At 71.4% G+C, this 56,844-nt stretch carries 49 protein-coding genes and 1 tRNA gene (2 of these 50 running past the window's edge); 25 read left to right on the top strand and 25 right to left on the bottom strand.

The genetic code is table 11. The features are described 5' to 3' along the window. From mqnE to OHS33_RS15845, 6 genes are all read left to right on the top strand, one after another. Nucleotides 1-566: the final stretch of an aminofutalosine synthase MqnE gene (gene mqnE, locus OHS33_RS15870; protein WP_330331056.1), read on the top strand. 598 nt of this gene lie to the left of the window's left edge; only the last 566 of its 1,164 coding nucleotides appear in the window; its start codon lies off the left edge, out of view; its stop codon occupies nucleotides 564-566. Nucleotides 567-664: 98 nt separating this feature from the next. Then, complete coding sequence (locus OHS33_RS15865; protein ID WP_330331055.1) at nucleotides 665-1,207, top strand: GNAT family N-acetyltransferase; 543 nt, start codon at nucleotides 665-667, stop codon at nucleotides 1,205-1,207. A gap of 105 nt (nucleotides 1,208-1,312) precedes the next feature. Next, entirely contained in the window at nucleotides 1,313-1,621 is a 309-nt protein-coding gene (locus OHS33_RS15860; protein ID WP_330331054.1) for a DUF4229 domain-containing protein, read from the top strand. A 166-nt stretch (nucleotides 1,622-1,787) separates the two neighbouring features. Next, nucleotides 1,788-1,865, top strand: coding sequence for a putative leader peptide (locus OHS33_RS15855; protein ID WP_330335068.1), 78 nt, complete (start codon nucleotides 1,788-1,790; stop codon nucleotides 1,863-1,865). A gap of 93 nt (nucleotides 1,866-1,958) precedes the next feature. Then, nucleotides 1,959-3,323, top strand: a complete 1,365-nt coding sequence (locus OHS33_RS15850; RefSeq protein WP_330331053.1) for a dicarboxylate/amino acid:cation symporter — start codon at nucleotides 1,959-1,961, stop codon at nucleotides 3,321-3,323. 161 nt (nucleotides 3,324-3,484) lie between these two features. After that, complete coding sequence (locus tag OHS33_RS15845) at nucleotides 3,485-4,564, top strand: S1C family serine protease (protein WP_330331052.1); 1,080 nt, start codon at nucleotides 3,485-3,487, stop codon at nucleotides 4,562-4,564. A 9-nt stretch (nucleotides 4,565-4,573) separates the two neighbouring features. Here OHS33_RS15845 and OHS33_RS15840 read toward each other — a convergent pair whose 3' ends face one another. After that, nucleotides 4,574-4,897: a hypothetical protein gene (locus OHS33_RS15840; RefSeq protein WP_330331051.1), complete on the bottom strand. Its 324-nt coding sequence runs from the start codon at nucleotides 4,895-4,897 to the stop codon at nucleotides 4,574-4,576. Continuing rightward, nucleotides 4,894-5,268, bottom strand: coding sequence for a hypothetical protein (locus OHS33_RS15835; RefSeq protein WP_330331050.1), 375 nt, complete (start codon nucleotides 5,266-5,268; stop codon nucleotides 4,894-4,896). The genes OHS33_RS15840 and OHS33_RS15835 overlap by 4 nt, the downstream gene beginning before the upstream one ends. 117 nt (nucleotides 5,269-5,385) lie before the next feature. Here OHS33_RS15835 and OHS33_RS15830 point away from each other — a divergent pair, with 117 nt between their 5' ends. Both OHS33_RS15830 and OHS33_RS15825 read left to right on the top strand, forming a co-directional pair. Next, nucleotides 5,386-6,606, top strand: coding sequence for a helix-turn-helix domain-containing protein (locus OHS33_RS15830; RefSeq protein WP_330331049.1), 1,221 nt, complete (start codon nucleotides 5,386-5,388; stop codon nucleotides 6,604-6,606). Between the two features lie 473 nt (nucleotides 6,607-7,079). After that, nucleotides 7,080-7,919 (top strand): helix-turn-helix domain-containing protein, encoded by an 840-nt coding sequence (locus OHS33_RS15825; protein ID WP_330331048.1) that lies wholly within the window; start codon nucleotides 7,080-7,082, stop codon nucleotides 7,917-7,919. 223 nt (nucleotides 7,920-8,142) lie between these two features. Here OHS33_RS15825 and OHS33_RS15820 read toward each other — a convergent pair whose 3' ends face one another. After that, on the bottom strand, nucleotides 8,143-8,613 hold the full coding sequence (locus tag OHS33_RS15820; protein ID WP_327364939.1) for a hypothetical protein: 471 nt from the start codon (nucleotides 8,611-8,613) through the stop codon (nucleotides 8,143-8,145). 282 nt (nucleotides 8,614-8,895) lie between these two features. Here OHS33_RS15820 and OHS33_RS15815 point away from each other — a divergent pair, with 282 nt between their 5' ends. The 3 genes from OHS33_RS15815 to OHS33_RS15805 all read left to right on the top strand — a co-directional run bounded on the left by OHS33_RS15815 (nucleotide 8,896) and on the right by OHS33_RS15805 (nucleotide 13,092). Beyond that, a complete protein-coding gene (locus OHS33_RS15815) occupies nucleotides 8,896-9,444 on the top strand; it encodes a GNAT family N-acetyltransferase (RefSeq protein ID WP_330331047.1) in 549 nt (182 codons plus the stop codon). 87 nt (nucleotides 9,445-9,531) lie between these two features. Then, a complete protein-coding gene (locus OHS33_RS15810) occupies nucleotides 9,532-11,406 on the top strand; it encodes an AMP-dependent synthetase/ligase (protein ID WP_330331046.1) in 1,875 nt (624 codons plus the stop codon). Nucleotides 11,407-11,511: 105 nt separating this feature from the next. Next, nucleotides 11,512-13,092: an alpha/beta hydrolase gene (locus OHS33_RS15805; RefSeq protein ID WP_330331045.1), complete on the top strand. Its 1,581-nt coding sequence runs from the start codon at nucleotides 11,512-11,514 to the stop codon at nucleotides 13,090-13,092. A 40-nt stretch (nucleotides 13,093-13,132) separates the two neighbouring features. Here the strand turns inward: OHS33_RS15805 and OHS33_RS15800 are convergent, their stop codons facing one another. After that, on the bottom strand, nucleotides 13,133-14,317 hold the full coding sequence (locus OHS33_RS15800) for a lipase family protein (RefSeq protein WP_330331044.1): 1,185 nt from the start codon (nucleotides 14,315-14,317) through the stop codon (nucleotides 13,133-13,135). 162 nt (nucleotides 14,318-14,479) lie between these two features. Then, nucleotides 14,480-15,502, bottom strand: coding sequence for an AraC family transcriptional regulator (locus OHS33_RS15795; RefSeq protein WP_330331043.1), 1,023 nt, complete (start codon nucleotides 15,500-15,502; stop codon nucleotides 14,480-14,482). 192 nt (nucleotides 15,503-15,694) lie between these two features. On the opposite strand from OHS33_RS15795, the gene OHS33_RS15790 reads away from it, so the two are divergent. From OHS33_RS15790 to OHS33_RS15780, 3 genes are all read left to right on the top strand, one after another. Continuing rightward, complete coding sequence (locus tag OHS33_RS15790) at nucleotides 15,695-17,491, top strand: AMP-dependent synthetase/ligase (RefSeq protein WP_330331042.1); 1,797 nt, start codon at nucleotides 15,695-15,697, stop codon at nucleotides 17,489-17,491. Nucleotides 17,492-17,559: 68 nt separating this feature from the next. Continuing rightward, the gene (locus tag OHS33_RS15785; protein WP_330331041.1) at nucleotides 17,560-18,195 is read left to right on the top strand and encodes a DUF1707 SHOCT-like domain-containing protein; all 636 of its coding nucleotides are present in this window, start codon (nucleotides 17,560-17,562) and stop codon (nucleotides 18,193-18,195) included. Between the two features lie 30 nt (nucleotides 18,196-18,225). Next, the gene (locus OHS33_RS15780) at nucleotides 18,226-18,684 is read left to right on the top strand and encodes a GNAT family N-acetyltransferase (protein ID WP_330331040.1); all 459 of its coding nucleotides are present in this window, start codon (nucleotides 18,226-18,228) and stop codon (nucleotides 18,682-18,684) included. A 912-nt stretch (nucleotides 18,685-19,596) separates the two neighbouring features. Here OHS33_RS15780 and OHS33_RS15775 read toward each other — a convergent pair. The 8 genes from OHS33_RS15775 to OHS33_RS15740 all read right to left on the bottom strand — a co-directional run bounded on the left by OHS33_RS15775 (nucleotide 19,597) and on the right by OHS33_RS15740 (nucleotide 26,070). Beyond that, the gene (locus OHS33_RS15775) at nucleotides 19,597-20,250 is read right to left on the bottom strand and encodes a contact-dependent growth inhibition system immunity protein (protein WP_330331039.1); all 654 of its coding nucleotides are present in this window, start codon (nucleotides 20,248-20,250) and stop codon (nucleotides 19,597-19,599) included. Between the two features lie 11 nt (nucleotides 20,251-20,261). Next, nucleotides 20,262-20,561, bottom strand: a complete 300-nt coding sequence (locus OHS33_RS15770; RefSeq protein WP_330331038.1) for an RNase A-like domain-containing protein — start codon at nucleotides 20,559-20,561, stop codon at nucleotides 20,262-20,264. A 48-nt stretch (nucleotides 20,562-20,609) separates the two neighbouring features. Then, nucleotides 20,610-21,245, bottom strand: coding sequence for a hypothetical protein (locus OHS33_RS15765; RefSeq protein ID WP_330331037.1), 636 nt, complete (start codon nucleotides 21,243-21,245; stop codon nucleotides 20,610-20,612). A 37-nt stretch (nucleotides 21,246-21,282) separates the two neighbouring features. Further along, a complete protein-coding gene (locus OHS33_RS15760) occupies nucleotides 21,283-23,040 on the bottom strand; it encodes an RNase A-like domain-containing protein (RefSeq protein ID WP_330331036.1) in 1,758 nt (585 codons plus the stop codon). Then, nucleotides 23,040-23,345 carry a WXG100 family type VII secretion target gene (locus OHS33_RS15755; protein ID WP_330331035.1) on the bottom strand — a complete coding sequence of 102 codons (306 nt, stop codon included), beginning with the start codon at nucleotides 23,343-23,345 and terminating at the stop codon, nucleotides 23,040-23,042. The genes OHS33_RS15760 and OHS33_RS15755 overlap by 1 nt, the downstream gene beginning before the upstream one ends. A 25-nt stretch (nucleotides 23,346-23,370) precedes the next feature. Then, a complete protein-coding gene (locus OHS33_RS15750; protein WP_330331034.1) occupies nucleotides 23,371-23,772 on the bottom strand; it encodes a WXG100 family type VII secretion target in 402 nt (133 codons plus the stop codon). A gap of 138 nt (nucleotides 23,773-23,910) precedes the next feature. Next, nucleotides 23,911-24,789: a TIGR03619 family F420-dependent LLM class oxidoreductase gene (locus OHS33_RS15745; RefSeq protein ID WP_330331033.1), complete on the bottom strand. Its 879-nt coding sequence runs from the start codon at nucleotides 24,787-24,789 to the stop codon at nucleotides 23,911-23,913. Between the two features lie 144 nt (nucleotides 24,790-24,933). Continuing rightward, on the bottom strand, nucleotides 24,934-26,070 hold the full coding sequence (locus tag OHS33_RS15740; RefSeq protein ID WP_330331032.1) for an ADP-ribosylglycohydrolase family protein: 1,137 nt from the start codon (nucleotides 26,068-26,070) through the stop codon (nucleotides 24,934-24,936). Between the two features lie 251 nt (nucleotides 26,071-26,321). Between OHS33_RS15740 and OHS33_RS15735 the strand changes: the two genes are divergently transcribed. Further along, nucleotides 26,322-27,410, top strand: a complete 1,089-nt coding sequence (locus OHS33_RS15735) for a tyrosine-protein phosphatase (protein ID WP_330331031.1) — start codon at nucleotides 26,322-26,324, stop codon at nucleotides 27,408-27,410. A 33-nt stretch (nucleotides 27,411-27,443) separates the two neighbouring features. Here the strand turns inward: OHS33_RS15735 and OHS33_RS15730 are convergent, their stop codons facing one another. The 3 genes from OHS33_RS15730 to OHS33_RS15720 form a co-directional block, all read right to left on the bottom strand. Next, nucleotides 27,444-30,059, bottom strand: coding sequence for a bifunctional FO biosynthesis protein CofGH (locus OHS33_RS15730; protein WP_330331030.1), 2,616 nt, complete (start codon nucleotides 30,057-30,059; stop codon nucleotides 27,444-27,446). A 64-nt stretch (nucleotides 30,060-30,123) separates the two neighbouring features. After that, nucleotides 30,124-30,912, bottom strand: a complete 789-nt coding sequence (locus OHS33_RS15725; protein WP_330331029.1) for an SDR family oxidoreductase — start codon at nucleotides 30,910-30,912, stop codon at nucleotides 30,124-30,126. Between the two features lie 610 nt (nucleotides 30,913-31,522). Then, entirely contained in the window at nucleotides 31,523-32,755 is a 1,233-nt protein-coding gene (locus OHS33_RS15720; RefSeq protein WP_330331028.1) for an aminotransferase-like domain-containing protein, read from the bottom strand. 76 nt (nucleotides 32,756-32,831) lie between these two features. Here OHS33_RS15720 and OHS33_RS15715 point away from each other — a divergent pair, with 76 nt between their 5' ends. Further along, a complete protein-coding gene (locus OHS33_RS15715) occupies nucleotides 32,832-33,680 on the top strand; it encodes a hypothetical protein (RefSeq protein ID WP_330331027.1) in 849 nt (282 codons plus the stop codon). A 184-nt stretch (nucleotides 33,681-33,864) separates the two neighbouring features. Here OHS33_RS15715 and OHS33_RS15710 read toward each other — a convergent pair whose 3' ends face one another. From OHS33_RS15710 to OHS33_RS15700, 3 genes are all read right to left on the bottom strand, one after another. Then, entirely contained in the window at nucleotides 33,865-34,077 is a 213-nt protein-coding gene (locus tag OHS33_RS15710; protein WP_330331026.1) for a DUF397 domain-containing protein, read from the bottom strand. A 202-nt stretch (nucleotides 34,078-34,279) separates the two neighbouring features. Beyond that, on the bottom strand, nucleotides 34,280-35,164 hold the full coding sequence (locus tag OHS33_RS15705) for a helix-turn-helix domain-containing protein (RefSeq protein WP_330331025.1): 885 nt from the start codon (nucleotides 35,162-35,164) through the stop codon (nucleotides 34,280-34,282). Nucleotides 35,165-35,541: 377 nt separating this feature from the next. Continuing rightward, entirely contained in the window at nucleotides 35,542-36,288 is a 747-nt protein-coding gene (locus OHS33_RS15700) for a GOLPH3/VPS74 family protein (protein WP_330331024.1), read from the bottom strand. Between the two features lie 198 nt (nucleotides 36,289-36,486). Between OHS33_RS15700 and OHS33_RS15695 the strand changes: the two genes are divergently transcribed. From OHS33_RS15695 to OHS33_RS15670, 6 genes are all read left to right on the top strand, one after another. Continuing rightward, the gene (locus OHS33_RS15695; protein ID WP_330331023.1) at nucleotides 36,487-39,726 is read left to right on the top strand and encodes a D-alanyl-D-alanine carboxypeptidase; all 3,240 of its coding nucleotides are present in this window, start codon (nucleotides 36,487-36,489) and stop codon (nucleotides 39,724-39,726) included. A gap of 105 nt (nucleotides 39,727-39,831) precedes the next feature. Beyond that, nucleotides 39,832-41,793, top strand: coding sequence for an MFS transporter (locus OHS33_RS15690; protein ID WP_443065306.1), 1,962 nt, complete (start codon nucleotides 39,832-39,834; stop codon nucleotides 41,791-41,793). Between the two features lie 102 nt (nucleotides 41,794-41,895). Beyond that, complete coding sequence (locus tag OHS33_RS15685; protein ID WP_330331022.1) at nucleotides 41,896-42,099, top strand: hypothetical protein; 204 nt, start codon at nucleotides 41,896-41,898, stop codon at nucleotides 42,097-42,099. A 207-nt stretch (nucleotides 42,100-42,306) separates the two neighbouring features. Further along, entirely contained in the window at nucleotides 42,307-42,936 is a 630-nt protein-coding gene (locus tag OHS33_RS15680) for a sortase domain-containing protein (RefSeq protein ID WP_330331021.1), read from the top strand. After that, nucleotides 42,933-43,670: a hypothetical protein gene (locus OHS33_RS15675; protein WP_330331020.1), complete on the top strand. Its 738-nt coding sequence runs from the start codon at nucleotides 42,933-42,935 to the stop codon at nucleotides 43,668-43,670. The genes OHS33_RS15680 and OHS33_RS15675 overlap by 4 nt, the downstream gene beginning before the upstream one ends. 41 nt (nucleotides 43,671-43,711) lie before the next feature. Next, nucleotides 43,712-44,947, top strand: a complete 1,236-nt coding sequence (locus OHS33_RS15670) for a HAMP domain-containing sensor histidine kinase (RefSeq protein ID WP_330331019.1) — start codon at nucleotides 43,712-43,714, stop codon at nucleotides 44,945-44,947. A 13-nt stretch (nucleotides 44,948-44,960) separates the two neighbouring features. Here OHS33_RS15670 and OHS33_RS15665 read toward each other — a convergent pair whose 3' ends face one another. Continuing rightward, nucleotides 44,961-45,659: a DUF4232 domain-containing protein gene (locus tag OHS33_RS15665; RefSeq protein ID WP_330331018.1), complete on the bottom strand. Its 699-nt coding sequence runs from the start codon at nucleotides 45,657-45,659 to the stop codon at nucleotides 44,961-44,963. A 212-nt stretch (nucleotides 45,660-45,871) separates the two neighbouring features. On the opposite strand from OHS33_RS15665, the gene OHS33_RS15660 reads away from it, so the two are divergent. After that, a complete protein-coding gene (locus OHS33_RS15660) occupies nucleotides 45,872-47,263 on the top strand; it encodes a helix-turn-helix domain-containing protein (RefSeq protein ID WP_330331017.1) in 1,392 nt (463 codons plus the stop codon). Nucleotides 47,264-47,382: 119 nt separating this feature from the next. On the opposite strand, the gene OHS33_RS15655 is transcribed toward OHS33_RS15660, so the two are convergent. The 5 genes from OHS33_RS15655 to OHS33_RS15635 all read right to left on the bottom strand — a co-directional run bounded on the left by OHS33_RS15655 (nucleotide 47,383) and on the right by OHS33_RS15635 (nucleotide 51,899). Then, nucleotides 47,383-47,455: transfer RNA gene (locus OHS33_RS15655), tRNA-Arg, on the bottom strand. 122 nt (nucleotides 47,456-47,577) lie between these two features. Further along, nucleotides 47,578-49,149 carry a hypothetical protein gene (locus OHS33_RS15650; RefSeq protein ID WP_330331016.1) on the bottom strand — a complete coding sequence of 524 codons (1,572 nt, stop codon included), beginning with the start codon at nucleotides 49,147-49,149 and terminating at the stop codon, nucleotides 47,578-47,580. After that, nucleotides 49,139-49,996 carry a hypothetical protein gene (locus tag OHS33_RS15645; RefSeq protein ID WP_330331015.1) on the bottom strand — a complete coding sequence of 286 codons (858 nt, stop codon included), beginning with the start codon at nucleotides 49,994-49,996 and terminating at the stop codon, nucleotides 49,139-49,141. The genes OHS33_RS15650 and OHS33_RS15645 overlap by 11 nt, the downstream gene beginning before the upstream one ends. Before the next feature lie 441 nt (nucleotides 49,997-50,437). Further along, nucleotides 50,438-51,076, bottom strand: coding sequence for a hypothetical protein (locus OHS33_RS15640; RefSeq protein WP_330331014.1), 639 nt, complete (start codon nucleotides 51,074-51,076; stop codon nucleotides 50,438-50,440). 307 nt (nucleotides 51,077-51,383) lie between these two features. Then, entirely contained in the window at nucleotides 51,384-51,899 is a 516-nt protein-coding gene (locus OHS33_RS15635) for a type IV toxin-antitoxin system AbiEi family antitoxin domain-containing protein (protein WP_330331013.1), read from the bottom strand. 403 nt (nucleotides 51,900-52,302) lie between these two features. Here OHS33_RS15635 and OHS33_RS15630 point away from each other — a divergent pair, with 403 nt between their 5' ends. Next, entirely contained in the window at nucleotides 52,303-52,650 is a 348-nt protein-coding gene (locus tag OHS33_RS15630) for a helix-turn-helix domain-containing protein (protein ID WP_330331012.1), read from the top strand. A 1,345-nt stretch (nucleotides 52,651-53,995) separates the two neighbouring features. Next, nucleotides 53,996-56,844: the 5' portion of a golvesin C-terminal-like domain-containing protein gene (locus OHS33_RS15625; protein WP_330331011.1), read on the top strand. The gene runs 940 nt beyond the window's last position; only the first 2,849 of its 3,789 coding nucleotides appear in the window; the start codon lies at nucleotides 53,996-53,998; its stop codon lies off the right edge, out of view.

Here is a 56,844-nt window from a genome sequence, read left to right as displayed (position 1 = left end):
GCATCCACCGCCTCGCGCACGAGAAGGGTCTCAAGACCCCGTGCACGATGCTGTACGGGCACATCGAGGAGCCGCGCCACCGCGTGGACCACGTGCTCCGGCTGCGCGAGCTGCAGGACGAGACCGGCGGCTTCCAGGTCTTCATCCCGCTGCGCTACCAGCACGACTTCGTGGACATGAAGGACGGCAAGGTCCGCAACAAGCTCCAGGCGCGGACGACGATGGCGACCGGCGCCGAGGCGCTGAAGACCTTCGCGGTCTCGCGGCTGCTCTTCGACAACGTCCCGCACGTCAAGGTCTTCTGGGTGATGCACGGCGTGCAGACCGCCCAGCTGGCGCTCCAGCACGGCGCGGACGACATGGACGGTTCGGTCGTCGAGTACAAGATCACGCACGACGCGGACAACTACGGCACGCCGAACAAGCTGGGCCGTGACGACCTGCTGGAGCTGATCCGGGACGCGGGCTTCCGCCCGGTCGAGCGCAACACCCGCTACGAGATCATCCGGGAGTACCCGGGGCCGGACGCGGGGCTGCGCGACGAGCCGCAGGCGATGCGGCTCTGATTCCGGCTCCTTTGTGCTGACGGGAGGCCCTGGTCCACTTGTGGACCGGGGCCTTCCGGTCGTTGCCGAAGGGTGCGGGTAATGGCTAGCCTTCGCATATGACCATTACGGCCCCCGCCTTGCTCACCTTCACCGCCGACCCGGTCGTCGACCCCGCCCTGCACGCGGAGATCCTCGACCTGTGGGTCGAGGTGTCCAACGCCGGCGGCGCCGTGGGCTTCGTACCGCCCGTCACCCACGAGGTCGTGCGCCCCGAGCTGCTCAGGCACCTCGTCGCGATGACGGAGGGCCGCACCCGGCTGGTCGTCGGGCGGGACCGGGACGGCCGGGTCGCGGCGACGGCGTTCCTCGCGCTCAACTCGCACGCGCTGATGCGGCACTGGCTCTGGGTGTACACGGTGATGGTCGCGCCCGGCCTCCAGGGCCGGGGCGCCGGACGCGCGCTGATGGCGGCCGTCGCCGACGCGGCCCGCGGCATCGAGGGGATCGACGCGATCCGGCTCGGCTGCCGCGGCGGGCTCGGCCTGGAGCGCTTCTACGTCTCCTGCGGATACCGCGAGGTGGGCCGCGTACCCGGCGCGATCCGCGTCGCCCCGGGCGACGACCGCGATGACGTGACCATGCTGCTGAATCTGCGCTGAGGGCCCCGGCGGGCGAGGCGGGGGGCCCGGCATGCTTCACTGGACGGGCACGTATCAGGGCGTACCGACGCCCGCAGCCGACGCAGACAGAGAGAAGGGGTCACCGTGTCCCTCAAGCCGAGCGCAACGATCCGCTACACGACGATGCGGCTGGCCATCTTCGTGGGCTGCTTCGTCCTCGTCCTGGCCCTGGTCAAGGTCGGTGTCGTGCCGTCCTCGCTCGGCAAGGCCAACCTCGCCTGGGTCGCCCTGCTCGCGCTGGTGCTCTCCGCGCCGCTCTCCTTCGTGCTGCTGCGCAAGCAGCGCGACGTGATGTCGGAGCAGATCGCGGGACGCGTCGCGGGTGCGAAGGAGCGGCTCGCCGAGAACCGTGCCCAGGAGGACGCGGCGGACGACGCCGCCCGCGCGCACTGACCTTCTCTCTCCTCTTTCTCTTCCTTCGTTCGAAGCGCCCCGGCGCCGGGATGACCCCGGCGCCGGGGCGCTTTCGTGTTGAGTGCTCAAAGCACTCCTTTGAGATTCTCAAAGGATAAGTGTTAGCGTGTTCAACATGTTGACGTCAGCTGCGCCCTTCGAAGCCATGAGCACCCTGCTCGTGGCGCGCCTGCACGTCGACCTCTGCCGCCGCGCGTCCGCGGCCTGTTGCTGCTGTCGCTGATCCAGCTGATCCAGCGCACGTAGGCAGCAGCGGTCCCGGCCGGCCATCTTCCGGCTGCTGTACCGCATCACCACCACCACCCGGAGAGTGTCCGTGTCCGCGACCCCCGAGGCCCCCGCAAAGGCCTCCTCCAAGTCCTCCTTCAAGTTCCCCTTCTGGGCCCAGATCGTCACCGGTCTCGTGCTCGGCGTGCTGTTCGGCTGGCTCTCGCGCAGCCAGGACATCAGCTGGCTGGCCACCACCCTGGAGAAGATCGGCGACATCTTCGTCCAGCTCCTCAAGCTGGCCGTCGCCCCGCTCGTCTTCTTCGCCATCCTGGTGTCGGTCACCAACCTGCGGAAGGTGAACAACGCCGCCCGCCTCGCCTCGCGCACGCTGCTCTGGTTCATGATCACCTCGCTGATCGCGGTCGGCATCGGCCTCGCGATCGGCCTGCTGACCAACCCGGGCTCGGGCACCGGCCTCACCGCCGCCGACGGCAAGGAGCCCAAGCGGCACGGCTCCTGGATCGACTTCCTGACCGGCATCGTGCCGAAGGACATCATCACGCCGTTCACCGAGCTGAACGTGCTCCAGATCGTCTTCCTGGCCGCCGTCGCCGGTATCGCCGCCCTCCAGCTGGGGTCGAAGGCGCAGCCGGTGCTCACGCTCGCCGAGTCGGTCCTGGAACTCCTCCAGAAGGCCCTGTGGTGGGTCATCCGGCTCGCCCCGATCGGTACGGTCGGCCTCATCGGCACCGCCATCGCCAGCTACGGCTGGGACCTGATCGGCAAGTACGCCGTTTTCACCGCCGACGTGTACATCGGCTGCGCACTCGTGATGTTCGGCGTCTACCCGCTGCTGCTCGCCACCGTCGCCAAGGTCAACCCGGTCCAGTTCTTCAAGGGCGCCTGGCCCGCGATCCAGCTGGCCTTCGTCTCGCGCTCCTCGGTCGGCACGATGCCGGTCACCCAGAAGGTCACCGAGCGCCTCGGCGTCCCGAAGAACTACGCGTCTTTCGCCGTCCCGTTCGGGGCGACCACGAAGATGGACGGCTGCGCCGCGATCTACCCGGCGCTCGCCGCGATCTTCATCGCGCAGATCTTCGACGTGCCGCTGGGTGTCGGTGACTACCTGCTGATCGCGTTCGTCTCCGTGGTCGGCTCCGCCGCCACCGCCGGTCTGACCGGCGCGACCGTGATGCTGACCCTGACCCTGTCCACGCTGGGCCTGCCGCTGGCCGGTGTCGGCCTGCTGATGGCGATCGACCCGATCCTCGACATGATGCGCACCGCCACCAACGTGGCCGGCCAGGCCCTGGTCCCGGTCATCGTCGCCGCCCGCGAAGGCATCCTGGACCGCACGGCCTACGCCGCCGCCTCGTCCTCCCCGCTGGACGAACTCCCGTCCGCCGAGGCGTCCGCTGACGCGCCGGATGCGCCCGCCGTGGCCGAGGAAAAGGTCCCGGTCGCCGTCTGACCGTACGCCCTCACCTCACGCCACCACCCCACTCATCGCAGCCCCCGCCCCCGTCCGGGCGGGGGCCGCGGTGCGTTCGGCGCCCGCGGGCTTGCCAGGACACCCCGGGGCGGCGGGATTAGCCTGAGGGAGGGGATCCGTCCTCGGAAGGTGGCGTGCGCATGAAGGTGCGGCGCAGCAGCGTGGTGATTGCCGCGACAGTGGTGCTCGGGGCCCTGGTCGGCCCGTCCGCGTCGGCGGACCAGGTCGACCCCAAGAAGATCTACGAACGGGCGGCGCCTGCCACCGTGCTCGTCACGGGGAAGTACGGCGCGGGCACCGGTTTCGTCTACGACGCGGGCAAGGGGCTCATCGCCACCGCTGCCCACGTGGTGCAGGGCGAGCCCTCCTTGAAGGTCTCGGTCGGGGACCGACCCCCGGCACCGGCCCGCGTCGTCGGGATCGACCCCTGCGAGGACCTGGCGGTCCTGACGTTCGCCTCGGTGCCACCCGATCTGAAGGCCCTGGAATTCGGCACGAGCAAGGACGTCCAGACGGCCGACACCGTCATCTCGCTCGGCTACCCGGCGGGGCTCGGCGATGCCAACCAGAAGGTCGTCTACACGGCCGGCTCGGTGCAGAACCCGAGCATCGTGAACGCCGAACCGTCGACCTCGCTCCCGCGCTATCCCGCCACGATCGAGCACTCCGCGACCATAAACCCGGGCAACTCCGGCGGCCCGCTGCTCAACAGCAAGGGGAAGGTCGTCGGGATCAACGTGCTGGCCTCCACCGGCGAGACACAGGGGCAGTTCTACGCCATCACCAGCGACCACGCCCGGCCCCTGCTCGACACCCTGGCCGACGGGGCCGTGAAGAACGACCCGGGCTGGACCCTCGTGGGGCTGGACGACCCGGACCTCAGCGCGTACTACGTCGAGGCCAAGGACCAGACGGACGCGGAGAACGCCCAGAAGAAGCTGATCGCCGACGGGGTGACCGGGGTGTTCGTCATCGACTCCCGGACGAACTCGCCAGCGGCCAAAGCCCAGCTGGGTGCCGGGGACGTACTGACCACCATGAAGGACACGCCGGTGGCATCGGTCGCCGACGTCTGCGACATCCTCGAATCCTCACCGGCGGGTGAAAAGGTTCCGCTGGAGGGCGTGTACTCCACCAATGCCGACGGCACCAAGACCAAGTTCGGCGAAGCCTGGTCGGCCGACCTCGTCCTCGACAAGGGCACGGGCCCCGGCCATTGAGGCCGGACATTACTGTTGCTGGCGTGCGCGGCGCCGGGCCTGGTGCTGGTCTTCTTCGGCGAGGAGGGCGTGGATCGCTTCGGCGAGGGCGATGGCCTTCGGCCAGCCGTCGGGGAGGCGGGTCGCGATGTGCCATGCGGCCAGGGCGGCCGCGGCCTCCATGGTCCGGCGGCCTTCGGCTTGGAAGTGGAAGCACCGCACGCCGTGGGCGACGAGGCTGCCGCCGTCGCTCAAGTACGCCAGCCACTGCGCGGTGACCGCGCTGTCCGGCGGCTGCTCGGCGTGGGCGAGTACGTACGCCGCCTCCTGCGCGAGGCGCGACTCCCGGCTCACGGCGCGCCCGCCCGTACCGGCTTGCACGACGGGTCGTGGAGGTCGTGCACCCAGTCCGAGGGGCGGGCGCCGGATGCAGAGTGCCGGATGAACTCCCGCCCGCCAGTGTGGATGGGGCGGTCGCAGGCGGCGCAGATCCGGCTGACTGCGACCAGGGTGTCGGGCGCCGCGGTGAACTCCAGGCCGTTCGCCGCGCGGACGTACGCGGTCCGGGTGTGCTTCGGGGTCCCGGCGACCGTGCCGACGTACTCCTCGACTACGGCCATCAGCACGCCCTCCCGGTCGGACTTCGGGTCGCGGACCTGCTGATGCAGTAGCCGGTGGCCGACGTGTCCGAATGCCTCGGCCGGACCGCCCTCGCGTACTTCCATGCCCATGCTCCCTACCGTCGTCAGTGGGGGGTGCACCCCCCGGCGTCGACCACCATGTCGGGTGTTCCTGGGGGCAATCCACTGCCGCGTCCTATAGGGCCGTCCTATATTTCGAGCATGGAGTCTGAGCTGGACTTGTGGGTGCACCCAGGGCTTCGGGCGGCCGCGGCGGCGGAGGACTGGCCGTCGTTGTTGAAGGCGTGGCGCAAGCTGACGCGCAGCAGCCAGAGCAAGCTCGGCGCTCTCATCGGCCTGGCGCAGTCGGACATCTCCGCGATCGAGAACCGGCGGCGCGAGGTGACGTCCATCGAGGTCCGGCAGCGCATCATCGACGGCCTGGACATTCCGACCGAACTTCTCGGCGGAGTCCCGTCGGAGATGCCCTTGCCTTCGCTCGTCCTGCCTCACCTGGTGGCTGATCCGGAGACGGAGCGGCTACGGCGGATCACCGCTTCGGGAATGCGGCTGGACGCGCCCTCGCTCGCGGCGATGGAGCGTTTGCTGGCCGAACATCGGCGGGCCGAGGACACGTTGGGTTCGCGCGTCATGAATTCCGTGGTGGCCATGCAGTTCGAGGCGGTCGCCGGACTCTACGGTCAGGCGCGTGGGCCGCTCGCGGACAGGCTCGTGAAGATCATGGCCGAGTACGCGCAGTTCCTCGCGTGGATGGCGCAGGACCAGGACAACGCGTCTGTGGCGCTGGGCTGGTTCGACCGGTCCTATGACTGGGCGCTGGAATCCGGATACGGCGATATGGCGGCCACCACCATGAGCATGAAGGCTCACATGGCCTGGTCGCAGGGCAATGGCCGGCGCTGTGTTCGGCTCGGCGAGGCAGCCGCGTCGACTGCCGGAGCGAGCGAGGTGACGCGCGCCATGGCCGTACAGATGGCGGGCCGAGGCCATGCGCTTGAGGGTGATGGGGGCGCGGCGTACCGCAGGCTGGACGAGGCGCAGTCGATCATTGCCAATGCCGCGGACGCCCCACCGTGGCTGTATTTCTACGGCGAGTCCTGGTTCGCGGCTCAGCGCGGCATGGCCGACCTGCACCTGAAGGAGTGGAGCAGCGCGGTCACCCATCTGACGCTCGGGTTGACCGGCTTCACCTCGACGTTCCGGCGCGACCGGGCCTGGTACGGGGCCTGCCTGGCCCACGCCTATGCGGGTGCCGGAGAGGCCGACGCTTCGCTGACGACGGCGCTCGGGGTGATCGGCGACGCCTCCGAGATCGGCCGTCCGCACGCTTGGGGCGAGCTGCACAAGGTGGGCGGGCTCCTTCTACGGCGAGGGGCTCACGAGGGCCGGGTACTGGTCGACAGGCTCGCGGAACTCGACTGAGGCGAAGGCGGACACCCGGGGCGACCGGGTTCCGTGGATCCGCGATGCGGGGTGGGGGCTTGGAGTGGGGAGGCCTGGATCGTGGGGAATCGCGATGCGGTCGGGGCCGATGTAACCCCTTTAAGGACTGGGTGAAACCAACCAACCCAACCCAACCCCAACCCGTCCGGCCCCCGGTAACTCGGATGGGTGAACTCTGCCAACTGGGGTGGATTTCCGGTGGGTTGGCGGGCATATGCTCGCCGCACAACATCAGACCATGAGACGGCCCCCGCCGGGACTGGCATCCCGAACGAGGGCCTGACCAACTAGGAAGTAGCCGCTTCCCTATGGCTCCAAAGAACCCTAGCGCGCCCTCGCGCGTGTCGTCCCGTGTTCGTGCCGGGACCGCCCGATCCGGTGTCGTCCACGTCAACGTGCGGCATGCCTCTCACTTCGTCGTGGTCGGCAATCATCTCGCCCAGCATGCGGAGATGTCGCTGGTGGCGATCGGGCTCGCCACCCATATCCAGTCGCTGCCGGAGGGTTCGCGCATCGGCATCCAGCGGCTCACGCAGCGGTTCCCCGAGGGGGAGGTGCGGATCGCGGCGGCGCTGCGGGAGTTGGAGGCGTACGGCTACTTGGAGCGCACCCGGGTCCGGCTGGATACGGGCCAGGTCGTTACCCGTACGGTGTCCTACAACCAGCCGCGCGGCGGCACGTCCCCGGGGCCGGGGCCGGGGCCGGGGCCGGGGCCGGGGCCCGAGCCGGAGCCGCCGACTGACCCGGGCCCGGAGCCCTCGCCGGAGCCTCCGGCCGACCCGGAGCCGGATCCCGCCCCCGAGCCGTCGCCGACCCCCGCGCCCGCCCCGGAGGCGCCCGCCCCGGAGGCTCCGGCCCCCGAGCCCACGCCCGCGCCGGAGCCCGCCCCCACCGGGCAGATCGGGCAGGAGGCCTTCGAGCTGCTCGCGCGGCTGCGGGTCGAGGATCCCCGGCTGCTGCTGCCTGACCGGGCCATCCGGCAGCTCGCGCCCGGGGTCGTGGAGTGGCTGGGCCGTGGCGCCGAGCCCGAGGCCGTGGGCCGCCTGCTGGCCGGGGACCTGCCTGCAGATCTGCGTCACCCGGCGGCCCTGATCGGGTACCGGCTGCGGACGCTGATCCCGCCGCAGCTCCCGCCAGCCCGGGCCGCCAGGACCACCGGGCCCGCGGGGGCCGCCGTACGCCCGGATCCGTTCCAGACCTGCGACGGCTGCGAACGGGCCTTCCGCGCCCCGCACCCGGGCCGCTGCCGGGACTGTCCTCCCGGGGCATCGGCCGCGTCGGCGGCCGCCTAGGCGAGTCATTCCGAAGTGATCGCGCTCAGCTTGCCGATGGGCCAAGGGGCCATTCGATGGCGTGCTGCTGGCCCGTGGACATGCATGCTGACTGCGCCAAGGCGGGCTTTGCGTCCCTCGAGAAGCCGGCGAAGTAGATGACGCTCGCCGCACAATGGAGGCCGGAGCTGGTGCTGCTTGTCCCGGGCCGCTCACGGCAGCTGCCGAATCCCTCCCCGGGGCTTCAACCTAGCTGGTCGCGCACGAGATCAAGGAATGCCTGTCGGCTCGGATGGATGTGCGCCCAGACCTTCTCATCCTGTGGCTCTCCCGGGTCTTCGGGGCCCTTCCTGATCACCTCCTGTACTGCCCACGCGAGGCTGCGTGCCGCTTCGCTGACCTCGGACGCGCACAGTACGTGGATCGTCTTCTGCGTCACCCACACCCTGTCAAGGACCTGCCTTGCCCGGGCCTGCCACTGCTCGTCAGCCAGGTTGTGGTGATACCGATCCACCGCGACTCGTTCTGCTTCCTGCACCGCAGACAGAAATGCGATGAGGTGCGTGAGACGCTCGTTGCGGCGCGCCTCGGCAAGTTCACGGACACTGCGGCGCGCCTCGCCGCGTTCCAAGGCGCGTCCTGCCGAGCGTTGGGCCAGCATCGACATGAGCCCGCCGAGCAGGACGCCGATAAGCGGCGCAAGCGTTGTCCACACAACGTCCGATTATGACATCGATGGCATGAACACGGCACGGGGTTCGGGCAATATCGGGCCGGGACCGGGACGCGCAGACGGCCAGGTTGTCGCAGCCAACCACAAGACCGGACAGCCATTCACACGGTCCCTGATCGACTACGACCACTGATCACTTCGGAATGACTCATCTAGGCGAATGGCCTTGCCGATTTCCTCGGCCTCCTGCAACGCTCGGGCAACCGTTTTCATCAGGCCGAGGGGGAGCACGTGACGCGGCAAGGGGTCATCGAGACAGGGTGGTTGGACGGATCGGCCGCGGTGCGGGCCGAGGACGCGTTCAAGGTGATCTACGCCGAAGTGTTCGCGGAGCCTCCGTACAACGAGACCGCTGACGATGTCGACGCGGCCTTCCGGCGCTTCCATGTGCAGGCTCGGATTCCCGGCTTCCGGGCCGCCTTGGCCCGTAGCGCGGAGGGCGAGCCGATCGGCATGGCATACGGCCATCCGCTTCAGCCCGACGCCGTGTGGTGGGACGAGCTGACCGAGCCCGTGTCCGACGAGATGCGGCGCGAGGACGGGCGCCGCACCTTCGGGCTCTTCGAGCTCGCCGTGCGCGGACCGTGGCGGGGGCAGGGGGTCGCGCGGCGGCTGCACGAGACGCTGCTCGACGGCATCGGGGCCGAGCGGGTGCTGTTGAACGTCCAGCCGGCGAACAAGGCCGCGACGGCCGCCTACCGGGCGTGGGGCTACCGCAAGATCGCCGAGGCGTGGCCATGGGGCGAGGGAACGGACCTGCGTGACGTGATGATGCTCGGTCTGCCGGGTGGGGGCCGCGTGGAGCCTGCGTGAAAAAGGGGTCCGGGGGCTGGTCGGGCGTGGTTACCGGTGCGTAGATTACCGGCGGTAACATCCGTGCCGGGCTGAGGAGCGTGCACCGTGGAAACCGAGCAGCACGAGCAGCAAGAGCCCCCGCGGCTGGTGGAACCCGTCAAGACCGTGATCGACGGGGTGGTCCGGGAGGTTTCGGTGCCCGCGCTCGTCGGCGCCTCCGCCCACGGGACCCTCGGGGACATCCCCTTCGACAACGCCCTCCAGGCCCCCGGCGAGCCCGTGCTCGCCCGCAAGGACCGTGACGGCGTCTGGCACGACGTGAGCGCCGCCGCCTTCGCCGCCGAGGTGCTCGCCGTCGCGAAGGGCCTGATCGCCGAGGGCCTGCGGGCCGGCGACCGGCTCGCCATCATGGCCCGCACCACCTACGAGTGGACCCTGCTCGACTTCGCGGGCTGGGCGGCCGGGCTGGTCACCGTCCCCATCTACCCCACCTCCTCCGCCCACCAGGCCCGCTGGATCATCGAGGACTCCGGCGCCGTCGCCTGCGCCGTCGAGGACACCGTGCAGGCCCGCGTGATCAGCGGCGAACGGGTCGCCCTGCCCGGCCTCGCGCACCTGTGGGAATTCGACACCGGCGCCCTCGCCCGGCTGGTCAAGGCCGGTGAGCGGATCCCGGACGCGCTCGTGCACGAGCGCCGCGCACGCTGCGCGCCCGACTCGGCCGCCACCCTCATCTACACCTCCGGCACCACCGGCCGCCCCAAGGGCTGCGTCCTGACCCACGGCAACTTCCTTGCCGAAGCCGACAATTCGGTCGCCCTGCTGCACCCCGTCTTCCGGTCCGTCAGCAAGGACCCCGCCTCGACGCTCCTCTTCCTCCCGCTCTCCCACGTCTTCGGCCGCACCGTCGCCATCGGCTGCCTGCGCGCCCGCGTCAAGCTCGGCCACGCCCCGAGCATCCAGACCGACGACCTGCTCGCCGACCTCGCCGGATTCCGCCCGACCTTCCTCCTCGCCATCCCCTACGTGCTGGAGAAGGTCTACAACACCGCCCGCGCCACCGCCGAGAAACTCGGCCGCGCCGCCTCCTTCGACCGGGCCGCGCGCATCGCCCGCAGCTACGGCGAACTGGCCGAGGGCGCGTCCCCGGGGCTCGGGCTGCGCGCCGCCCGGGCGCTCTACGACCCGCTGGTCTACCGGCGGATCCGGGCCGCGCTCGGCGGCCGGGTGCGCTACGTCCTGAGCGGCGGCTCCCCGCTCGGCCGCCGCCTCGCCGCCTTCTACACGGGCGCGGGCATCGAGGTGTTCGAGGGGTACGGGCTCACGGAGACGACCGGGGCCAGTACGGTCACGCCCCCGCTCCGGCCCCGCCTCGGCACCGTCGGCTGGCCGCTGCCCGGCACCGCCGTGCGGATCGCGGACGACGGCGAGGTGCTGCTGCACGGCCGCCACGTCTTCGCCGGGTACTGGAACAGCGGCGCGGGCCTGCCCCAGGGCAGCTGGTTCCCCACCGGGGACATCGGCGAACTCGACGCCGACGGGTACCTGACGATCACCGGCCGCAAGAAGGACATCATCATCACCTCGGGCGGCAAGAACGTCGCGCCCGCGCCCCTGGAGGACTGGCTCCGCGCCCACCCGCTCGTCGGCCAGTGCATGGTGGTGGGCGACAACCGCCCGTACGTCACCGCGCTGATCACCCTGGAGGCGGAGGGGCTGGCGCACTGGCGGCTGATGCACAAGAAGCAGCGGATGCCGCTCGCCGAGCTGGTGCGCGACGAGGAGCTGCGCGCGGAGCTGCAGAAGGCCGTGGACGAGGCGAACAAGCTGGTCTCGCGCGCCGAATCGATCCGCCGCTTCGCGGTGCTGCCCGCCGACTTCACGGAGGAACGCGGCCACCTCACCCCCTCGATGAAGATCAAGCGGGCGGCGGTGGCCCGCGACCACGCCCGGGAGATCGAGGAGCTGTACCGGAAGTAGCGCCCCGGGGCGTGCGCAGGCCCGTGACCAGCCGTTCCGCCTGCGCAGGCGGGACCGGAGCGGCCCGCTTATGGTGGTCCGGGGGCAGCCGCCGAGGAGGGCGCCGTGCACCGGTCCCGTTCCCGCCGTACCGCTGTCGTAAGCCTCGCCGTGCTGGCGCTGGCCTCGCTGGGGGCCGGGCCCGGCCCCCGCACGAGTCCGAGCCCCGACCCCGCCGCCCTCGCCCGCTTCTACGGCCAGCACATCCGCTGGGGGGACTGCCCGGACCAGCCCGGCGCGCCCGCCGCCCTGCGCTGCGGCACCCTCACCGTGCCCCTCGACCACGCCGACCCCGCCAAGGGCACGCTCTCGATAGCCATGGCCAAGATCCCCGCCAACGGCCGCAAACGGCTCGGCTCGCTCCTCCTGAACTTCGGCGGGCCCGGCGGCCCGGGCGTCGAGGCGCTCGCCGCCGACCCCAAGGCCTTCGCCGACCTCGGCGAGTCCTACGACCTGGTCGCCTTCGACCCGCGCGGGGTCGGCCACAGCGCACCGGTCAGCTGCGGCGGCGTCCTCGACGCGGCCCCCGGCGACGACTCCGCGACCGGCGAGGATCCCGGGACCGGCGACGACCCCGCCGCGCAGCTCGCGGCCCTGCGCGCGGTGGCCGAGCGCTGCGCGGAGCACTCCGGCCCCGTGCTCCCGTACATCGGGACGGTCCACGTGGCGCGCGACCTGGACGTGATGCGCCAGGCGCTCGGCGACGACAAGCTCAACTACCTCGGCTTCTCCTACGGCACCCGGCTCGGCGCGGTGTACGCCGCGCAGTTCCCGCGCCGCGTCGGCCGGATGGTCCTCGACGGGGTCGACACGCTGACCGAACCGCTGGTGGAGCAGGCACTTGTATCGGCCCAGGGGCAGCAGCAGGCACTGGAGAACTTCCTGCGCTGGTGCACCCGCCGGCAGGGCTGTGTCTACGGAACCAACACCCGCACCGCCAAGGAGAAGGTGAACGCCCTCGTCACCCGCCTCGACACACAGCCGCTGATCGGCGAGGACGGCTCGCCCTTCACCGGGCAGGACGCCACCCGGGCCATCGCCGGCGCGCTCTACTCGCAGGATTCCTGGCCTTCGCTCGCCGAGGGCCTGGCGGCCGCCGAGCGGGACGGCGACCCCACCGGGCTGCTGCAACTGGGCGGACCGACCGGCCCGCCGCCCCCGGAGGCGAACCCCGCGCCCGCGGCGCACCCGGTGCCCGCCGACAACATGGAGGCCGCGCTGATCGCGGTGAACTGCGCCGACGACCCCGACCGGGGTGACGCGAAGGCCAGTCCGGCCGCGATCGAGAAGGAGATCGACGCCCGGGCGGCCGAATTCCGCGCCGCCTCACCGGTCTTCGGGCCGCACCAGCTGATGACGGTCCTGTCCTGCTACGGACGCCCCGCGGGCAGCGGCTTCCTGCGCGCCATCGACCGGCCGGGCGCCCCGCGCATGTTGCTGGTCGGCACGCGCGGGGACCCGGCGACCCCGTACCGCTGGACCGAGGAGACCGCGGCGCGGCTCGGCTCGGCGGTGGTGCTGGACTACAAGGGCGACGGGCACGCCGCCTACTTCCACTCGGTGTGCGTGCGCGAGCGGGTCAACGCCTTCCTCGTCGAGGGGGAGCTGGCGAGCGGGACGATGTCGTGCCCCGCCGGTGACTCTTGAGGTCCCCTGGCCGGCGGGGCCTTGAACCACCGCGGAACGCTCAGCAGTTGCTGTCCGCCGGGCGCCCGGCGAAGCGGTCGGCCAGCCAGTTGCCCGCCGCGGCCGCCCCGCTGATCCCCCCGGTGATGTGGCCGCGGCCCGGGATCGCGTGCCAGTGGACGTTCGCGCCCTTCGCACACCAGTCGGCGCGCAGCTGCTGGGCGACGGCGTACGGGATGAACTCGTCGCTGACCGCGTGGTACTGGTACACCGGCGTGGCCGGTGCGGTCCGGCCGAGCTTGGACTGGTTCATCCGGGTCTGCCAGTCGGGCTGGGCCAGCGGGTCCCTCGTGGTCATGTCGGAGATCCGCTTGAAGGAGCCGCCGATCGTGTCGATCGCGGCGCAGTGGGTCCTGAGACCGGCGACGAAGGTCTTGCCCGCCGGGTTGAGATAGGAGTCCAGGTTCAGTTCCGGGAAGGCCGCGTCCTGGCCCGCGGCGGCCATGAAGATGAGGCCGGAGCCGGCGGAGCCGTTGTTGAAGTCCATGACCTTGAGCAGGTCCGCCGGGACCCCGCCGGCCGCCGCCCCCTTGACCTGGAGTTCGGGGGCGTACGAGCCCTGCAGCTCGGCCGCCCAGCTGGAGGCCTGGCCGCCCTGCGAGTACCCCATGATGCCGACCGGGCCGGAGGCCGGCAGCCCGGCCTCCGGCAGCCGCTGGGCGGCGCGCGCCGCGTCGAGGACGGCGTGCCCCTCCGACGGGCCGACGGCGTAGGTGTGCGGGCCCGGGGTGCCGAGGCCCTCGTAGTCGGTGACGACCACCGCCCAGCCGCGCTGGGTGAGCCGCTGGATGAGACTGCCCTCCGAGGAGGTGCCGTTGGGGAAGTGGTCGCTGGGCGCGCAGGAGTCGTCGAGGCCGACCGTGCCGACGGCGTAGCTGACCAGGGGGCGGGGGCCGGCGCGGCCGTCCTGCGGGACGATCACGGTGCCGGAGACCACGTTGGGGGCGCCGTCGGCGGTGGTCGAGCGGTAATGGATCTTCCAGGCCTTGGTGTTGGTGGACTGGCCCGGCGCCGGGCGGAACGACGAGGGGGCGCTGGCGACCACGTCGCCGGGCCGGTCGGCGGCCCGCGCCGCGTCGGCCGAGGCATGGGCGGTGGTGGCGGGGATCCCGCCCGCCAGGGCCAGGGACAGGGCGGATACGGCGGCGAGTGCGGTGCTTCGGATCGCGGTGCTTCGGATGCGCATGGGGGGCTCTCCCAAGGGGTCCGTGTGGGGGCGGTGAGGAGACCGTGGTGACCGACCGGCAGGAAGGTCGCTGTCCGGGCTGCTCAGCTTTGCCGACCCGCACCCACGATCCCGGCGCCCGCGGCGCCGGGCGCGCCGGGGGTGTCACCCGAAAGAGAGCGCCTACGCCCGGTCCACCGGGCCGGGGTGTGCGCGGTAGGCGCCCGGGGTGGTGCCCGTCCAGCGGCGGAACGCCCGGTGGAAGGCGGTGTCCTCGGAGAACCCCAGCCGCGCCGCCAGCTCCGCGATCGGCTCCCCGCTCTCCGCCAGCCCCGCGATCGCCGCGTCCCGCCGCACATGGTCCTTGAGCTGCTGGAACGAGGTCCCGTCTGCCCGCAGCCGGCGCCGCAGCGTCGCCGGGGACACCGCGAGCCGCCCCGCGACCTCCCCCAGTTCCGGCAGCCGCGGCGACACCCGCAGCTCGTGGCTCAGCGTCCGGCGCACCTGCTCGGCGACCGTGGTCCCGTACTCCGGGCGCGACAGCAGGTCGAAGGGGGCCCGCCGCAGCATCGCGTCGAGCGCGGCCTCGTCCCGTACGAGCGGCGCGGCCAGCCAGTGCGCGTCGAAGACGGCCCCGGTGCGCGGCTGCCCGAAGCGGACCGGACAGTCGAAGAGCAGGCCGTACTCGTCCTCGTGCGGCGGCGGGGGATAGACGAACGCCGCGTCGGCGAGCGGGATGCGCCGCCCGATCAGCCAGCTGCACAGCCGGTGGAAGATCGCGAGCAGGCACTCGGTGAGGAACCGCTCCTCGTCCCGGCCGAAGTCGTTGTGGACGCTGAACCGCGCCTGGCCGCCGCTCACTTCGAGGTCCAGCTCCGGACCGCCGGGGAAGAGCCGGTAGAAGGCCGCGCCGCGCTCGATCGCCGCCCCGAGGTCCCGGCAGCCCAGCGCGGCGTGACACATCATGGCGAAGGTGCCGGGGCGGCTGGGGGCCGTCGCGAGGCCGAGGAACTCGTCCTGCGTGATCCGGTACAGGGCGCGGAACAGCCGGGCGAACTGCGCGGGCGTGACGCGCGCCCGGTCGTCCCCCAGCAGCAGCGGCGGAATCTGCGCCTCCTGCAGCAGCGGCACGATGTCGACGCCCGCGCCGCGCGCGCCGGCGAGCACGGCGCGCACGTGGTGCACGGTGACCGTCCGCCTCCCCATGGCCCTGACGGTAGCGGCAATGAGCGCTGCGGTCAGCCGGGGTGACGCTTCCGGTCATGCCGCCGGGGGCGAGGGCCTGCCTAGCGTCATCCGTACGCGGCCGTACGCGGCCGTATGCAGCCGTACGCGGCCGCGTGCCCGACGACGTACCGATGACGTATCCGACGACGTACCGCCCTGGAGGCGATCCCGATGGACGCTGTACGACCGGACACGCTGGCGGTGTTCACCCGCTGGACCGCCCGTCGGTACGGGCCCGAGACCGCCCTGCGCTTCCGGCGCGGGGGCGCCTGGCAGACCCGGACGTACGCCGAACTGGACGCCCGCGTCGGCGAGGTGGGCCGGGCGCTGCTGGCCCTCGGGGTCGCGCCGGGCGAGCGGGTCGCCGTACTCGCCGAAACCCGGCCGGAGTGGACGTACACCCACTTCGGGGTACTGGCGGCGGGCGCCGTCATGGTGCCGGTGTACCCGACGGCGGGCGCAGAGGAACTGGCCTGGGTGCTCTCCGACTCGGCGTCGGTGGTCGTCGTCTGCGATGACGAGACGCAGGCGGCGCGGGTGACGGCCCTGCGGGCGGGGCTGCCGGGGCTGCCCGGGCTCCGTGAGGTGGTGCTGATGGACCCGGGGGAATTGGAGGGGAAGGGGAGTGACCAGCAGGGACCCACGCCCCTCCTCTCCTCCTTCGCGGGCGCGGCGGCCGGCTCGACGGAGGGCGAACTCGACGCCCGGGCGGCGGCCGTGGGGCCGGACGACGACGCGTCGATCGTCTACACCTCCGGCACCACCGGCCTCCCCAAGGGATGCCGCCTCACCCACGGCAACCTCGGCGCCATCCAGGACGCCACCCTCCCGCTGATCAAGGGCGGCCCGGGCGACTCGACGTACCTCTACCTGCCGCTCGCACACCTGCTGGCCCAGCTGATCCAGTTCACCACCCTGCTGGAGGGCGGGGAACTGGCGTACTTCGGCGGCCGGATCGAGAACGTCATCGCCGAACTCGCCGAGGCCCGCCCGACTCATCTCCCTTCCGTGCCACGCCTGTTCGAGAAACTGCACTCCGTGGTCCTCTCCCTCGCCGAAGCGCAGGAGGGCGGCCGCGCGCGCTTCGAGGAAGCGGTGCGCCTGGGCGTCCTGGCGGCGGACGGCGAACTGCCGGAGGAGTCCCGGGACGCGTACGAGGCGGCCGAGAAATCCCTCTACTCCCTGGTCCGGGGCGCCTTCGGCGGGCGGCTGCGGTGGGCGCTCACGGGCGGCGCGCCCATCGCGCCCGCGACCCTGGACTTCCTGCGGGCCTGCGGGATCGCGGTCTTCGAGGGGTACGGGATGACCGAGTCGGGCGGGGTCATCAGCCTCAACCACCCGGCGGCGGTCCGCTACGGCACGGTCGGGCGGCCCATCGCGGGCTGCGAGGTGCGGATCGCGGACGACGGCGAGGTACTGGCCCGGGGCCCGATGGTCTTCCCGGGCTACCACGCCAACCCGGACGCCACGAAGGAGACCGTCGACCCCGGGGGCTGGCTGCACACGGGCGACCTGGGGGCCCTGGACGAGGACGGATTCCTGAGCATCACGGGCCGCAAGAAGGAACTGATCATCACCTCATCGGGCAAGAACATCACGCCGACGGAAGTGGAGTTCGCGATCCAGCGCTCCCGCTTCGTCTCCCGCGCGGTGATGATCGGCGACCACCGCCCCCACCCGGTCGCCCTGATCGCGCTGGACGCCGAGGAGATCACCGCCTGGGCCGCCCGCGAGGGCCTCGACCTCGCCGGTACGCCGTCCACGCACCCGGCGGTCCGCGCCCTGGTCGAGGCCGCGGTGACCGAAGCCAACGCGTCGGTCTCCCGCCCGGCCCGCATCCGCGCCTTCCACATCCTGGACCGGGAGTTCACGGTGGAGTCGGGCGCCCTGACCCCGACGCTGAAACTCCGCCGGAAGGCGGTGAGCGAACGCTACGCGCGGGAGATAGAGGCCTTGTACGCGGACTGAGCGGGCTGAGCGGACTGGCCGGGGTGGCCAGGTGGCTTGTTGGCACCCTCTCTCCTTAGGCTGTGTACATGACGAACAACCTTCCCGAGATGCGCGCCTCCGATGCCGAACGCGAAGAGGTGACCGAGACCCTCCGGCAGGCCGTCGCGGAAGGCCGCCTCGACATGGAGGAGTTCGACGAACGCCTCGGTTCCGCGCTGAAGGCCCGTACCCGCGGCGAACTGGCCACCCTGATCAGCGACCTCCCCGCGGAGGCCCGTTCCGCCGCCGCGCCCGCCCGGGTGGCGAGCGGCTGGCCCGAGCGGATGGGCGGCCAGGCGACCTCGTCCGGCGCCTTCGCCGTCTGGGGCGGCTTCGCCCGGCGCGGCCACTGGACGGTGGGACGGACCTTCACCGCCTTCACCCTCTGGGGCGGCGGGGTCATCGACCTGCGCGAAGCGCACTTCGAGGAGGCCGAGGTGGACATCCGCTGCTTCGCCCTCTTCGGCGGCATGTCCGTGGTCGTGCCCCCGGACCTGGAGTGCCAGGTCAAGGGCATCGGCATCCTCGGCGGCTTCGGCGACCGCGCCAGCGGCCCCGGCACCCCCGGCTCCCCGCGCGTCAGGGTCACCGGCCTGGCCCTCTTCGGCGGCATCGGCGCCGAACGCAAGGAGCGCAAGGCGGTCAAGGCGGCGGCGAAGGCCGCGCGCAAGTCGCTTGCGTAGGGAACTCGGCAGGCGATACCCCTGAACCCCATGCCGAACCTTCGCTTCATCAGCCCGCAGGACGACGCGACCCTCGCGGACTGGCAGCACGTCCACAACACGATCATCCCCACCGACCCGCTCTCCCTCGACGTACTGCGGGAACGCAGGCGGCGGTACCGGCTGGAGGTGGCGTACGTCGACGACGTCGCCGTCGGCTGCTCGACGGTACGTCCCCCCGACGACGAGACCCCGAACGTTACGGTGATCGCGCGCATCCTCCCGCCCCACCGCCGCCAGGGCCTCGGCCGCCTCCTCTACGCCCGCTGCCTCGACGTGGCGGCCACCCTGGGCGGCGCGGGCATCGAGACGGTCGTCCTGGCGAGCAACACGGAGGGCCTGGCCTTCGCCCGCGCGCTGGGCTTCGAGGAGGTCGAGACGTATCTCCTGGACGGCGCCACGATCCCGTACGTCGCCTTGGCCCTGCCGGGGCGCGGCTGCGCCGCGTGAGCCATCGCGTTGTGCGTCCGGGGTCGGTGGGGTTCCGGGGGCTGCCCGTCAGTTCAACTGTCTCTTCGTGCCGGTGCGGCCTGTCAAGGGCGCTCCTTCGTCGCGTCGCTTCGCGATGGCCTGCGGCCACCCTTGACAGACCACCCCGTCACGAAAAGCCAAGAACTGTCGGGCGGCCCCCGGGGGAAGGCATGGGGGACCTGGTCCCATCGGCCACATCTTGATCACCGGCCCGGGGTCTGGGTGCGGCCCAGCCGCGCCCTCCGGGCGGACAAGCAACAGACGACAAGCACGCGGGCAGATCGCTACACAGTCCCGGTCACAGCGGCGTCTGCGGGCTGATTGTGGCTCGGACTTCGGTCAGGCCGAGGTGGAGACGGGTGAGTCGGCCGTCCGCCCCAAAGTGGGGGGTCCAAAGCGCTACAAAATGGGCATTTTGGAGGGGTGTTGAGTGTCGGGGGTGGCTTGACCCGACTCCATGCTCGTCTGGCCGAGCTTTCGGCCTTCCCGCACCGCCACCAGCCCCAAACGGGCCGCGGACGCCGCTCGCAGAGGAGCGCGTAGCGATTTGCTCGCGCGCTTGTCGTCTGTCCGCCCGAAGGGCGCGGCTTGGCCGCACCCGGGCCATGGCTGGCCCGATCCCACCCCTGGGAAGTGGGCCCCTGTCCCCATGCCTTCCCCCGGGGGCCGCCCGACAGTTCTTGGCTTTTCGTGTCGGGGCGCGCTGTCAAGGGTGGCCGAAGGCCATCGCGTAGCGACGCGACCGCAGGGAGCGCCCTTGACAGGGTGACCCGGCACGAAGAGACAGTTGAACTGGCGGGCAGCCCCCGGAACCTCCCCGACCCCGGTGCGTGAAACCCGCCTACCACCACCGGCCCGCCGTGACGGCCGCCCGGTCAGGAAAGCCCCCGCTCACGCCGTGAGGTCGGCTGCTACCAGGCTGAGCCACATGCCGTAGGAGAAGGGTTCGGGGACGCCTACCTCCATGCCCAGTTCGGCTACGGCCACGGCGTAGTCCGTGTCCTCCAGGGGGAGGGCGGCCAGTTCGTTCAGTTCGCCCACCAGGCGGGCGATGACGTGGGGGTGGGTGGTCGCGGCGTAGTCCGCGATCGCCGCGTCGTGGTCGTCGAACTCGTCCACGATGTCCTGTGAGAACCAGCCGCCGAGGAGTTGACCCGTCTCTGGGAAGCGGGCGTGCCACTCCCAGTGGGTCTGCGGCAGGGCGGGCGGGGGCACCTCGCCGTTCTCGACGCTCGCCTTGAGGTGGTCGGCGAGGACGAGCAGCCACGCGCCGATGGCGGACTCCGGCATGCCGGTGTCGGGGACCGCGTAGAACTCGCCGAGGCTCAGGCGCAGCCGGCCCGGGGGCGTACGGCTGTACTCGCGCAGCTGGCGTTCCGCCTCGGCGATGGCCCAGGGGCGGGTGTGCCAGGTGTGGCGGAGGTAGGCGTCCAGGGCCGTGCTGCGCCGCTCGGGGGTGTCGTCGGCGGCCTGGCCGAGGTAGGCGCGCATCACCTGGTCCAGCTCGCCGTAGCGCCGGTCGTGTTCGAGGGGCTTCATGGACACGGGGACGGCCTCTACAGGTAGATCGGGACGGTGGTCTGTACGACGAACCCGTGCGGGCCGGCCGGTTCGCGCCGCAGTACGACACGGGCCGCGCGGACGTCGACCGGGTCACGCCCGGCGAGCAGCATCGCTTCGAGCAGCACCCGCCCGACGGGCGCCTCGCGGGAGGGCCAGGCGGCCTCGATGACGAGCCGCCGCCGGGTGCCCTGCGCCAGCCAGCGGTGGATGACCTGCTCGTTGGCGGTCACGACCTGCTGGGTGGCCCACTGGGCGGTTTCCCTGTCGGGGTAGCTGGCGGATCTGGTGAGCATGGCCTCATTGTCTCCTGGAGGGGTGGGGAGGGGGATCACCTTGCGTTGTCAGAGTGCGTTGAATGACCAGAAGACGGCCGCTTCGGACGGCGTGAGCACGATCAGGCCCAGTTCCTCGACGTAGTCGGTGCAGCGGGTTCCGCCGCCCGCCAGGCGCGCCTGGAGGAAGTCGGGGGTGGTGGTCGTGCGGGCCAGGGGGGACGTCGTCCAGTACGTCGTGCCCGTGTCTCCGGCCTCCGCGCCCTCGTAGCGGCGCAGCAGGGTGCGGGCGTCCTCCCGTACGGCTTCCAGCTCCGCGGGCGTACGGGCGTACAGCGGGGTCACCTCGAAGGTCCACTCCTGAGTGAACGAGGCGAGCAGGTCGGTGGCGGACGCGCGGTCGACGGGGTACAGGCCCGCGCGCAGCCCGGCTGCGGTGAGGTCGGCGCGGAAGGGGAAGGACGGGCCGACGGCGGCGCGTTCCTCGCCGTCGCGGTCCCAGTCGAGGCCGGCCCAGCCCCGCGGGTCGGCGTTCTCGCGGCGCAGCACGGCGAGGACGTCCTCGGCCCAGTCCGCACCGGGGTGCTGCCGGGGGCCGGTGGAGGCGAAGACGTACGGGTCGTCGAGGAGGCGTAGGAGGGCCGTCTCCCACGTGTGGGATTCCGAGTCCGCCGCTGCTCCGGGTACGGGTACGGGTGCGTTCATGGGGTGCTGTCCAAGGAGATCGGGTGGTCCGGGGCCGTCACGGTGCGGGCATCGATGTGTAGATGATGTACGGCGGATCGAGCCGGGAGTCGTAGCGGAGCACCGTTTTGACGTTCTTCACGTCGACCGCCTTGGCGTTCAGGCCGTTGTCCTTGTAGCCGCTGCCGGGATGGGCGGGGTCGGGCTGCTTGGAGACGTAGCGCCCGCTGTTCTCGCCGTTCGGCGCGGCGCTGGTGAAGTCCTTCGTGGAACCGTCGCTGGGCGGCGGCGGTCCGGTGAGCCAGGCGGAGATGTCGGAGCGGCGGTTGTTGAGGTTGTACTCCGTCAGCGACTGGGCGTGCGCGTAGTCCGTGAAGGACGAGGAGCCGCCGATCTTCGGCTTGTTGTACGGCCAGGAGGGCGTCGGCGGGTCGGCCTGGTCGCGCAGGCGCTGGGCGAGCTGTTCGTCGGTCTTGCCGACGTGCTTGTCGAGGGTGTGGCCGCCGCCCAGGTACTCGTTGCTCGCGAGGTCGAAGACCTGCGTGCCGTCGGGGCCCTGGACCGTCCACTTCTGCTCGTGCTTGAACTCGTTGAGCGCGCGGGCGCCGAAGCCGTGCGCGCGGGCGACGCCCGCTTCGAACTTGGGCGCGCTGAGGTAGGCCTCGTCCAGGGCGGGGAGCTTGTTGTCCACGCGGGTGGTGAGGCCGTTCAGGGTGGTCGTGTAGGTGTCGACGATCCGGTTGATGGCGGCCGTGTCCAGCTTGAGGACGAGCTGGACGTCGAAGTCGAGCAGCATCTTGCCCGCCTTGCCGAGGCCCTTGGCCAGGCCCTTGACGTCCTTCATGCTGAAGCCGTCCTTGAGGTCCACGTCCTCCAGGACCTCCTTGGCCGCCTTCTTCGCGGCCTTGACGAACTCTTCCCAGATCTCGTGGTTCAGCTTGACCGCGGCCTCCGCGTACTCGCGCAGGATGTTGCTGATCTCCATCGCGGTGTCGAAGAGGACGGTCATCACGGGCTGGCTGCCGGTGGGCGTGGCGCTCGGGCCGTGCCCGGAGCTGTGCGCCCACTGGTAGCCCTGCTGGGTCTTGCCCCAGGCGGAGGTGCCCCACACCGCGCTGCAGAACGTCTTCATCGCGTTCTCCCAGTCCGCCTGCTGCGGATTGGTGATGGTGGAGACCTCGGCCGTCAGCGCGCCGGAGACCTGGCCCAGGCACATCGTGGTGTTCGACCAGGTCTGGGACAGCGAGTTGAGGTAGTGCTGCTGCGGTTCGGGGAAGACGTCGGCGAGGCGGCCGATGCGCAGGGCCTTCTTCAGCACCGGCTGGAGGATGCTCCGTACGGCCTCGGGGATCATCTCCAGCACGCTGCGGATGAAGTCGTCGCCGCCGTCGTCGTCGCCCCACTTGAGGTCGGGGATCTTCCCGTAGTCCGGGGTCTTGTCCGTGACGGCGGGCACCGGGCGGGTCTCGGCGGCCTGGCCCGGCTTGGGGTGGGCGGCGGCGTCGGCCTGGGAGTAGGCGTTGGCGGTCTCGGTGAAGCCGACGGCGGCGCCGCCGATGCTCAGGACGCCCTTGCCCCAGACCTCCAGCCAGCGGTTGCCGGTCTTCATGTAGGCCTGGGAGAAACGGGCCGCCTCCGTGCCCGCGCCGCCCGCGTCCGGGTATTTCTCCAGGCCCGTCACGAGATTCTTGGCGCCCGTGTGCATCATGCCCTGCTGCTGCGCGATGTGGCCCGACACCCGCCACAGGTCACTGGGCTTGACGTCGATGGTGCCCGCGCCGCCGGGCGGCTGCGCGGGGCCCGTGGGTCCGGCCATCAGGCGCCACCGCCCCAGCCGCGGAGCACGGACCGGTTGGCCGCGTCGTAGTTGAGGTGGCCCTTGACGACCACCTCGTGCAGCCAGGCCTGGGCCGCGACGAGGTCCTGTGCGGAGCGGTCCCACTTGTCGAGCTCGTCGACGAAGGCGTCGCGCGCCTCGCCGTCCCAGCTCAGCACCACCTTGGTGGCGCGCTCGTAGAGGCCGTCCAGCTTCTCGTTGAGCGTCTTGAGGATGCTTTCGAGCTCGCCCGACAGCCTGCGCAGCGTGGCGAAGTCGACGGTTATGCGGTCGTCGTCCGGCATGGTGTGGCTGCTCCCCCGTGGTCGTTCACATGTCCAAGATGCGGCTGTGCGGGCGCGCCGGCGCCGCGGGCGGGGCCGGGTCGGGTGCCTGGAGGGCGCGGGCCGCCGCGGGGACGTCCTCGCCGTCCTGCATCTTCTTCAGCCGGGACAGGGTCTCCATCTCCTGCTCGGTGAAGCCGTCCCGGCTGGCCCGGGTGGCCGCTTCGAGCAGGACGAGGACCTGCCGGATGCGGACGGCATCCTCGGCCACGCCCTGGTGGAGGCTGCGGTAGGCGGTGGCCGTGGGGCCCTGCCAGCCCGCCGCGACGGCGTCGACGACCCGGTCCATGCGGCGCGTCTGCTCGTCCAGGTACGCCTGCATCGCGTCGAGGTCGTCGGCGAGCCTGCCGAGGTCGTCCTGAGATACGTCGAGATCGGAGTTCTGCATCCCGGCCCGCCCCCGTCCGTCGCGTCCGCCGGGCCCTGACGCGTCCCGGCCGTGTGGCTGATTTCAGACGGGCAGTCTAGGCAGGCGGAGCAAGACGGCGGGGGGCGGGGGGCGTTCGGGCCTCCCGGGCCCGCGCCCTCAGAGGTACGGGGCGAACTCGTCCAGTGTCCGCAGGACCTCGGCCTCACCCGCCGAGGGCAGTTGCAGGACGACCTCGTCGAGCCCGAGGTCGGCGTAGTGGGCCAGCTTCCCGGGGGTCGGCCGGACGGCGTACGGAACCACCTGGAGCGACTTCGGATCCCGCCCCGCCGCCTCCCACACGGCGCGCAGCGCGGGCAGCGACTCGGTCAGCCCGCCGCCCCCGATGGGCATCCACCCGTCGGCGTGGTCGGCGATCGCGGCGAAGAGCTTGGGTCCGGCGGCGCCCCCGATGAGGGTGCGGGGGCCGTGCAGGGGGACGCCGGGGGCCAGTTCGCGGGGGGCCTGGACCGGCTTGGGGAAGGCCGAGCTGGCGCTGACGCCGGAGAACTGGCCGACGTACGCGGTCGGTTCGGGCGCCCACAGCGCGCGCATCAGCGCCATCCGGTCCCGCACCAGCTCGCGCCGCTCCTGCCACCGCACCCCGTGGTCGGCGGCCTCCTCGACGTTCCAGCCGTAGCCGAGCCCCAGGGTGAAGCGGCCCCCGGAGAGGTGGTCGAGGGTGGCGATCTGCTTGGCCAGCCCGATCGGGTCGTGCTGCGCGACCAGGGTGATCCCGGTGCCCAGGCCCAGCCGTTCGGTGACGGCGGAGGCCTGCCCGAGGGCCACGAACGGGTCGACGGTCCGCCCGTACTCCTCGGGCAGCTCCCCGCCCATCGGGGCCGGGGTGTCGCGGCTGACCGGGATGTGGGTGTGCTCGGGCAGGTAGAGCCCGGCGAACCCCCGCTCTTCGAGCGCGCGGGCGAGCGGCACGGGCGCGATGGTCCGGTCGGTCAGGAAGATGGTGGCGGAGATCCGCGGGTTCGGTGTGCTCGGCATGTGTTCAGACACCTCCGTGACGTGGGTGGGGTCACGGTACGGGCTCACGCGCGAGGTGGGCAGGGGTCTGTATAGGGGGTGTCCGGTGGATCGGGGTCGGATAGGCAGGCGAGCCGGGCCCGGCCCTGATCCACCGGACACCCCCTAGCCCCGCGGGTAGCGGGTCAGCCAGGCTGGGGAGGAGGTGGCCGGGCCGTGGAGGGTGGGGCCCTGGGTCATCTCCAGGGCGAAGTCGTCGGCGAGTTCGAGCAGCGTGGCGCGGCCCTCCAGGTCGGCCAGCCAGGGCGCGGGGAGGGCGGTTTCGCCGTGCAGGGCGCCCAGCAGGGCTCCGCAGAGGGCGCCGGTCGCGGAGGAGTCGCCGCCGTGGTTGACCGCGAGGCGCAGGCCGTGGCGTACGTCCTCGGCGACCAGGGCGCAGTACACGGCGATGGCGAGGGCGGCGTCGGCGTCGCGGCCGCCCTCGCCGTCGCCCGGCGCGAGCGATTCGATGATCTCCGGGGACGGGACGCCCCGGGTGACGGCGGCCGTGGCCCGCTGGAGGGCGTCGGTGACGGGCTGCCCGCCGGCCCGGGAGCCGAGCAGGCCCAGGGCCCGCTGGACGGCCGCGTCGAGGCTTTCGCCGCGGGTCAGGCCGTGGACGATGACCGCGAAGGCGCCCGCGGAGAGGTACGCGGTGGGGTGGCCGTGGCTCTGCGTGGCGCACTCGACGGCGAGTTGGAGGACGAGGGCGGGCTCCCAGCCGACGAGCAGGCCGAAGGGGGCGGAGCGGACCGTGGCGTCGGCGTCCCGGGCGGTGGGGTTCTTGGGCTGTTCCAGGGTGCCGAGGATCTCGTCGCCGAAGCCGGTCATACAGGCCCGGCCGGGGCCGCGGCGGGCGTAGAGCCACTCCTCCTGGGCCAGCCAGCCGTTCTCCTTGCGCCGCTCGTCCGGGCCCCAGTCGTGCTGGGTGGCGGCCCAGCGCAGGTGGGCGCGGTGGACGTCGGTGGGCGGGTGCCAGGCGCCGGTGTCCCGGCGCACGTGGGCCCGTATCAGGCCATCGACGGTGAACAGGGTGAGCTGGGTGGCCGCGGTGACGGCGCCGCGCCGGCCGTGGGCGGGGGCCGGTTCGGTCAGGCCCTGCGGCCCGTGGGCCGAGCGGATCCCGTCGAGGGAGAGCCCGGCGACGGGCGCGCCGAGGGCGTCGCCGATGGCGGAACCGAGCAGGGTGCCGCGCACCCGGCTGCGGAAGTCCTGCTGTTCGATCCGGCCCCACAGGCCGGTGGTCACGCTTCCCGTCGTCACGTTTGCCGCCGTCAAGTCCATGAACGCATCCCCCCGCTGGCTCTGGCGCGCACTGTAGTGGACCCGCCCGTTCGAATCCGGAGGGAGGCCGTCGAGCGGGCCGTATGTGTGCGGAGAAAGGCCGGAACCCTCCGGGATTCGTCGGCCCCCAAGTAGCTGAGTGGCACGGTTTGCCACTTGTCTTCGGAAGGGCTGTTTCCGGCCACACCTCGTTCACGTGGCGTTCTTGCCGGGCCAACAGATTCGACGGCATGAAGAAGGCAACCCTCGCCGCGACCGCCATCGCCTGCGCACTCTCCCTCTCCGCCCTCGTCGCCCCGGCCGCCAGTGCCCACAGCGCCCACAGCCACTCCGCCATCCCCTTCACCGCCGCCACGGTCACCGCCGGCGCCGACGGCTCGTACACCGTGAAGTGGGACACGAAGGGTGCCAAGGGCGTCAACGGCGTCAAGCGCGTCGAGATCAAGGCCAACGGCAAGGTCGTCGCGAAGGGCGGCGCCACCGGCGAGGCCGTCGTCAAGGGGCTGCCCGCCGCCGACCGCCAGTGGTTCGACCTCGTCCCGGACCGCGGCCAGGGCCTGCGCCTCGCCGACCGGCTGATCAAGCTCGACGGCACGGCCAACTTCCGTGACGCGGGCGGCTACCGCACCACCACCGGCCAGTGGGTCAAGATGGGCGAGATCTACCGCTCGGACGCCCTCGACAAGCTCACCGCGGCCGACCTCGCCAAGCTCCAGCGGCTGCGCGTCAGGACCGTCTTCGACCTGCGCATGACCGACGAGCGCACCAAGGGCCCCGACAAGGTCCCGGCGGGCGCGGCCTACGTCGTCGCCGACGTCTTCGCGGGCTCCGGCTCCTTCCAGACCCTGCCCAGGACCCCCGACGAGGCCGTCAAGGCCATGACCGAGGCTGAGAAAGGCATGGTCAGCGGCGAGGGCGGCAAGAAGGCCTACACGCAGGTCTTCGCGGGGATCGAGAGCGCCGCCGGGAACGACCGCTCGCGCGCCGTCCTCTTCCACTGCACCGCGGGCAAGGACCGCACCGGCTGGGCCAACGCCTCCCTGCTGACCGCGCTCGGCGTCCCCGCCGAGACCGTCATGGCCGACTACCTCGCCAGCAACGACTACCGCAAGGCCGCCAACGACGCGGTCCTCTCGCACCTCCCGGCGCAGCAGGCCGCCGTCTACAAGCCGATGCTCGACGTCCGCCCCGAGTACCTGAACGCCGGGTACGCCGAGGTCCAGGCCCGGTACGGCTCCTTCGACCGCTACCTCGACCAGGGCCTCGGCGTCGACGCGCGCGAGCTGAAGCAGCTCAAGCGGGACCTGCTCGTCGGCTGAGCCCCTCTCCCGTGCTCCCGCGCCGCCGCCCGGCTACTCCAGTACGGGCAGCAGCGCGGGCAGGTGGCCGTCCGAGGCGCGCGCCGCCCGCTGCCGCTCCTCCGGGACCTCTCCGTACAGCGTCGTACGGGCCCGGGCCGGGCGCCCCGCCGCCTCCGCGATCGCGATCAGGTCCTGGACCGACTTGTACGAGCCGTAACCCGAGCCCGCCATCCGGGAGATGGTCTCCTCCATCAGCGTCCCGCCGAGGTCGTTCGCCCCCGAGCGCAGCATCTCGGCCGCGCCCTCCGCGCCGAGCTTGACCCAGCTGGTCTGGATGTTGGTGATGTGCGGGTGGAGCAGCAGCCGGGCCATCGCCATCACCGCCCGGTTGTCGCGGTCCGTGGGGCCGGGCCGGGCGATGCCCGCGAGGTACACGGGCGCGTTGGTGTGGATGAAGGGCAGCGTCACGAACTCCGTGAAACCGCCCGTCTGCTGCTGGATCCGGGCCAGGGTGCGGAAGTGGCCGAGCCAGTGCCGCGGCTGGTCCACGTGCCCGTACATCATGGTCGACGAGGAGCGGATGCCCAGCTCGTGCGCGGTGGTGATGACGTCGATCCAGTCGGCGGTGGGCAGCTTGCCCTTGGTGAGCACCCAGCGGACCTCGTCGTCCAGGATCTCCGCCGCCGTCCCCGGGATGGAGTCCAGGCCGGCCTCCTTGGCCGCCGTCAGCCAGTCGCGGACCGACATCCCGGTGCGGCTCGCGCCGTTGACGACCTCCATGGGGGAGAAGGCGTGCACGTGCATGCCGGGGACCCGCTCCTTCACCGCGCGCGCGATGTCGAAGTACGCGGTCCCGGGCAGGTCCGGGTGGATGCCGCCCTGCATGCACACCTCGACCGCGCCCACGTCCCAGGCCTGGGCGGCGCGGTCGGCGACCTGGTCGAGGGAGAGGGTGTAGGCGTCGGCGTCCGTGCGGCGCTGCGCGAAGGCGCAGAACCGGCAGCCGGTGTAACAGACGTTGGTGAAGTTGATGTTGCGCGTGACGATGTACGTCACCTCGTCGCCGACGACGGACCTGCGCAGGTCGTCGGCGATCCGGCAGAGCGCGTCCAGGGCCGGGCCGTCCGCGTGCAGCAGGGCGAGGGCCTGGCCGTCGGTGAGCTTCGTCGGGTCGTCGGCGGCCTGCGCGAGGGCCGCGCGGACCTCGGCGTCGAGGCGCTCGGGGCCGGTGTGCCCGTCGTGCCCCTGGTCCGGGACCATGCCGGGGGCCGCGGCCTCGCGCAGGGCCTCCCAGTCGCCGTAGACGTGGTCGAAGTCGTCCCGCCGGTCGGAGGTGCGGCCCTCGGTGTCGATGGTGGCGTGCAGATCGGTGCGCCCGGTGCCCGTGAACCCCTCGTCGGGCTCCTGCCACGGCCGCCCCTCGACGCTCGCCCGCTCGTCCGCGAGCCCGGTCTCCGCATCGGCCAGCGCGCGGACGTGCGGCAGCAGCCGGGGGTCCAGCCAGGGCTCGCCGCGGGTCAGGAACTCCGGGTAGATGGTGAGGCGTTCGCGCAGCTCGAACCCGGCGGCGGCGGTCCGCGCGGCCAGCTCCTCGATGTGCGGCCAGGGGCGCTCGGGGTTCACGTGGTCGGGGGTGAGCGGGGAGACCCCGCCCCAGTCGTCGATGCCCGCGCCGATGAGCAGTGCGTACTCGGCGTCCACCAGGTTCGGCGGGGCCTGGATCCGCGCGGACGGGCCCAGGATGTGCCGGGCCACGGCGATGGCGGCGGCCAGCTCCTCCAGCTCCGCGTCGGGCATCGCGCGCATCGCGGTGTCCGGCTTGGCGCGGAAGTTCTGGACGATGACCTCCTGGATGCCGTGGTAGGCCCGCTGGATCCGGCGCAGCTCGAAGAACGCGTCCGCGCGCTCCTCGTACGATTCGCCGATGCCGATCAGCACCCCGGTGGTGAACGGCACGTTGGAGCGGCCCGCGTCCTCCAGGACGCGCAGCCGCACGGCCGGTTCCTTGTCCGGGGAACCGTGGTGCGGGCCGCCCGGCTCGGACCACAGACGGGTGGCGGTGGTCTCCAGCATCATGCCCATGGAGGGGGCGACGGGCTTGAGGCGCTGGAGGTCGGACCAGGTCATCACCCCGGGGTTGAGGTGCGGGAGCAGGCCCGTCTCCTCCAGCACCCGGATCGCCATCGCGCGGACGTAGGCGAGCGTGTCGTCGTACCCGTGCGCGTCGAGCCACTCGCGGGCCTCGGGCCAGCGGTCCTCGGGCCGGTCGCCGAGCGTGAACAGGGCCTCCTTGCACCCCATCGCCGCGCCCTCGCGGGCGATCGCGAGGACCTCGTCCGGGGAGAGGTACAGACCGTGGCCCGCGCGGCGCAGCTTGCCGGGGACCGTGACGAAGGTGCAGTAGTGGCACTTGTCGCGGCAGAGGCGGGTCAGGGGGATGAAGACCTTGCGGGAGTACGTGATGACGCCCGGGCGGCCCGCGGCGGCGAGCCCGGAGTCCCGGACCCGGGCGGCGGACGCGGAGAGGTCACGCAGGGCCTCGCCGCGTGCCTGGAGCAGCACGGCCGCCTCGGCCGCGTCGAGCGCGACGCCGTCGCGCGCCCGCTTGAGGGCGCGGCGCATGGAGTTGTCGGTCGGGCCGGCCGGAGCGTTGCTCGGAGTGCTCATGATGCGAGCATACGATCCGAGGATCCGGCCGCGAGGGCCGTCGTGACGTGGGTCATCACCTGGGTCATCGCATCAGCTCACCGGCGTTGACCAGCAGCGACTGGCCGGTTATCGACCGCGCGCGGTCGGAGGCGAGGAAGACCGCGGCGTCCGCGACGTCCCCGTCGGTGGCCAGTTCCGGCAGTGCCATGCGCTGGGTGAGGCGGGCCAGTACCTCCGCCTCCGGGACGTTCTCGGCGTGCGCGCTGAAGGTGACGAACGCCTGCACCGGCGGGCCCCACATCCAGCCCGGCAGCACGGTGTTGACCCGGATCCGGTCCGGGCCCAGTTCGCGGGCCATCGAGTACATGGCCGAGGTCAGCGCGCCCTTGGAGGCGGCGTACGCGGCCTGCTGGACCTCGGAGGGGGCGGCGACGGCCGACTGCGTGCCGATGATGACGACCGCTCCGCCGCCGGTGTTGGCCTTGAGGGCGGGCAGGCAGGCGCGGGTCATCCGCAGGGTGCCGAGGAGGTTGACGTCGAGGATCTGCTGCCAGGTGCCGAAGTCGGCGTCCTGGAGGCCGCCGAAGTAGGAGTCCCAGGCGGCGACGTGCACGACGGCGTCGATCCGGCCGAAACGGTCCTGTGCGAGGGCGGCGAGGGCGGCGCACTGCGCCTCGTTCGTGATGTCGGTGGGGAGGTGGGCGGTGTGGGTGCCGTCGGGGTCGATCTCGGCGGCGGACTTGGCGAGATTGGCCTCGGTGCGGGCGCCGAGGACGGCGTTGCCGCCGTCGCGGACCACGGCGGCGGCGACCTGATGGCCGAGTCCGGCGCCGACGCCGGAGACGATGACGGTCTTGCCTTGCAGCAGCATGCGGGCTCCTGGCGGGGCGGCCGATTGATCTGACGGTGCGTCAGGCTACGGCGGCTCGGCCGGGGTGTGAAGCCCCGCGACACGGCTTCCGCCCGGGGGGGCTGGGGGTGGCCGGGGCGGTCGGGCCCGTGCGGGCCGGTTCGCCCTCCGGGGGCGCCTCAATCGCCGGCGGGGCTTGATTTGCCTCCGGCGGGGCCGGGTGGCTGGGCTGGGTGGGCCCGTGCGGGCTGGTTTGCCCTCCGGGGGCGCCTCAATCGCCGGCGGGGCTTGACTTGCCTCCGGCGGGGCTTGAGGGGGCGGCGGGGCCTCAGGGGTTGGCGGGGGTTGGCTTGCCTTTGGCGGGGCTTGGGGGTGGGCGGCTGGGTTGCCCGGAGGGCAATTCCAGCCTGCCCGGCGTTTGAGGGCCCGCCGGAGGCAGAACGGCCCGCAGGGGTTGGTTCCAGCCTGCCCGGCGATTGAGGGCACGCCGGGGGCGCGTCCGACCCGGGGTGCTTCCGGGGGCGGGGTCAGCCTCGCCGGCGTTTGAGGCGCCCCCGGAGGGTGGGCCGGGGCGCACCGGTCGCTTCGGGCCGTGAGCGTCCCCGGAGGGTGGGCCGGGGCGCGCTCGGCGTCAGGACAGGGCCGTGGACAGGCGGGTCAGGCCCTCGGCTATTTCCGCGGGGGTGTGGGTGGTGAAGGAGAGACGGAGGGTACGGGGGTCCGGGGGGCCGGTGTAGAAGGCGGCCCCCGGCACGTACGCCACGTCGTGCGCGACGGCCGCCTTCAGCAGGGCCCCCGCGTCGTACCCCTCCGGCAGCCGCACCCAGACGAACATCCCGCCCTCCGGCCGGTTCCACCGCGCCCCCGCCGGCAAGGCCAACGGCAGGCCCGCCAGCAGCGCGTCCCGCCGCTCGCGGTAGGCGTCGCGGACGACCGCCACGTGCGCGTCCAGGTCGGCCACCGCCAGGTAGCGCGCGGCCGCCAGCTGGTCCACCGTCGAGGTGTGCAGGTCGGTGGCCTGCTTCGCCACCACCGCGGCCCGCCGCAGGCCCACCGGGGCCCGGAGCCAGCCGAGCCGCAGCCCCGGGGCCATGACCTTGGAGAAGCTGCCGAGCAGCGCCGTACGGTCCTCCGCCCCCGGGTGCGCGGCCAGCCAGGGGATGTCCGCGCCCTCGTAGCGGAGTTCGCCGTACGGGTCGTCCTCGACCAGCCACACCCCGAGCCGCCCCGCGATCTCCGCCACGGCGGCCCGGCGGGCGGCGGGCAGGGTGCGCCCGGTGGGGTTCTGGAAGGTGGGCACGGAGTACAGCAGCTTCGGCCGCTCGCGACGCACCGCCTCCTCCAGCGCCTCGGGCACGATCCCGTCCTCGTCGCACGGCACGGCCACCACCCGCGCCCCGGCCATGGCGAAGCACTGCAGGGCCGCCAGGTAGGTCGGGTTCTCGACCAGGACGACGTCGCCCGGCTCCACCAGGGTCGCCGTGACGAGCGCGAGCGCCTGCTGCGAACCGGTGGTGACCAGCACGTCGTCCGGCCCGGTCGGGAGTCCGCGCGCGCTCGCCCGGGCGGCGATGACCTCGCGCAGTTCGGGGGCGCCCTCGGTGGTCGAGTACTGCAGGGCCCGGGCGGCCGAGTCCGCGAAGGCGGCGTCGTACGCGGCCCGCAGGCCCTCGGTGTCGAAGAGTTCCGGCGCCGGGAGCCCGCCCGCGAAGCTGATCACGCCGGGCCGTTCGGTGAGCGCGAGGATCTCCCGTACGGGCGAGCCCCCGGTCGAGACGGCTCGCGCGGCGAAGGGGGGCGGGGATGCGGGCACGGGGACTCCTTGGGGAGGCGGTTGGGCGCAGCGTAACCGCGGAAGGTGCATAGGGCACCCACCTGTCCACGGGCTGAACAGGCTCCTGCCACTCCCCATCTGACGAATCATCAGCTAGACCGGTCCCATGACGAGAGAATCGCAGGACACCCGGCCCGACGATTACGCCGCGCTCGCGTCCGTCGGGCCGTACGGGGTGCACCCCGGCCACGCGCTCATCACCATGGTCGAACCGCACCCGGGCCACGAGTTCGCGTACAACCGCTGGTACGAGGACGACCACTACTACGCCGGGGCCATGGCCATGCCGTGGATGTTCGCCGGGCGCCGCTGGGTCGCCACCCGCGAACTCCAGGAGCTGCGCTACCCGGAGAAGTCGGCCGTCGCCCAGCCGGTCACCGCCGGGTGCTACCTCTCGACGTACTGGGTGACGGAGGGCCGCTACGACGAGCACATGAAGTGGACCGTCGGCATCAACAAGCGGCTGAACCGCGACGGCCGCGTCTACCAGGACCGCACGCACGTCTTCACCGCCTTCCAGGACCACGAGGCGACCGTCTACCGCGACGGTGCCGCCGGACCCCGGGACTACCACGCGATGGACCACCCGTACGCCGGGCTCGTCCTCCAGGTCATCGACGCGGAGGGCCCCGAGCGGCGGGCGGAGCTGCTGGAGTGGCTGCGCTCGCGGCACCTGCCGCAGCGGCTCCACGGCTCACCGGCCGCGATGGTCACGGTCTTCCGGCCGACCCCGCTGCCGGGCGACCGGATGACCTACGTCAAGCAGGTCGAGGGGGTCGACACCCGGCTGACGCTGCTCTGGTTCCTGGAGGCCGACCCGCGCACCTGCTGGGACCGCTTCCAGGGGCTCGACGCGGAGGTCGCGGCGGCGGGTCTGGGCGGGCGCGTGGAGCTGGTGGCGCCGTTCGTCCCGACCGTGCCGGGGACGGACCGGTACGTCGACCAGCTCCGGTAGGAGGCCCGTCACGCCGGTCCGCGGCGGGCATGGCCGAGCCCCCTCGGCCGGGACGGCGGGCCAGTCGAGAGGGCTCCAGTCAGTACTGCGGGTGGTGCTTGTGGTGCTTGTGGTGCATGTACTGCGGGTGGTGCCTGTGCTGCCTGCGGTGCGGGCAGGTCGGTCGGGGGGCTCGTCGTGATGCTCAGACGAGCTGTCCCAGCCGGCCTTCGTTGACCTCGGTGACGAACGAGGTCCAGGAACCCGGCGCGAAGGCGATGGACGGACCGTCCTGCACCTTCGAGTCGCGGACCGCGATGGCCTCGGTGACGGGGGACTTGACTTCGACGCACGCACCGTTGCCGCCGGAGTACGAGGACTTCGTCCAGTTTTCCGTGGCGCCCAGTCGAATAGCCATGTTTTTCTCCGGTTCAGCGAGTCGTTCCGAATTGGCGTCAACCCATTTCCTGGCTGACGTGATCGACGCTACCGGCACCGCCCGACGGGTGAAGTGGTCATTCACCCGTCCGGATGGCATATTCAGGCCAGGTCTTCCATGGCCGGGCGGTGGCGGTGTACCGTACCGGCGCCCTCCGCCACCTGCCCGGATTTCTCCACTTTTACCGTCGCTTGCCCGCGTGGTCGTTGATGATGTCGGAGATGAACTCCCGCGTCTGGTCCACATTGAGGGCCTGGGCGCGCAGGTGCTCGTACATCACGCTGTACTTCTGAACGTCATTCGCCTTCTCCAGGTACAAATCGCTCGTGACGCCCTCGATGTACACGACCGTGGAGTCGGAGGCGTCCGGGAATTCCAGAATGGCGTACTGGCCGTTCACGCCGGGGTGCGCGCCCATCGAGAACGGCATCACCTGGACGGTGACGTACGGCTGTTCCGACTGCTCTATCAAGTACTCCAGCTGCCGGACCATCAACTGCCCGTCGCCCACCCGGCGGCGCAGGGCGGCCTCGTCGATGACGGCCCACAGCCGCAGCGGGCCGACGTCGGCATTGCTGTTGTCGGTCTCCGAGAGCCGCTTCTGGCGGTGCATCCGCACCTGTACGCGCTTCTCGATGTCGACGGGCGCGGTCTCGGGCAGTGCGCCGCGGATCAGGGCCTGAGCGTACTCCGGGGTCTGCAGCAGCCCCGGGACCACCTGGGGCTCGTACGTGCGCAGGCTGGCCGCGTCCGTCTCCAGGCCGATGTAGACGCTGTAGGGGATGTCGCCGAAGGCGTGCCACCAGCCCTGCTGGCGGGAGTCCTTGGCCATCTGCATCAGGGAGTCGACGAGCCGGCGGTCCTCGACCTCGTAGACGTCGCACAGGTCGCGGACGTCGCGCTGGCTGATGGAACGGCGGCCGTTCTCAAGGCGGCTGATCTTGGACTGGGATACGAGCAGACGTTCGGCGACCTGCTCGGCCGTCATGCCTTTGTCCTCACGGAGCTTGCGCAGCTCCATGCCCAATCGGCGGCGTCGGACGGTGGGGTTGACATTGGACGCCACGGGTACGGCACCTCCGCTTGCTTGCTGTTTGCTTACTGTCTCTCTGCGTGTCTGATGATGAGCAGACTGCCATCGAAGGGCGCGACCCCGCTGGGGAACGGGCCGGAACGGTTCCGCTGGACCCGGGAAACAGACGTGCGGGAAACGGGAAACCGGGCTGCCGGGCGTGCGTCCGGCGCAACGCAGACGCGCGGGGTGGCGGGGCCGGTGGACCGGCCCGCCACCCCGCGCGCTGGCGGTGTCCGGACCGGGTCCTGGGGGGACGCCGGTCGCGGCCATGGCGTTCGTCGTGCGGTGGGGTGTAGTCGGTGGTGCGGTGAAGCGGTCATACGGTCGTACGGTCACGCGCTGGGACGGTGGAACGGTGACGCGGTGGATCAGTGTGCGGCGGCGCGGGCCATCGCACCCGTGCGGCGCGGCTGCAGCGGAACGCTGGTAGCCGTCGCGCGGGCGGACGGCGGCGAAGCCGGTGCCGGAGCACGGTCGCGGCGCGGCTGTGCGGCCACACCGTTCTGAACGTCCATCACGGCGTGTGCCACGAGGCCGCCCATGGGGTCGTGCCGAATCAGGTCCCGCAGGCGGGACCTGGACGAACGCCCCTCGTTGCCGGGGTAAAGGTGCTTGCCGAGTCCGACCGCGTGGGCCAGGGCGGCGAGCGCCGCGGTCCGCGGGTCCGGCGGTACACCGGTGCGGATCGCACTGTCCAGCCGGGCACGGATCTCCCGGCTGATTGCCGTGTCGGTCGCCTGGTAGCGAGTCGTCGGCAGCACCCCGCACATCTGGCCCGCGACGGCATGGACCATGCCGCAACGCTCCAGGTGAGCGAGGTAAACCTGGCGGAGCCCCAGTCGGGGTCCGCCGATCCAGTGGACTGCCCGAACCGGGCTGCCGCGACGGCGCAGCAGTTCCAGTGCGGAGTCCAGGGTCGGATCTCCTGTCGGCCGTGGCATCACCACGGCGATACGATCCCCGTCTGGGGCTATCCGTCCTGCCAGAGCCAGCTCCACTAGCTGTGCCCCGGCCAGGCCGAGGTCGAGCGACTGCGGCTGCGCCGTGGTTCCCGTTGCCGGGTCCAAAGCGAGCAGCAGAAGCTCCTCCGGAATTGTTCTGCGGCTCCTGCCCATCCATGCCTCCCCGCGTGGATGAGTGACAGGGTGACCCCTCTCACATTCATCTGTCGAGAGTGCCTGGTCGGTTTGTGTGGGAACCGGCAAGTATGTCGTTCTCGTCTAGCGCGGGGGCGATGCCCCCTAGACGGGACACTGTTAGACGGTTCGGACAGCGGTCCGGACAGCGGCCGGACGTCGATCGAGGAGGAACTGGTGGCGGGCGAGTCCCCCGACAAGTCGGTAAAGCAAGGCGCGGGTGCGCCGGGGGCGGCGGAGTCCGACCCTCGCCTGTCGGTGTTCCGCCCCCGGGATCCGGAGGCCGCCGAGGCCGCCCCCGAGGGGAAGGACGATCCCCTGCGCGCCGCGGTTGCGGCGTGGGTGGCGAAGGCGGACGAGCCGGAGGCCGAGCCTGAGGGTTCCGAGCCGGATGCCGTCGGTACGGGCTCCCTGTCGGATGGTGACAAGGATTCCGCTTCGGCGTCGGACGACGTGGCTGGCGTGGCTGACGAGGGTTCTGTTGAGCCGTCGCCGACCCCAGCCAAGGAGGCCGACCGGGTCGCGGCGAAGGATTCCGCTTCGCCGTCCGAAGGGTCCGACCCCGAGCGCACGTCGGTGTTCCGCATGCCCGTCAAGGATTCCGCCGGCGCCGCGGACCCCGCTCCGGCGGATGAGAAGACCACGGTGTTCGAGGCCTTCCGCCGCAACCCCGGCACCGGTGGCGGCTCCGCGAAGAAGGATTCCGCTTCGCGCCCCGACCCCCGCCTCCCGGCGCCGTCCACGGCCCCCGAGGCCAAGGCCTCGGCGGCGGCGGACAGCGAGCGCACCGCGGTGTTCCGCGCGGTCCGCCCGGACGCGAAGGGCTCCGACGGCGCGGCCAAGGGCGCTGACGCGCCCGCGCGCCCCGGCCCGGCGGAGGCCAAGGGCTCCGGCAGCACGGCCGAGCCGAAGCCCGAGCCCGAGGCGAAGCCGGAGGCGAAGGCCAAGCCCGAGGCCGAGGTCGTCGAGCCCGAGGCCAAGGCTCCGGCCGACAACGAGCGCACGGCTGTGTTCCGGGCGGTTCGCCAGGATGCCAAGGGCGCTGACGCGCCCGCGCGTCCCGGCCCGGCGGACGCCAAGGGCTCCAGCGGGGCGGCCAAGCCGAAGCCCGAGCCTGAGGCCGAGGCGAAGCCGGAGGCCAAGCCCGCGGGCAAGGCCAAGGCTTCGGAGCCGTCCGACAGTGAGCGCACGGCCGTGTTCCGGGCGGTCCGCCCGGATGCGAAGGGCTCCGACGGCGCGGCGGAGGCCAAGCCGAAGGCCGAGCCCGAGCCGAAGCCCGCGGGCAAGGCCAAGGCTTCGGAGCCGTCCGGCAGTGAGCGCACGGCGGTGTTCCGGGCGGTCCGCACGGATGCCCAGGGCTCCGGCGAGTTGGCGAAGCCCGAGGCCAAGCCGGAGGCGAAGCCTGCGGTCAAGCCCGAGCCGAAGCCTGCGGTCAAGCCCGAGCCGAAGCCTGAGCCGAAGGCCGAGACCAAGCCGGAGGCGAAGCCCGAGGCCAAGCCCGCCGGCAAGGCCAAGGCTTCGGAGCCGTCCGACAGTGAGCGCACGGCCGTGTTCCGGGCCGTGCGCCCGGACGCCGGTCCGGCGGAGGCCACGGGCCGGACCACCGGCTCCGGCGGCCCGGCAGGCCCCAAGCCGGACCCCGAGCGGGGCACTCAGGCGGACGCCAGGCAGGCCCCCAAGGCGGACTTCGAGCGAGGCCCCAAGCCGGACCCCGAGCGAGGCCCCAAGGCGGACCCCGAGCGGGGCTCCAAGGCGGACGCCAAGCCGAGCACCCAGGCGGACGCCAAGCCGGGCACCCCGGCAGGCGCCAGGCCGGGCACCCCGGCAGGCGCCCAGGCGGGCCCCAAGCAGGCCCCCAAGGCGGATTCCCAGCAGGGCACCCAGGCGGACCCCAAGCAGTGGCCCAAGGTGGATCCCAAGCAGGGCCCGGCGGCGGGCGCCAAGGCGGGGGCCGAGCGGGCCAGTACCTTCGTACCGCTGCGCGGCGAGGGCGCGGGCGCACCCGCCAAGGCGGAGCCCCAGGGCCAGTCCAAGGCGGAGGCCAAGCCCACCCCGCCCACCGCGCCGAAGGCGCACACGCCCCCCGTCACCCACTCCGGCTCCGAGCGGACCACGCAGCAGCCCCTGCCGCCGCGGCCCCCGCTCGACATGCTCGCCGAGCTGACGAACAATCCGCCCCCGCCGCCCAGCCCGATGCGCACCACCGTGCGCCGGGTCAAGATCTACGCCCCGCTGCTCGCGCTGCTGGCGGTCATCCTGGGCATCGTCCAGCTGTTCCGCCCGCTGCCCGCGCCGACGCTGACGATGACGGCGAAGAACTCGTTCGCCTTCGAGGGCGACAAGCCCGCCCTGCCCTGGCCCACCGAGGGCCAGGCGTACATGGCGGCGGCGGGCCTCGGCACGCTCGGCTCGTCCGGCGAGATGAAGCCCGTACCGATCGCGAGCGTCACCAAGTCGATGACGGCGTACATCATCCTGCGCGACCACCCCTTCAAGAAGGGGGACAAGGGCAAGATGATCGACATCGACAAGACGGCCGAGACCGAGGGCAAGAAGAACAACTCCACGGACAACGAATCCACCCTCGACACGGTCAAGGAGGGCCAGCAGATCTCGGAGTACGACGCGATCGCGGCCCTCATGATCCCCTCGGCCAACAACATCGCGCGGCTCCTCGCCCGCTGGGATTCCGGCAGCCAGGAGGCGTTCGTCGCGAAGATGAACGCCACCGCCAAGGACCTCGGCATGACCAACACGACGTACACGGACCCCTCGGGTCTGGACGCGACCACGGTCAGCACGGCCGAGGACCAGGTCAAGCTGGGTCTCAAGCTCGTCGAGATGGACGCGCTGCTCGACATCACGAGGAAGCCGAGCTGGGTGGACCCGTCCGGCAAGACGTGGCCGAACTGGAACCGGCTGGTCCCGTACAACGACTCGCTCGGCATCAAGACCGGTACGACGACGAAGGCCGGCGGAAACCTCCTCTTCGCCGCGCAGAAGAAGGTCGGCAACACCAACCAGCTGATCGTCGGCGCCGTCCTCGCCCAGCACAAGCCGGCGATCATCGACACGGTGATCGCGGCGAGCAAGCAGCTGATGATCGCGACCCAGAAGTCCCTTGAGGGCGCGACGGTCGTGAAGAAGGGCGATGTCGTCGGCTACGTCGACGACGGGCTCGGCGGCCGCACCCCGGTCGTCGCGACCGCCGATGTCCAGGCGGTCGGCTGGTCGGGGCTCACGGTCACCGTCAAGCTGAGTGACGGCGGTACGAAGATCCCGGGGACGGCGAAGGCCGGTACCAAGGTGGGAGTGCTGACCGTCGGCGAGGGCGCCAGCCAGGTGAAGGTGCCGGTGGCGCTGCAGCGCGAGCTGGCCGCGCCGGGCATCGGCAGCAAGCTGACACGCGTCGGCTGACAGCAGGAGCGCGAAACAGGAGCGGGACCGGCTCACGGCGCCCCGGGCAACCCCGGGGCGCCGGGTCGCGTCTTGGCACCGGGACGGATGTTGGGGAGTGCGGCAGTGACCACCGCTGAGCAGGGCCGGCAGCAGGAGCGGCAGCAGGGCGACGCCACCGGCGATGCCACGGGCGGCGCCGGGGAGACCGGCATACCGACCGGCGGACCGGATCCGGGCCCTCACACGCCTCCGCACACGCCCTCGCGCACGCCCCCGCACACACGCGGACGCGCGCTCCGGCTCGGGCTCCGGCTCCGGCTCCGCGCCGCGCTCGCCTTCGGTCACCGTCACCCGATCGGCGTGACCACCGCCCTCGCGGCGGTCGTCCACGTCGCCTGGTTCTTCAGCTTCGCGAACAGCGGGGGCGACCTCGCCGCCCAGGACGCCTGGGCCGAGTTCGTCGGCCGCCACCCGGACTCCGCCTACAACCTCGCCTGGTACGGCGGCATGCACCCGGTGTCCTACAGCGTCGTCTCGCCGTACCTCATGCACGTCCTCGGCGTCCGCACGACGATGATGATCGCCGGGACCGTCTCCGCCGCCCTCCTCGCGCTGGTCCTCACCCGCTGCCGGGGCGCCGTCCGGCAGCCGCTGTGGCCCGCCCTCGCCGGGGTGTACGGGCTGTTCTGCAACGCCGTGTCCGGCCGGGTGACCTTCGGGCTCGGGGTGATGTTCGCGCTGGGCGCGGTCGCCGCGGCCTTCTGCTGGCCCCGCGCATGGTCGGAGCGGCGCTGGGCCAAGGCGTCCGTCGCGGCCGTGCTGGCGGCCCTCGCGACCGCCTCCAGTCCGGTGGCCGGGCTCTTCCTCGGGGTGATCGCGGCCGCGCTGTTCCTGAGCGGGCGGCGCCCGGGCGCGTACGCCATCGGGCTGCCCCCGGTGGCCGTGGTCGGGCTGTCGGCGTGGCTGTTCCCGTTCTCCGGGACGCAGCCGATGGGGCTGGGTTCGGCCTGGCTGCCGTTCCTGTTCGGGGCGCTGGTCGCGGTCCTCGTGCCGAAGCGGTGGAAGACGGTCCGGATCGCCGCGGCCGTCTACGCCTTGGGCGTCTTCCTGACCTGGGCGATCGATTCGCAGATCGGCTCGAACGTCACCCGCCTCGCCATGCTCTTCGCCGCCGCCGTCCTGGTCGCGGCCCTCCCGCACGCCCTCCCGCGCTCCCGCCGCTGGTACGCGCTGGTGCTCGCCATCGTCGGCGTGACCGCCTGGATCACCACGAACAGCGTCCAGGACATCGTCCGCACCACCCCCGTCGCCGCCTGGAACCGCGAGCTGGCCCCGCTGATCGACCAGCTGAAGAAGGCGGGCGCCGACCGCGGCCGGGTCGAGGTCGTCCCGGTCAGCAGCCACCGCGAATCCTCGGCCATCCCCTCGTACGTGAACCTGGCGCGCGGCTGGAACCGGCAGGCCGACCTGGAACGCAACCCGGTCTTCTACGACGACACCCTCACCGCCACGACGTACCGGACCTGGCTGGAGCGCTGGGCCGTGCACTATGTGGTGCTGCCCGCCGACAAACCAGACAACGGCGGCGAGGCCGAGGCGAAACTGGTCCGCGCGGGCCTGCCGTACCTCCAGCAGGTGTGGGGCGACGCGAACTGGCAGCTCTTCAAGGTCGACCGGCCGACCGCGCTGGTCTCCGGCCCGGCGACGGTGGTCCGCGCGGGTGCGGACGAGCTGGTGGTCGACGTACGGCAGTCCGGCCGGGTGCTGGTACGGATCCCCCACTCGCCGTGGCTGGGGCTGGTCGACGCGGCGGGCAAGCCGGTCGCGCCGCCGCAGGAGACGGAGACCTCGAAGGCCCGGTCCGCGGCCGCCCCCAAGGGTGCCGGGAAGGTGCCGAGGGAGTACGCGAACACGGCGGGCTGCCTGTTCAAGGCGGAGCCGGACGACTCGGGCGACGTGTGGACCGAGCTGCTGGTCCCGGCGCCGGGGGAGTACCGGGTGGCGGCGAAGTACCAGCTGCCGCGCGGGACGCCCTGTCCGGAGGAACTGGTCCGCAAGGCGGTGGGGACGCCCGAGCTTCCGTAGAAGATGCCCTCCTGTCCGGGTGCGTTCATCCTCATATCTGCATACGATCCCCGTAGGTCCTATAGGTCCGATTGGGTGCTTCCCGGAGGAGTTGACGGCGGGATGAGTGAAGAGCAGAAGCAGGATTTCCGTGACGCGGTCGCCAAGGCGCTGGAGCTGCCCCAGGCGCCGAAGGGGCCGGGCCACGGGTACGAAGGTGAACTGCGGAGCAAGGTGAAGGGCGGAGCGCACACGAAGGCGGCTCTCAAGCGGTCCGGAACCCCGCAGGGCGACCGCATCGGAGAACGCAGCAGGGGCCTCAGCTGACCCCGTGCCGCATGCCGCGCCCAAGCCCTCCCGGCATCGGCCGGGAGGGCTTTCTGGCCTCCGCTTCTGGTCCTTTCGGCCACTTAACGCCTTCGGGTCCACAGGTCCGGCAAACTGTTACATTGCCGACGGATTACCAAAACATGACCCTCGTAACGTCTGATCTGTCGCCGACCACGGGCGACGCCGAGACGAGGGGAACCACGCATGCCCGCCATCCACCGCACCGCGGCCGTAGCCGTCACGCTCGCCGTCGCGGGGGCCGTTGCGCGCCTGGCGTTCGGGTTCGGGGAGGGGGCGGGGACCCAGCTGCCACCGGACCCCAAGGTCGGCAGTACGGCGGCCGCCGTGGCGCCCGTATCGGACACGGCGGCGCACGCGCTGCCGAAGTCCCGGCCCACCGGTATGAAGATCGACGCGGCCGGGGTGGACGCGAAGAAGATGGTCGACCTCACGGTGGACGCGGCGGGCGAGCTGGGCGTGCCCAGCGCGGAGACGGACGCGGACACGCCCGGGTGGTGGGCGGACGGCGCGACGCCGGGGGAGCGGGGGGTTTCCGTACTCGTCGCGCACTTCGACACGAAGTACGGCCCGGCGCTGATGAAGGACGTCAAGAAGATCGGGCTCGGCGATCTGATCGAGGTGCCGCGCGAGGACGGGAAGACCGCCCGGTTCAAGATCCGCGAGATCGAGGACGTCAACAAGAAGGACTTCCCGACGGACAAGGTCTACGGCGCCACGAGCCGCCCCGAGCTGCGCCTGCTGACCTGCGGCGGAGAGATCAAGGACGGCCACCGCACCAACAACGTCATCTTCTACGGCGACCTCGTGGCGTGACCCCGCAGCCGAGGGGCGCAGACGCCCCGGACCCGTCGCACGCCTGGCGCCGCTACCTGGTGCTCGCCCTCCTCACCCTGCCCGTGATGGCCCTGACCCTGGCCCTGGCGGGCTGTAGCGCGGAGCACGCCGTGGTGGGCGAGCGCGGCGTCCCGGCGGTGCGCGCGCAGGGCCCGTACCAGCGGTGGGCCGAGCGCCCGCCCGCCGAGCCGGACCGGGACGCGGCGAAGAGCGGGGAGCGGACGGCCGGCGTACCGGTGGCCGGATTCCCGGATGCCGAGGGGGGCCTGCACGCGGTCGACCCGATGGAACTGGTCACGGCCGACCTGCCGGCCGGACCGGACCACCGCGGGGATCCGGGCGAGCGCGAGCGGCTGGTGGCGGAGCTGGGCCGGTGCGAGCGGCCGGGGGCTGCCGGGTGCCCGCTGGAGTCGGCGCACTACCGTGATCTGACGGGGAACGGCGAAGACGAGCTGATCCTCGGCGTCGGGGTGTCGCCGGACATCCTGAACATCCGTATCTACGCGTGCCGGGACGGCCGGGTCCTGAGGATCATGAACACCTACGAGCGGGTCCTCAGCGTCGAGCTGGCCCAGCGGGACGTGATCGTCCGCTCCCACGAGGGCGCGGTGGGCACCGAGAAGCGCGAGGTGTGGACCTGGTGCCCGAGCCATCAGGCCCTGCTGCCGCGCCTGACGGAGATCATCCGCCCGGCGGGGAAGCCCCACCCGTGAGGAACCGGTCGAAGAATCGATTGCGCTCCCCGTTCGGCGCCGTGTTCCGGTTCCCGGCGTGGACGGCGACCCTGACCTGGAAGGCCGCGGTCTTCATCACCCTCATGTGCTGCGGGCTCGCCGCCCTCCTCGGCGGACTCGTGCACAACGCCATGACCAACCAGACCATCGGAACCGCCCGGGAGAAGGCCCTCGACCGCCTCGACCGGATCACCGAGGCGTACGAGACCGGCACCCGCACCCCGCGCGGCGAAGGCCTCGACCCCAAGGCCCTGCCCCCCGAGCTGCGCGCGTACGCGGCGGCCGGACGGCGCGGCACCCTCGTCGGCGAACTCCGGAACAAGCCGGTCATGTGGGCGGCCGGACCCGCGGACCGGGACGGCGTGATCGCCGCCGCCGTCGACTACAGCGCCAGCGAGCAGACCATCGCAGACCTCGACCGGGCCATCCTCGGCTCCGCGGTCCTCGCCATCGGCGGCACCCTCCTCATCGGCGCCATCGGCGTCACCCGCATCACCCGGCGGCTGCACCAGACCGCGCAGGTCGCCCGCCGGATCAGCGCCGGCGACCTGGACGCCCGCGTCGACGACTCGCCGCGGGCGCGGGACGAGGTGGCCGCCGTATCCGGCGCCCTGGACATCATGGCCGCCTCCCTCCAGCGCAAGCTCGAATCGGAACGCCGCTTCACGGCCGACGTCGCCCACGAACTGCGCACCCCGCTGACCGGGCTCAACGCCGCCGCGGAGCTCCTCCCGCCGGGCCGGCCCGCCGAACTCGTACGGGACCGGGTGCAGGCCATGCGCGCGCTGACCGAGGACCTGCTGGAGATATCCCGGCTGGACACCCGCAGCGAGCGCCCGGAGCTGGACTCCCACGACCTCGCCGAACTGGCCGCCCGTACGATCCGCGCCTCGGGCACGGACACCCGCCTGACCGTCGTCTCCTCCCACGTGGTGGAGACCGACCGCCGCCGGGTCGAACGCATCCTCGGCAACCTGATCGCCAACGCCCACAAACACGGCGTGGCCCCGGTCACGGTCACCGTCGACGCCCTCACGGTGACCGTGACCGACGAGGGCCCCGGCTACCCGGACTACCTGCTGACGAGCGGCCCGCAGCGGTTCCGCACGGAGGGCATGAACAAGGGCCACGGCCTGGGCCTGACCATCGCCGCGGGCCAGGCCCACGCCCTGTCCGCCACCCTCACCTTCACCAACCGCCCCGAAGGCGGCGCCGAAGCCCGCGTCACCCTGACCCCGCCCCCGCCCCGTACCTGACGGGAACGGCCGCTCAGGACTGGACGGTCGCCTGGTTCATGGAGGCGACCGCGTCATTGACGTTGTCCTCGTACAGGCCCAGCTTGGGCTTCAGCACCCGCGAGTTGGAGCCGAGCGGGAAGTTGAGCGTGTCGGCGTTGGGCATGTCGCTGTGGGCCAGGACGTTCAACTCGCCGCCCTGGGACGCGTTCGGGGCCTTGCCGCTGGGGTCGAGGTCGATGACCGCGTAGGCGGTCTTCCCGGTGTGGAGCGCGTACGCGGGCGGGCCGCCGAGGCCGCCGGGGATCAGGGGCTTGATGTCGTAGGTGTGATCCGCGGCGTTCGGGTCGCCCACGCTGACCAGCGGGTAGTAGGAGAGGCCGCAGGAGTTCGCACCGAGGTTGCGCACCTCGATCACCCGCTGACTGGCCGCCGCCGCACGGCGGACCACCCGCACCGACAGCTGGTTCTTGGAGCAGGCGTGGGTGTACGCGTAGCTGTCGCTGTCGTCGTGGGTTGCTGCCGAGCCGCCGCTGCGGGGCGTTGACGCCGGGGTGGACGGCGCGGCGACGCGAACGGTGGAGGCCGACGAGCCGGTGGAGGCCGACGGGACGGCGGAGGCGGCCGGGGTCGCGGGGGAGGCCGAGGACATGCCGGCGCAGCCGATGAGGGCGGTGGAGCCGAGGGCGAGGGCGGCGCACGAGAGCAGGGTGCGGGTGCGGGTCATGGACATGGGTCTTCCTCCGTCGGGTGGTTCACACAGGGGCAGGATTCCGGTCGGCTCTGCGGCGGACCGGTCGGCCAGGCCAACTGTGCGGCCCTTTCCGTCCCAGTCGCCGTTCCCACCGGGAAGTGGGAACCATGGAACGGTTCCAACTACTCTCACCTGGGGAAACCGCCGAGCCTGGAACGGCGTTCCGGAACGAGGGTGAGGGTGGGGGCGGGATGGGCACGGGCACGGGCGCGGAGACCGAGCGGTTCGCGGAGCTGATGCGTGAACTGAAGGAACGGTCCGGGCGGAGCTACGGCACCCTCGCCAAACGGCTGCACTCCAGCAACTCGACCCTGCACCGCTACTGCAACGGCCAGACGGTGCCCACGGACTACGCGCCCGTGGAGCGGTTCGCCAGGGTCTGCGGAGCGTCCGCCGACGAGTTGGTGGCCCTGCACCATCAGTGGATCGTGGCCCTGGCCGAACGCCGCCGGGAGTCGGCGGGCGGCGGTGCGCCCGCCGCGACGGTCCCCGATGGGGCGGCTCCCGACCCGGCTTCCGACCCGGCTCCCGTCAGTCCGACGGCCGAGGCGGGGGCGCCGGAGCCGGAGCCCCTGGTGGTGGCCCTGCCGGACGTGACGGACCAGGACGGCTCCCCTTCCCCGCATGAGGCGACCCCCGCCCGCACAGCCACCGGGCCCGGCGGCCGGCGCCGTCGGCTGGTCGCGCTCGCGGCGGGCGTCGTCGTGGCCATGGCGGCCGGTACGACCGTGGCCGTGGCGACGCTCTCCGGCGGCACGCACACCGCCGAACCGTCCGGCGCACAGCATGCGGCGGCATCGGAGTCGGCGAAGGCACGGCAGCCCCTCTCGGCGGGCGCGGCCGCCGGCACCGCCGCCCCTCAGCCGACGTCGCCCTCGGGCACCCCCGGCACCTCCGCGCCGACCGGCACCACGCCCCCCGGCACCACGCCCTCCTCCGGCACCCCGGCGCCCCGCTCCGCCTCCGTTCCCTTCACCGTCAGCGTGCTGACCAACAACTGGGGCAGCCCCTGCGGTCAGTGGTTCGCCCTGGACCAGGAGCCGGGCAAGGTCCCGCCGCCCCCGGCCCGGGGCGCCACCGACGGCTGGGCGTCCGCGCTGCACGCCGTACCCGCCGGGCACCTGCGGATGGAGGTGACCGTGCAGGGCACCGACAGCAACCCCGTGGTCCTGCACGCTCTGTACGTCCACACGGTCGACAGCGGCAAGGCGCCCGCGTGGAACGGCTACACCATGGGTTCGGGCTGCGGCGGCGAGCTGGAGCCCGCCTCGTTCGCCATCGACCTCGACGCCGCCTCACCACACCCCCGGCCGGCCCCCGGCCATGAGGGCGCACGGCCGACGCCGATCACCGACTTCCCCTACAAGGTGTCCGCCACCGACCCCCAGGTCCTCGACATCGACGCCTCCACGCTCGGCCATGACGTCCGCTGGTACCTGGAGCTGGCCTGGAGCAGTGGCGACCGGCAGGGGACCACGACCATCGACGACCACGGCCGCCCGTTCCGGACCACGGCGCTCACCACCGGCCGCCAGTACTGGTACAACGCCGGCCCCAATGCCTGGGTGCCGGACGCGTCCTGACCGGCCCGGACCCCCACGCCGTCCCGGGCCCCCGCACACGCAAACGGCCCCGGACCGGAGTCCGGGGCCGAATGGAGCCCTCCCTGGGGAGAAACCCCAGGTCAGCGCGTTACGTCCTGTGCCCTCGGCAGGATTCGAACCTGCGACACCGGCTTTAGGAGAGCCGTGCTCTATCCCCTGAGCTACGAAGGCGGGCCTTGCGTGAAACGTGGCTGAATACTCTGCGTGAGTCTCCGGCTCGCCTCGGCAAGATCCTGGGCTGCCGCAAGGGCAGCCCAGGGACAGGGTAGCGGATCAGTGGGGGGCTCTGCGGCTCAGTTGTCGGGGGACCGGGCGAGGCCTTCTGCGGTCTCGGCGTCCGCGTCGGCGTAGGTGGGGTCTTCTCGGTAGCGGGCCGCGCTGGTGGCGTTCTGGGCGAGGAGGAAGCCGAGGATGACGAGACTCTGTGCGTCGGTACCGAAGGCGATCATGCGGCGGTTCCAGAGGGAGCGGTCGAGCTGGGAGAAGCCGGACTCGGTGTCTTCGCGGCCGCCGTAGAGGGTCTGGTGGGTGCTGGTGGCGTCGGGGATTTGGAGGAGGTGTTCGGCGCGGTGGAATCCGGTCTCGGTGTCGCTCTGGCCGTCCTCACGTTCGCCGGGGGTGGTGGTGATACCGACGGGCTCGCGGTGTTCGTGGGCGCCGCGGGGGCAGGGGACGGCGAGCAGGTGGTACCAGCGGTGGGCGTTGGGGCTGCTGCGGCGTTCGAGCTTGCGGATGGGCAGTGGTAGGAGGGTGGTCGTGCCGGTGTCGAGGAAGACGCGTTCGTGGGCGCGTCCTTTCTTGGACCACAGTTCGTGGCGGCAGCGCCCGTAGTCGAGGGTGCGCAGATACCGCGGTTTGGCCCCCTTGTGCTGCTTGTTGATGAGGAGCTTGCCGCGGCGGGCGATGACGTCACGGTGCATGCCGCGGAAGGCCCCGTCGTAAAGGACACCCATGCAGCCTTCTGCGGCGTCGAGGATGGCGCAGGCGAGTTTGAGGGCTACTGCGGCTTCGCCGCCCTCTTGGTCGTGGGGAACATGGCTGTAGCGCAGGAAGACACGCCGGAAGTAGCCGCGGTGGCGTGTGGAGAACACGACGAACTTGCTGCCCAGAACCATCGTGCCGTCCGCGTACCTGCTGCCCTTCGGGTCCTTGGTCCCTTGGCCGGTAGTCGCGTCTCGTGATGCCGCTGCGCCGCTCTCGTCCTGCTCGTCCCGCTTGCCGCCGCCTTCCTTCTGCCAGGCAGCGGCGGGGTCGACGCGGTGGCTGCGGCGCACGCCGTTCTCGTCGACGCTGTAGGGAACGGTGGAGAGGGTGGGGGACTTGGCCACAGTGCCGTCGCCGGCGATGAGCTGATGGCGGCCCGGGTTGCTCCAGGAACGACGCTCCTCGGGAGGCAGGAGGCCTTGGCGGAGGGCTTGGGCGAGGGCGAGTTCCGCGAACGTTTCGGAGAGTTCGTTCAGGTGGGGGATCAGGAGGGTGCTCTGAGCGTGCTGCCACTGATGACGAGTGGGTCCGACCTCGGGCAGGCTCCGCGCCTCGTCCCTGCCGAGGTGGTGGGCCACGCCCTTGCGGATCTCCTCCCAGACGGCTTGGTCGCGGAGTTCGCCGGCGCAGTAGCGGGCAGAGCCGTGGATTCCGCGCAGGGCGAGGAAGAGCAGGTAGACGTACGGCGGGAACGCGGGAGGGCGTCCCACGCGGGGGCCGCCCGTGGTGTCGAGGGCGGTGGTGAGCCGGTAGACGTCTTCGAAGAAGGCGACGTCCTTGATGCGGTGGGAGACGGTGCGGATGTCGGATTCCAGGGCCCGGCGTGCGGCCTTCTTGCGGACGGTGCGCGGGACGGGGTCGCCGAAGAGGTCATCGGGCATGGCGTCCGGCCTGCCTTTCTGCGGTCGGGATCTGCCAGTCGTGCCCGATGAGGGCGGCGGCGCTGTCCAGGGATGCCATGCCGAGGTGCCGGGCGGCGGCCTCGATGCGGCCGGTGCGTGTGAAGGTCTCCCAGCCTGCGTAAGCGGTGATGGAGGCAGGGCGCACTGCCCGATCGGCGGCGAGCCCGATCTGTTTGAGGAGGTCCCGCAGGGCGACGCACACCCTCGCCTGGACCTGCTCGTCCGATCCGGCCCGTCCGGAGACCGCGAACGGGGGCTTCCCAGATGCGGTGCTGGGCTCCAAGCACCCTCTACGGGCCGCCAGTACGCGAAGGCCCCAGGTGTCCAAGGGGCACCAGCGCGGGATGGTCTTGGTCGAGCCGTGCATCCATACACGATGGCCGCCGGGGTCGACGTCGGCGGGGCGGATGTGGCCGATCTCGCCGCTGAATCCGCCTGCCAGGGCGAGAGCGGCCGCAGCGGCGTGGCGGGTGGGACGCTCGACGAACTCGGCTGCGCGGCGCAAGGCGATGGTCTCGTCGTCGTTCAGAGGGCGGGTCGACCCCTTGACCCTCGGTGGCAGGTCGATGCGCCAGGTTGGGTCGGTCTCGATGAGCTGGAGCTCACGGGCCACGGTGAAGCACATCCGTAGGACGCTGCGCCGGAGGTGGCGGGTGGCGATCGCGGCCGGTGCGACGTGTCCGTGCCGGGTGCGGCCGTGGGCATCGATGAACGCGGCGGCCAACGACTCGCCGACGGCACGGAACTCCCGCACCCCATGGGCGGTGGCGAAGTACTCGAACCGGTTCAGGAGTTGGCTGAAGCGGCCGAAAGTCTGCTCCGACATCTCACCTTGGGCGACCAGGTCCTGCCAAGCATCCAGCACGCGAGCGAGGCCGGCGGGAAGGGAGGTCTCACCAGGCATGGAGTGCGGCCAAAACAGCAAGATGGAATGCGGCTGGGGTGTCGGACACGGGACGGCCTCCACATGGTTGGTGCGAACATGCACCACCATGGAGAGGGGGGAGCGGGTCCGCAACAGGAGGACGCCGCAGGAGTGAGTGCTACGGCCATGCGGCCGAAGAACTGATGTGTGATCAGCGGACTGGGCTTGCTGGTGTGATGCGCATGCCTACTGGTTCCTCTCGGTCGATGGGTGCCATGCTGGTCGGCATGGGTGGATGGCGAGGGGATCGAACCCTCCGCGTGCGGGTCCAGAGTCCAGACGCGGACACCAGCCGCCACCCTGGAGGCGCCGGGCCGGCCTCATGCCGGTCCGGCGCTTCACTCAGGCGACGGGAGCGAGGGCGCCGCGTAGGGTCTGCAGCACACCTTCGAGGAAGGCGACGTATCGCGCGTCGGGCAGTTCCTGGATCTCACGGAGGGTCAGACCGAGCAGGAACGCGGGGTCGGGCTCTTCCCTTTCCGTCCTGGGTTTCGCCTGGGCTGGGCCGGCTGAGCCGGGTTGCTGGGCCTGACCGGGAAGGTGGATGTGCAGGCGGTCGTCACGCTCGACGGTCAAGCCGATGACTAGCCACTCCACGAGGTACACGCCCCGCATGGCATGGCGGCTCAACCCGGTGCGCAAGAGGCGCGCCAGCTCTTCTTGGGGCAGTGTTCCGTCGGCCAGGCACTTGGCCGCAGCGGCGGCGGACCAGTGGGCCTGCATGAGCGGGCGGAGCACGAGCCGGGCCTGGGTGGAATCCCGCGGCCACGCCTCGGCGAACGCGCGCCCCTGATCGGTAAGCGCGTACCTGCCGCGCCCCGGCTCGGTCAGCCCGACTTCGCCCAGGAACGCCATGCTCTCGCTCACCGTGTCCGGACTCTTCCCGATGCGTGCCGCCACGGCCGCGCGGGTGACCTCTTTGCCTTCAGCCCCGAGTCCCGCGAGGGCGACGACAAGCCGGATCTGCTGGGCGGGACTCATCCGGACGGTGGGCAGGGCGCGGTGGGGTGATCGCGCCCTGCCGTCGTGGCCGGGTCGCGTGGCATCCGCCGGTGCGCTGGGAGGTGGCCAGCTCGTACTGGAATCGGCGTGGGAAAACATAGACATGGGAGCCCAATCTCGGCCGCTCGGGGCCGAATTCTCGCAGAGCTCTCGCATCGTCTGGAGTTGGCCTTTAGAATGGCCGTGATACGTGAGCCCAAAAGAACGCGTGTCCATGTGCCGCCGATTGGTTCCGACGCCTCGGCGGCACTCGCGCGTATAAACGCCTATGTGCTTAAAATGTCCTCTACGCATCATCTCCTCGGGTGCTGGAGGGAATCTCGTAGACGCCGCGGTCGAGCCGGGCCAGCATGCCCGCCTTCACCAGGCGGGTGAGTTCCGGCCCGATTCCGGTCCTCGCGATGTCCGGGCGTGTGCGGACAAGGTGTTCGACGATCTCCCTGCGGGTGAGGCGGCGCCTGCTGCCAGCGAGGGCGATTAGTTCGTCCCCAAGGGTTCGCTTCCCACCCTCGGGGCCGGTCGGGCCGGGGTCGCGATCACCGGCTTGCCGCTGTGTCGCGTGCGGCAACAGCTCTTCAGCCGCCAGCGCCACCCGCTGTGAGATCGCGGCGCGGGCGTGCGCGGACTCGAAGTCCGAGCGGGCGGACGCCAGCTCACGCTCAGCCCGTGCGAGGCGGTCCTTCACTACCGCGAGCCGGGCTTCGTCGTCAACGGCCAGACGCCTCAGCTGGTCAAGGACACCCTGTGCCCGACGTGTACGCATGAAACACCTCCCCGCAATTCCCTTGACCGGGATTTCCATTGAGCGTATCGACTGCCCCATCGCCCCGGTAGGGCATCTCTGTAATTCCCTCACGCGAAGCTGCAGTTGGACGTGCGGAAAGAAATCGAACGAGTGCTGGAAGTTGTGGCCTGGGCTTCGCTGGAATGTGATGTTTCACAAAGTCGCCCCTTTCCTGGCCTGCGCATTCTTTCTGAGTCCTCAGCTACCCAGAGTCAGTGCGGCAAGCACGTGCGCAGTGGGGGCGCACGGGAGTGAAAGGGAGAGGGTGGCGCCCCGCCGGAGCTGGTGCGCTGTCGGGCGGTGATGAGCATCGCTCGCCCTGCGCGTCGCAGCGTTTCGAGATGCTGAGGGTGAGAAGCTGACATCGGGGCATGTATGCACCATTTTTGATCCATTCCATCGAACAGGGAGGGGAGCGTGGATGGGTGCATGGGATGATCCCGGCATGCCCCGGAGCAGTAACGACAAGGTGCCGCACACGTATATCGCCGACGGCACCTGGCCGCACGCCGCTCTCTCGCCCGACGCCCCCGTCAGTGCCCACTACGCGCAGGCCTTGGCCCGCAACCTCGAGCGCGCTGTTGCCGCCAGTGGGCAGAGCCTGCGAACGCTGGCAGAGGCCACTGGAATCAATCACACGACGATCAGCCGCGTCCTGAGCGGCAAAGTGCTGCCCGATGCGGGAACCCTGGCGCGTCTGGAGGTCGCGCTTGGCTTCCAGATCTGGCCCGGCCTCGCCGCGTTGCCGCCCGTTCCCCCCGCGGAGTAGGGCCTGACCCGTGGTCGGACCCCGCCCGGCCCACTCGGCGCGCGTTGCGCCGCGCTGCGGTCTACGGTCATCGCTATGGGCATGTATGCACCGATGGTGCGGCGGGACGTGTTCCTCGCGTGCTTCGATCCGCTGCACCGAGTGGCGTTGGTTCGGCCCGGCCCTGCGGGTGCGAACAGATCCTGGACCCTGCCCGCGGTGCGGCGGCGTAACGGCGAGCTGCATGCGGGGGCGGCTCGGCGGCTCGCGGCTGCCGTGGCACCGTCCGCAGCGGTTCGCTTCGGACGTGTGACAGGAAGGGTCGAAGCCCCGCGATCCGCCGGCGCCGATCCCCCATCTCGATGGGTTGTCAGTGTCTCCACCGCGCACGTGAGTCCGGCCTCCGCCCTGCGTCCGGCGCCGGGTGTGGCAGACCTGTGTTGGTTTCCACATCTCCAAGTCGCCTATCTAGTCGAGCACTTGGGTATCCCGGATCTGGGTGCGTTCCTCGAAGGGTATGTGGACGGCTGGATCCCGGACGGGCAGATCACCTTGTGCTGACGGCAGTTCGCAGCGCTGCGGACGGAGTTCGGCTGGGCAGTGAAGTCAGTGACGTGGTGATGCTGCCAAGACGAGGCACGCGGCCACTACCGAGACCGAGGCCAGGGCCGCGAGGGCCTGGGATAGCCGCCGAACAGTCCCGTGAGAGCGGTGCCGGTCCAGGGCCGAGGCTGCCGCGATGTGTGCCAACGCGTTCAGGGGGCTGAGGTGGGGCCGATGGGAGAGAGGATCGGCAGCTCGGTGCCTTAGAGGTCTGTGCATCCGCATCCCCGATGACCGCAGAACTGGTCGGCTAGAAATTCACTGCTGCTTCTATCGACTCGGACACTCGGACACTCGGTCACTGACGCTCCCTGCACACCGTCCGCAAAGTGATGCCCGGGGAGAACAGGCCAGTCCGGATAGCCGGATCTTGCTGGCTTGGCTGCAGGTACACCCGATCAACCACGGGGTTGCCCAGGTCAAGCCCGACGGCCGGAGACTGAGCGCCCTTCGCGAGCTGATGCGACCCAGCCACGTGTTGTCACGGGAGTGAACTATGTGGTTGCCGCTCCCTGTTCGAACGGTCTTTTCTGCACCGGACACATTCTCGGTAGGACCGTTGAGGGGTAAGGGAAGAGCGCAGATGCGAAGAGGTAAACAGGGGTGGGTCGCCGCCAGTGCGGTGGCGGTGTTGGCGGTGGGGTTGCTCCCCACCACGTCAGCGTGGGCACAACCCGGCGCGGAACAGGCCGGCACAGCGGTGAACGCGACGGAGTCTGGTTCCTCCAGTAGGTCGTTACCCGGCGGGGACGACCCGTCGAAGGTGGAGCAGCCGGACACTGTGCTGCCGAAGGACTGGCGTACCTCGGGCGACCGGGCGGTGGCTGTGGTCGGTGACGCCGAAGGGCTTCACGTGCTCGCGGCGGACAGTTCCAAGGCCTACCAGTGGCAGGAGGTCGCCGCACTGCGGGAGGACGGCTTCGAGAGTGACGCCTGGATAGGCAATGTCTGTGTCACCGGCTCGGGCAAGCGGGCGGTGGTCGCCTATGCTCCCCGGTCGTTCACCAACAAGCCGATGCTGTTCGACCGGGGTGCCTTCGCCGCAGTGGTGGACCTCGAGACGCGCAAGGTGACCAAGCTGAACCGGCAGGTCTCCCTCGCGTACTTCAACCCGGGCTGTGGGACGGGGGAGATCGCCGTGCTCACCCAGGCCGCCGATCAGGAGACGGGCAAGACCCGGCTTCTGAGCCTGGATGCCGCGGCGGGGAAAATCACCTCAGAGGTCACGGTCGCTGGGCAGGCGACATCGGCCGTGCCCGGCAAGGACGGCATCATCGCCGCCGTTGGCAATCAGCTCAGCCGCGTCCTGCCCGACGGGCGCAGCGAGCTGCTGACCAAGACGTCCGGGCCCGCCTTCCACCTGCACCCGGACGCCGACGGCGGAATGGTCTTCCTCGAACGCCATGACGAGCAGGTCAGTGTCAAAAGGGTGGCTTCCGCCAAGGTGACCGAACTCGCCAGCGGTGCACTTGGCACGGTGGGCCTGACCGCAGGTACGGAAGGGCGCCTGTATCTGACGGGGGCGCCGAAGGGCAAGCCTGTACTGCCCAAGACCGTTCAGCGGTTGAACGCGGAGCCCGGTAGCACTGTCTCCTCGCACGGCCGCCTGGTGGTGGACACGGCGGTCTCCGCAGGTCTGCGCACGCACGTCTCCAAGCCGCTGACGCCGTACGCGGACGGGGAGAGCGCCCCGTACCGGATCGAGGCCCACACAGCGAGCAGCCAGAAGAAGCTGGCGTTCACCGTCCCCGCCGCCCCCGGCAGCGGCACGGAGCAGCCCTCGCCCGCTCTGGCGGCGGTCGCGGGAGCGGAGAAGGTGAAGCCCTCCGAGGCGGGACTGGCCGCGGCCGGATCGGGGTCCACGCCGTACGACCCCGAGCGGACCTGCTCCATACCCCGTAACGACGCCGCCCAGCAGGCTCTGCAGCCCACGCCGAACCAGGTGGAATGGGCCGCGGACATGGCCATCCGCGGGGAGCTGGGAAGCAGCTGGGTTCCGACGTCGGGCTATCGTTCCCAGGCGGGCCTCGGCGCGCTGAGTCCACCGTCCCAGACGTTCCCGCTGCCCGCACTGAAGGGTGCGCCGGCGGGATCCCGGATCCCCGCCCAGGTGCTGCTCGGCGTCCTGGCACAGGAGTCCAACCTCTCGCAGGCGTCGTACCACGCGATGCCCGGCCAGACCGGGAACCCGCTCGTCGGCAACTTTTACGGCACGAACGTGTACCCCGGCACTCCCGGCTACGACCCGGACAAGATCTGGAGCGTCAACTGGGAGAAGGCCGACTGCGGTTACGGCATCGGCCAGCAGACCGACGGCATGAGCGTCCCCGGCCGGAGGCAGGACGGCAAACCGGACGCGCTTCCCGCCGGGCAGCAGCGGGCCATCGCACTGGACTACGCCTACAACATCGCGATCGCGGCCAAGACCCTGTCCGACAAGTGGAACGAGCTGCACACCCCCGGTCAGACCATCAAGCTCAACAATGACGATCCCAAGGCCGTCGAGAACTGGTTCGCCGCGGTGTGGAACTACAACCTCGGCTTCAACACCGGAGACTTTCTGGGCCGCTGGGGTCTGGGATGGCTGAACAACCCGGCCAATCCCAAGTACCCGGCCGACCGGAACGCCTTCCTCGACAACAACCACTACGCGGACGCGGCCAAGCCACAGAACTGGCCCTACCCCGAGAAGGTCATGGGCTGGGCGGCGTACCCGATCGACACGGGCCGCGCCTACAGCGACGCCGGAGAACAGAACAACAGCAATACGCACGGCTACTCGGCCGCCTGGTGGGGAGACATCGCCTCCCGTACCGCGGCCATCAAGCCGCCCCTGTCGACCTTCTGCAACAGCAGCAACAACTGCACGCCCGGCACACCCACCGTCTGCACGAACGAGGAATGCTACAAGCAGTTCTGGTTCCACTCGGACGCCACCTGGAAGGACTGCGTGGCCGCCTGCGGCCACGAGGCCCTCACCTACAAAACGCTTCGTGCCGAACTCGGACGGGGCAATAGCGGCAAGCCCAACTGCGCCACGAGCGGCCTGCCCGCAGGAGCGCTGATCGTCGACGACGTGGACGCGTCCGTCTCCACCCTGCGCAGCGACTGCGCGAAGCCCTGGACGAACTCCGGTTCCCTCTCTTTGGACTTCGCTCCCACCTCCGGGGCGTCCGTCACCTATGAAGGCAAGGAGGACCTCCACCAAGTCGGCGGCGGTCTCGGCTCTCACTTCTGGTTCACGCACACCCGCGCCAGTGCCAGCCGAATCGACCAGATGAGAATCACGGGCACCTGGACGCTCAACACGCCCCTCGACCAGTGGGCACGGGTCCTGGTCCACCTGCCCGACAGCGGAGCCGAGACACACCAGGCCCGGTACCGCGTCGACCTCGGCGACGGCACGGCCCCCAGAGACCGCTACATCAACCAGAACTACCGATCCAACCGCTGGGTGTCACTCGGCACGTACCGCTTCAAAGGCACCCCGAAGGTGAGCCTCGACAACCAGACCGCGGACGGCACCGCGGACCAGGACATCGCCTGGGACGCCATCGCCTTCCAGCCGCTCGCGGCGAAACCCCAGCACATGGTCGCGGTACTCGGCGACTC

It is taken from the genome of Streptomyces sp. NBC_00536, from assembly GCF_036346295.1.
In the GTDB taxonomy this organism is placed as follows: Bacteria; Actinomycetota; Actinomycetes; order Streptomycetales; family Streptomycetaceae; genus Streptomyces.
Note: the sequence above shows the minus strand (reverse complement) of the source record. Positions and strands in the feature narration are given on the sequence as shown.

Bases quoted from the DNA above. Each gene is read 5' to 3' on its own strand.
- OHS33_RS15750 (WP_330331034.1), bottom strand. From the start codon at position 23,772: ATGCAGAACTCCGATCTCGACGTATCTCAGGACGACCTCGGCAGGCTC.
- OHS33_RS15765 (WP_330331037.1), bottom strand. From the start codon at position 21,245: ATGAACGCACCCGTACCCGTACCCGGAGCAGCGGCGGACTCGGAATCC.
- OHS33_RS15710 (WP_330331026.1), bottom strand. From the start codon at position 34,077: ATGGCTATTCGACTGGGCGCCACGGAAAACTGGACGAAGTCCTCGTAC.
- OHS33_RS15635 (WP_330331013.1), bottom strand. From the start codon at position 51,899: ATGGAAATCCCGGTCAAGGGAATTGCGGGGAGGTGTTTCATGCGTACA.
- OHS33_RS15745 (WP_330331033.1), bottom strand. From the start codon at position 24,789: ATGCCGAGCACACCGAACCCGCGGATCTCCGCCACCATCTTCCTGACC.
- OHS33_RS15725 (WP_330331029.1), bottom strand. From the start codon at position 30,912: ATGCTGCTGCAAGGCAAGACCGTCATCGTCTCCGGCGTCGGCGCCGGA.
- OHS33_RS15650 (WP_330331016.1), bottom strand. From the start codon at position 49,149: ATGCCCGATGACCTCTTCGGCGACCCCGTCCCGCGCACCGTCCGCAAG.
- OHS33_RS15785 (WP_330331041.1), top strand. From the start codon at position 17,560: ATGACGAACAACCTTCCCGAGATGCGCGCCTCCGATGCCGAACGCGAA.
- OHS33_RS15755 (WP_330331035.1), bottom strand. From the start codon at position 23,345: ATGCCGGACGACGACCGCATAACCGTCGACTTCGCCACGCTGCGCAGG.
- OHS33_RS15660 (WP_330331017.1), top strand. From the start codon at position 45,872: ATGGGCACGGGCACGGGCGCGGAGACCGAGCGGTTCGCGGAGCTGATG.
- OHS33_RS15760 (WP_330331036.1), bottom strand. From the start codon at position 23,040: ATGGCCGGACCCACGGGCCCCGCGCAGCCGCCCGGCGGCGCGGGCACC.
- OHS33_RS15630 (WP_330331012.1), top strand. From the start codon at position 52,303: ATGGGTGCATGGGATGATCCCGGCATGCCCCGGAGCAGTAACGACAAG.
- OHS33_RS15665 (WP_330331018.1), bottom strand. From the start codon at position 45,659: ATGTCCATGACCCGCACCCGCACCCTGCTCTCGTGCGCCGCCCTCGCC.
- OHS33_RS15780 (WP_330331040.1), top strand. From the start codon at position 18,226: ATGCCGAACCTTCGCTTCATCAGCCCGCAGGACGACGCGACCCTCGCG.
- OHS33_RS15720 (WP_330331028.1), bottom strand. From the start codon at position 32,755: ATGCACCTTCCGCGGTTACGCTGCGCCCAACCGCCTCCCCAAGGAGTC.
- OHS33_RS15825 (WP_330331048.1), top strand. From the start codon at position 7,080: ATGTCGCTGGTGGCGATCGGGCTCGCCACCCATATCCAGTCGCTGCCG.
- OHS33_RS15790 (WP_330331042.1), top strand. From the start codon at position 15,695: ATGGACGCTGTACGACCGGACACGCTGGCGGTGTTCACCCGCTGGACC.
- OHS33_RS15645 (WP_330331015.1), bottom strand. From the start codon at position 49,996: ATGTCGGAGCAGACTTTCGGCCGCTTCAGCCAACTCCTGAACCGGTTC.
- OHS33_RS15855 (WP_330335068.1), top strand. From the start codon at position 1,788: ATGAGCACCCTGCTCGTGGCGCGCCTGCACGTCGACCTCTGCCGCCGC.
- OHS33_RS15680 (WP_330331021.1), top strand. From the start codon at position 42,307: ATGCCCGCCATCCACCGCACCGCGGCCGTAGCCGTCACGCTCGCCGTC.
- OHS33_RS15835 (WP_330331050.1), bottom strand. From the start codon at position 5,268: ATGGAAGTACGCGAGGGCGGTCCGGCCGAGGCATTCGGACACGTCGGC.
- OHS33_RS15700 (WP_330331024.1), bottom strand. From the start codon at position 36,288: ATGGGCAGGAGCCGCAGAACAATTCCGGAGGAGCTTCTGCTGCTCGCT.
- OHS33_RS15715 (WP_330331027.1), top strand. From the start codon at position 32,832: ATGACGAGAGAATCGCAGGACACCCGGCCCGACGATTACGCCGCGCTC.
- OHS33_RS15730 (WP_330331030.1), bottom strand. From the start codon at position 30,059: ATGAGCACTCCGAGCAACGCTCCGGCCGGCCCGACCGACAACTCCATG.
- OHS33_RS15845 (WP_330331052.1), top strand. From the start codon at position 3,485: ATGAAGGTGCGGCGCAGCAGCGTGGTGATTGCCGCGACAGTGGTGCTC.
- OHS33_RS15735 (WP_330331031.1), top strand. From the start codon at position 26,322: ATGAAGAAGGCAACCCTCGCCGCGACCGCCATCGCCTGCGCACTCTCC.
- OHS33_RS15865 (WP_330331055.1), top strand. From the start codon at position 665: ATGACCATTACGGCCCCCGCCTTGCTCACCTTCACCGCCGACCCGGTC.
- OHS33_RS15685 (WP_330331022.1), top strand. From the start codon at position 41,896: ATGAGTGAAGAGCAGAAGCAGGATTTCCGTGACGCGGTCGCCAAGGCG.
- OHS33_RS15770 (WP_330331038.1), bottom strand. From the start codon at position 20,561: ATGCTCACCAGATCCGCCAGCTACCCCGACAGGGAAACCGCCCAGTGG.
- OHS33_RS15795 (WP_330331043.1), bottom strand. From the start codon at position 15,502: ATGGGGAGGCGGACGGTCACCGTGCACCACGTGCGCGCCGTGCTCGCC.
- OHS33_RS15800 (WP_330331044.1), bottom strand. From the start codon at position 14,317: ATGCGCATCCGAAGCACCGCGATCCGAAGCACCGCACTCGCCGCCGTA.
- OHS33_RS15830 (WP_330331049.1), top strand. From the start codon at position 5,386: ATGGAGTCTGAGCTGGACTTGTGGGTGCACCCAGGGCTTCGGGCGGCC.
- OHS33_RS15640 (WP_330331014.1), bottom strand. From the start codon at position 51,076: ATGAGTCCCGCCCAGCAGATCCGGCTTGTCGTCGCCCTCGCGGGACTC.